The sequence below is a fragment of the Variovorax endophyticus genome (genome assembly GCF_025376855.1).
Classification (GTDB): domain Bacteria; phylum Pseudomonadota; class Gammaproteobacteria; order Burkholderiales; family Burkholderiaceae_C; genus Variovorax.
Genome location: NZ_JAHUTH010000003.1, coordinates 57,672 through 112,609 on the forward strand (window position 1 = coordinate 57,672; position 54,938 = coordinate 112,609).

Below are 54,938 nucleotides of genomic sequence, written 5' to 3' on the forward strand. Positions count from 1 at the left end.
GCGGGTTTTGCGGCGCCGTTCGTCAAACGGGGGATGCGACAGACACCGATGCACCGTTCTCCACCCTTTGCCCCGGGCGCCGGACCGCGCCGCGGGCTCGCCGATAATCGGGCGCCCCGCGGCCGGCGGGGCGCCTTCTTCCCGTGCCAGCCATGACGGATCTCGTCTCCACCCCCAGCGTCGAAACGCTCTACGGCGACCACCATGCGTGGCTGCAGGGCTGGCTGCGCCGCAAGCTCGGCAATGCCTGCGATGCGGCCGACCTGGCGCAGGACACCTTCATGCGCGTGCTCGGCCGGCCGCGCGAGCTCGCCGAACTGCGCGAGCCGCGCGCCTGGCTCACGACCATCGCGCACGGCCTCGCGGTCGACCACGTGCGGCGCAAGACGCTCGAGCGCGCCTGCCTCGACGCCATCGCCCACCTGCCCGAGCCGCAGGCGCCGTCGCCCGAGGCGCAACTGATGCTGGTCGAGGCGCTGGTGCGCATCGACGCCATGCTCGACGGGCTCGCGCCCAAGGCCCGCAGCGCCTTCCTGCTGTCGCGGCTCGAGGGCCTGGGCTACAACGAGATCGCGCGGCAGCTCGGCGTGAGCCTGAGCTCGGTCGAGAAATACATGGCGACTGCGATCCGCCACTGCCTGTCGCTGCGATGAGCGGCCGCGCGGCGCCGGAGGGCGGCGCTCCACCCGAGGTGCTCGACGAGGCCATCGCCTGGGCGGTGCGCCTGGGCTCGGGCAGCGCCGGCGCCGAGGTCCAGGCCGCCTGCGAGGCCTGGCGCGCGGCCGATCCTCTGCACGAGCAGGCCTGGCGGCAGGTGCAGTCGGTCGAGGAGGCCTTCCGCCAGGTGCCGTCGGGCACGGCCTCGCTGGCCCATGGCGCGCTGCAGTCGGCCGCCGGCCTGCAGGCCCGCGGCCGGCGTCGCGCGATCCGGCTGCTGGGGCTGGTCGCGGCCGGCGGCGTGTTCGGCGCCTGGCTGTGGCACGAGGCGCCCTGGCTGCAGCGCACCGAGTACCTCACGGCGATCGGCGAACGCCGCCGCGTCGTGCTGGCCGACGGTACCGAGCTGAGCCTCAACACCGGTTCCGAGGCCGAGGTGCTGTTCTCGCCGCTGCGCCGGCTGATCGTGCTGCGGCGCGGCGAGCTGTTCGTGCGCACCGGCGCCGACGCCGACTCGCTGGTCGGCCGCCGCAGCTTCTGGGTGCATGCGGCGCAGGCCCGCTTCGAGGCCATCGGCACGCGCTTCGGCGTGCGCCAGGCCGGGAGCGAGACACGGCTGTCGATGAGCGAGGGCCAGGTCGCGATCCACGCGGGCGACGCGCCACCCGTGCTCGCGCAGGCCGGCGACCGCTTCGTGGTGCGCGCGAACGGCGCGGCGCCCGAGCGCGCCGCCGAGGCCGGCTTCGAGGCCGATGCCTGGACCGATGGCGCGCTGGTCGCGCGGCAGATGCGGCTCGATGCCTTCGTGGCCGAGCTCGCGCGCTACCGCCAGGCGCCGCTGGCCTGCGATGCCGAAGCCGCGTCGCTGCGCGTGTCGGGCGTGTTCCAGCTCGGCGGCGCCGATCCGGTGGGCCGCGCGCTCGACGCGCTGGTGCGCACCCTGCCCGTGAAGGTGGAGCGCGGCGCCGGTGATGCCCTGACGGTGGTGCGGCGCTGAGCATGCGCGTGCCGATCCGTTCGCGGCGGTTGCCGGCCCGCGAGGGCGTGCTGGCGCTCTGCCTCGGGCTCGCGCTGTGCGGCCAGGCCGCCGCGCAGCCGGCCGACGGCATGGCGCGGGAACACATCGAACTGCCGGCCGGCACGCTCGAGGACGCGCTCAATGCCTTCGCGCGCCGCGCGGGCATCACGCTGTCCTTCGATCCCGCGCTGGTGCGCGGCCGCGCGAGCGCCGCGCGCTCGGTGGCGAGCGCGCCCGCCGAGGGGCTGGCCGCGCTGCTCGCGCCGCATGGCCTGCAGGCGCAGCGCAGCGAGGCCGGCGGCTACCTGGTGCGGCCCGGCACGCCGCAGCCGGCGCAGCAGGCGCAGGAAGGGCAACTCGCCCCCGTGACGGTCGAGGCCGAAGCGGAGCGCGCGGAGGGCCCGGTGAACGGCTACGCGGCCCGGCGCAGCGCCACCGCGAACCGCATCGACACCGCGCTGGCCGAGACGCCGCGCGCGGTCAGCGTGGTGTCGCGCGCGCAGATCGAGGACCAGGGCGCGCAGACCGTGGGCCAGTCGCTGCGCTACACGGCGGGCGTGCTGACCGAGGTCGCGGGCTACGACCCGAGCACCTCGGCGATCACGGTGCGCGGCTTCTCGCCGGCCGAGCTCCTCGACGGCTTCCGGCTCTTCGCCTCGGGCGACTACGCGGGCTGGCAGGTCGAGCCGCAGGGGCTGGAGCGCGTCGAGCTGCTCAAGGGGCCGGGCTCCGCGCTCTACGGTCAGGGCGCGCCCGGCGGCGTGCTCAACCTGGTGTCGAAGCGGCCCACGGCCGACGCGGTGCGCGAGGTGGGCCTGACGCTGGGCAGCCATGCGCGCAGGCAGGGCAGCGTCGACCTCGGCGGCGCGATCGACGAGGACGGGCGCTGGACCTACCGGCTCAACGGCCTGCTGCGCGACAGCGGCGGCCAGACCGACTTCTCGCGCGACGACCGCCAGTTTCTCGCGCCCGCGCTGCGCTGGAAGCCCTCGGCCGACACCAGCCTCACGCTGCTGGCCGACATCACGCGCGACCGCGTCACGCCCAAGAGCTGGTGGCCCGACTACGCGCTCGTCGTGCCCAATCCCCACGGCCGCATCCCGCCGAGCCGCTCGATCGGCGAGCCGGCCATCGACCGCTACGACCGCGACACGGCCTCGCTGGCCTACCTGCTCGAGCACCGCATCGACGCGCGCTGGAGCTTCCACCAGAAGGCCCGCTTGTCGCACTCCGCGCTCGACTATGCGCAGGTGCGCGGCACCGGCTTCGCGGCCGACAGGCGCACGGTGGAGCGCAGCACGCTGCTGTCGCGCTCGCGCGGCCGCGCCATCGCCTTCGACAACAGCATCGAGGGGCGCCTGCGGCACGGCGACTGGTCGCATGTGCTGCAGTTCGGCGCCGACCAGCAGTACTTCCGCGGCAGCGACGAGTTCGGCGCGGTCGCGGCGCCGTCCATCGATGCCTTCTCGCCGGTGTACGGCGCGCCCGTGGACCTGCCGCGCACCAGCGCGAAGACCCGGCGCCTGCGCATCAACGGCTTCTACGTGCAGGACCAGATGCGCTCTGAGCGCTGGACGCTCGACCTCGCGCTGCGCCACGACCGCGGCAGCAGCCGCTACGACGACTACAACACCACGCAGCTGAGTACCCGCAGCCACACCAGCTACAACCTCGGCGTGCTGTACCGCGGTGCCGGCGGCTGGTCGCCCTATCTCAACCAGTCGAGCTCGTTCATGCCGGTACTGGGCGCGGACTTCAACGCGGCGCCGCTGCGCATCGACACGGGCCGGCAGTTCGAGCTCGGCCTCAAGTACCAGCCGCCGGGTACGCGCTCGCTCTACACGGTCTCGGCCTTCGAGCTCACGCGGCGCAGCAGCTTCACCGGCGACCAGCGCAACTACCTCGGCCTCGAGATCGTGCCGGCGGTGGTGCGCGCGCGCGGCCTCGAGTTCGAGGCGCGCCTGGCGCTCGGCGCGCGGCTGCGCGCGCTCGCGAGCTACACCTGGCTGGATGCGCGCGTGCTCGAGAGCATCGACACCGCGCAGGTCGGCAAGCGGCCGCGCCAGTCGGCGCGCCACAGCGCCTCGCTGTGGCTGGACTACCGTTTCGCGGGGGAGGCGCTCGCGGGCTGGAGCCTGGGTGCCGGCGTGCGCTACGTGGGACGCGTGCCCGCGCGCGCGGACAACGCCTTCCACAACCCGGCCTACACGCTGGTCGACGTGGCGTTGCGCCACGACCGCGGACCCTGGAGCTATTCGCTCAATGCCACCAACCTGTTCGACCGTACGTACGTGTCGAACCTCGGCCAGGCCTTCGGGCAGCGGCGCACGCTGCAGGCGCGCGCCGTCTACCGCTGGTGATGCACGGCGGCGGCGTTCAGCCGCCCGCGCTTTCCTTGCGGATCAGCCAGCGGCCGTCGACACGCTGCAACTCGAGCGTCTTGCGGCCGCTTTCCTTGATCTTGTCGGCGGCGTAGCTCTGCTTGAACTTCGCGGTCGCCGTGTTGCCGTTGACGCTGACCACCAGGTTGTCGACCTTCACGCTGATGCTCGACTTGTTGCCGATGCGCTTGCGGCGTTGCTCTTCCCAGGCCTTGTGGCTGGCGCCCTTGGCGGGCTGGAAGTCGCTCGCGTAGCTCGCGAGGTACTTGTCCACGTCCTTCGAGGCCCAGGCGGAGGCCCAGGCGAGCACGGCGGCCTCGACCTCGGCCGGCGCGGCGCTGGCCGCGGCGGGAGCGGGTGCGGCCGGGGCTGCCGCGGGCGCCGCGGCGGAGGCGGCAGCCGCAGGTGCGGGCGCTTTCGCGGGCGCATCGGCCGCGAAGGCCGGTGCCATCGCGGCCAGCGCTGCCGCCGCGAGCACGGCACCTGCGGAGAGACGGGGGAGGAATCGATTCATGCGCGTGTCCTGGTGGTGTTGATGTCGGAACCGGTCGCCGGGGCGATTTTCGATTCTGGCAGTGAAACCCGGCCCGCATGTGTCGGATCGTCCCGTCTGTACGGTGGCCGCAACGACCGGTGCTCGCGCACTCACCGGTTCCCGTGGTTCAGGCGGCGCTCGTGGGGCGCGGCGAGATCGCGGCCGCGTCGGGCGTGCGGTTGCGCATGCGCAGCGACAGCAGCGCCGCCACGCACAGCACGCACAGCACCGCGCTCAAGGTCACGCCCAATCCGCGCGCATCGGACAGCAGGCCGAACAGCGGCGACACCAGGCCGCCCACCGAGAGCGCGAGTCCCAGCGTGATGCCGCTGGCCGTGGCCGGGTTGCGCGGCAGGTAGTCCTGCGCCAGCGTCACCTGCGCCGCGAAGGGCAGGAACATGCACAACCCCAGCAGCGCCGTGCAGGCCAGCGCCCAGGCGGGCGAGGATGCGAGCACCAGCCCGGCCATGGCCGGCACCGCGAGCAGGTAGCCCGCGCGGATCGTGCCCATGCGCCCGATGCGGTCGCCGAGCCAGCCACCCAGCAGGGTGCCCACGGCACCGGCGGCGGTGAAGCCGGTCAGCGCCACCGCGCCCTGGAAGGCCGAGCCGTGCAGGTCGCGCGTGATGCGCAGCGAGAGCATCGACAGCACCGTCACGTAGGGGATCGACCAGCCGACGATGGTGGCCACCAGCAGCGCGAAGGCGCGCCAGTCGTTCGGCGCTCGCTGCACCGCGGCCTGCGCGCGCCGGGCCGCACCGGCTCGCGCCGCGTTCGCCGCGCCCTGGCCGCGGTTGGCCAGCAGCCACACGGCGCCCATCGCCAGCGCCGGCAGACCGAGCAGGTAGCTGCGCGACAGCGCGCCGCCGCCGACCACGGTGGTGGCGAGCACCGGCGCGAACGAGGCGCCGATGGTGCCGCCGACCGAGAACACGCTCATCGCCTTCTGCGAGGCGCCGCCGGCCGCGCGCGCGGCCACGGTGGCGCTCGGGTGATAGGCCGCGATGCCGAGGCCGCACAGCACGGTCGCGAGCCAGGTCCAGAGGTAGTTCGGGCCCAGGCCCGCGAGCACCAGCCCCAGCGCCGCCACCAGGAAGCCCACCGGCACCAGCCAGGGCCGCGGATGGCGGTCGGCATAGAGGCCGAACAGCGGCTGCACCACGCTCGACAGCCCGGTGGCCGCGAGCATCAGCCCGCTCACGGCCGTGTAGCTGTAGCCGCGCTCCAGCACCATCAGCGGCAGCAGCGCGGGCACCAGGCCCTGGTAGAGATCGTTGACGGCGTGGGTGCCGGTGAGAAGCCCGAGGCGGCCCTTGTTCATCGGTGGCCTCCCGGAGTGGCGGGTGGCGGATTGCATGGCATTCGATCAGTCCTTTCGGTGGAACCTCGTGTCGAGGCCGGGCCATGCTAGGAAGCCATGCGAAGATGATCTCGCTACGAATGAACAAGGATCGTCGAGAAATGGACAAACTGCAGCCGCCCGCCGCCTTCGACCTGCGTCCCGAGCACGGCGAGTCGACGCCGCGTGCCGTCGCGGTGCTGGCCACCGATGCCGTGGGCGATTCGGAAATCCCGCCGCACAGCCACCGGCGCGGCCAGCTGATCCATGCGATCTCGGGCGTGATGATCGTGCGCGCCGAGGCCGGCAGCTGGGTGGTGCCGCCGGGGCGCGGCGCCTGGGTGCCGCCCGGCATGGTCCATGGCATCCGCATGGCGGGCGACGTGCGCATGCGCACCGTCTTCGTCGAGCCCGGCACGCGCGCCGGCCTGGGCGCCGACTGCCGCGTGATCGCGGTCGACGCGCTGCTGCGCGAGCTCATCGTGAGCGCGATCGCGCTGCCGCTGGACTACGCGCGCGGCGGGCGCGACGAGCGCGTGATGGAGCTGATCCTCGACGAGATCGAGCGCGCGCCCGCGCTCTCGCTGCACGTGCCGATGCCGCGCCATGCGCGCCTTTCGGCGCTGTGCGAGGAGCTGGTGCGCGATCCCGCGCTGCCGGCCACGCTCGAGGCCTGGGCGAAGCGGCTGCACATGAATGAGCGCACGCTGGCGCGGCTGTTCCAGCGCGAGACCGGCATGAACTTCGGCGCCTGGTGCCGGCAGGCGCGGCTGCTGCTGAGCCTGCCGCGGCTGGCGGCCGGGGCCTCGATCGTCGAGGTGGCGCTGGCGCACGGCTACGAGAGTCCGAGCGCCTACGCCGCGATGTTCCGGCGCACGCTGGGCATGCCGCCGAGCCAGTACCTGCAGGCACCCGGCCCCGCCGAGGGGGCCGGATGAGCGCGCCCGCTCAGCGCGCGTACACGAGGTCGCGCAGCGCGAGCGAGACCCAGGGCACGTAGGTGATCACCATCAGGCAGGCCAGGATCACGAGCACGAAGGGCACCAGGTGCTTCACGATCCGGTCGAGCGAGATGCGCGCCACCGTGCAGGCCGCGAACAGGTTCACGCCGAAGGGCGGGGTGATCATGCCCAGCGCCAGGTTCACCACCATGATCAGGCCGAAGTGCACCGGGTCGATGCCGAAGTGCTGCGCCACCGGCGCGAGGATGGGCGCGAGCACGATGATCGCCGCGCTGGTCTCGATGAACATGCCGATCACGAACAGCGCCGCGTTCACGCCCAGCAGGAACATCGCGGGCGACTGCAGCACTTCCTGCAGCCAGTGGCCGATGGCGTCGGGCACGCCCGCGCGCGTGATCAGGAACGCGAACAGCCCCGCGTTGGCGATGATGAACATGATCACCGCCGAGGACAGCACCGACTTGCGCAGGATCGCGAACAGGTCGGCGAACTTGATCTCGCGGTAGATCACCATGCCCACGATCAGCGCGTAGAAGACCGCCACCGCCGAGGCCTCGGTCGGCGTGAAGATGCCGCCGTAGATGCCGCCGAGGATGATGACGGGCATCAGCAGTGCCCAGCCGGCCTGCCACAGCGCGCGGCCGAAGGGCATGCGGCCCTCGCCGTCGTTCTTGCCCCAGCCCTTCCATTTGCAGTAGACCCACACGAACAGCATGAGCGCGAGGCTGATCAGGATGCCGGGGCCGAAGCCCGCGATGAACAGCTCGCCGATCGACACCTCGGCGCTCACGCCGTACAGGATCATCGGGATCGAGGGCGGGATGATCACGCCGAGCTCGGCGCTGGTGGCCTGCAGCGCGGCCGCGTAGGAGGTCGGGTAGCCGTGCTTGATGAGCGCGGGGATCAGGATGGCGCCGATCGCGAAGGTGGTGGCCACCGAGGAGCCCGAGACCGCCGCGAAGATCATGCAGGTCAGCACGCAGGTCATCGGCAGCCCGCCCTGGATGCCGCCCACGATGCTCTTGGCGAACTCCACCAGTCGGCGCGAGATGCCGCCCGTTTCCATCAGGTTGCCGGCCAGGATGAAGAAGGGGATCGCCGCGAGCGGAAACTTGTTGATCGAGTTGAACATCTCCTTGGCGGAGATCAGCATGTTGGCGTTCGTGACCTGGATGCCCAGGATCGAGGCCAGGCCGATCGAGACGGCCACCGATACCGACAGTGCGAAGCACAGCACCATCGTCGCGATCATGGTCGTGGTCATTGCGCGGTCTCCAGTTCGAGGCGCTTGGGATCGAGGTAGTTGCCCACGATGCCGAACAGCGAGAACACCGCGCCGACCGGCAGCGCCATGTAGGCCCAGATCATCGAGAGGCTCTCGAGCCCGGCCATGCTCTGCACGCGGCCGCGGATCGCGTAGTCCCAGCCCCACCACAGCACGACCAGCATGAGCGCGAGCGCGGCCACGCTCACCACCGCATCGAGGATGCGGCGCGTGCGCGGCGAGCTCCAGCGGTACAGCACGTCGACGCTGACCATGGCGCCCTGGCGGAAGGCCATCGGGATGCCGAGGAAGACCATCCAGATCAGGCTCACGCGGATCAGGATCTCGCTCCACTCTGCGGGCTGCTCGAGCACGAAGCGGGTGACGATCTGGAACATGCCGAGCGAGGCGGCCACCACCAGCATCGCGCAGGCCAGGACCATGGACACCATCGTGGTCCATCGTTCCAGGCCGAGGAACTTGTTTTTCATCAGGAATGTCCCGGGAGGGAAGTCAAAAACAGGAACGCCCGCCGGGCGTCGTGCCTGGCGGGCGCGGCTTCGGCCGGGCGCCGGTCGATGGGTTCGACGGTCACGCGGCGCGGGCCATCGCTCTCACTTGAAGTCGCGGATCTTGTCGAGGTTGGCCTTGCCGAAGTCCTTCTCGAACTGGGCGTTGACCGGCGCGATCGCCGCCACGAACCTGGCCTTGTCGACGTTGTCGATCACCGTCATGCCCTTGGCGCGCAGGTCGGCCACGCCCTTGGCGTCGTCCTCGTCCACGCGCGCGCGGTTGGCCTTGGTGCCTTCCTTGGCGGCATCGATGAAGGCCTGCTTGTCGGCGGCGCTGAGCTTGTCGAACACCGCCTTGTTCATCACGAAGATGCAGGGCGAGTAGACGTGGCCGGTCAGCGTCAGGTGCTTCTGCACCTGGTCGAACTTGGCCGAGATGATCACCGGCAGCGGATTCTCCTGGCCGTCGACCGTGCCCTGCTGGAGCGCGGTGAACACCTCAGGGAAGGCCATGGGCGTGGTGATGATGCCGAAGCCCTTGTAGGCCGCGATGTGCACCGGGTTCTCCATGGTGCGCATCTTCAGGCCCTTGAGGTCCTCGGGCGCCTTCACGTCGCGCTTGCTGTTGGTCATGTGGCGGAAGCCGTTCTCGGCCCACGCGAGCGCCTTGAAGCCCTTGGCGTCGAACTTGGTCAGCAGGTCCTGGCCGATCGGGCCGTCGAGCACCGCGCGCGCATGCGCCTTGTCGCGGAACAGGAAGGGCACGTCGAGGATCTTGGTCTCGGGAACGAAGTTGGGGATCGGGCCGGTGGAGGAGAAGGCCAGCTCCTGCGTGCCCAGCTGCACCGCCTCGATCGACTCGCGCTCGCCGCCGAGCGAGCCGTTGTAGAAGGTCTGGACCTTGTAGCGGCCGCCGGTGCGCTTCTCGACTTCCTTCGCGAAGGTGTCGATCGCCACGCCCTGGTGGGAGTTCTGCGCCACGGAGATACTGATCTTCATGGTCGTCTGCGCGAAAGCCGCGCATGCCATGCCCATGCCCAGCACCAGGCCAGCGGCCAGTCGGGTCAATTTCATTCGGAGTCTCCTGGGATTTATGGGAAGCGGGCGGCGCGGGGTGCGCCATGCCGCAAAGGCATGACTATGCAACAAGCGGTAGCTTCACCGCGTCGGGATTTTCACGGACGTACTCGCGGATCACCGCGTCGAAGCTGTCGTCCGAACCCAGCCCGAGCGCGCGGGCGCGCGGCGTGTCGAAGCGCCCGGGCCAGGACTTCACGATGCGCCGGATCGTCGGCTCGGGCGTGCGGTCGAGCAGCGCGGTCGCGGCCGGGCCGGCCACGCGCTCGAGGGCCGCGGCCATCTCGCCGACGGTCGTGGACAGCGACGGCAGGTTCACGGCGGTGCGCGGACCCCATTCGGCCTCGCTCGCCTCGGCCGCGCGGATCAGCCCCTCGATGGTGCGCGCCGGCGAGGCGACGGCCACCGGCGTCTCGTCGGGCACCGGACAGGCCGCGCGCAGCCCGGCCAGCGGTTCGCGGATCATGCCGCTGAAGAAGCCCGAGGCCGCGCCGTTGGGCTTGCCCGGGCGCACGCTCACCGTCATCAGGCGCACGCTGCGCCCGCGGATGAAGCCCTTGCGCGTGAAGTCGGCCACCAGCTGCTCGCCGATGAACTTCTGGATGCCGTAGCTGGTCTGCGGCGTGGGCAGCGTGCGGTCGTCGATCACCGGCGGCAGCGGCTGCTCGGGCGAATCGCCGAACACCGCGAGCGAGCTCGAGAACACCAGCACCGGCCGGGTGCCGAGCGCGCGCAGGCGTTCGAGCAGGGCGTGGGTGGCGGCGAAGTTGCTGCGCATGCCGAGGTCGAAGTCGGCCTCGCACTCGCCGCTGACCGCGGCCGCGAGGTGGAACACGGCTGCGGCCTCGCGCCAGGGCGTGGCGTCGGCATCGGCGCCGAGCTGGTCGTTGAGGTCGCCGGTCACGAAGGCGACACGCGGGTCGGCCGCGAGGTCGGCCGGCGGCGGCGCGCGGTCGACCAGGGTGATCCTGGCGATGGGGGCGGGGGCCGCGCCCGCGAGCGAGAGGCTGCCTTGCGCGAGCAGCGTGCGGGCGAGGCGGGCGCCCAGAAAGCCGGCGCCGCCGGTGATGACGATCTGCATGTCGGTCCTTGTCTCCTTGTCGAGGGTTCGAGGATAAGCGCGACCGGCGCGACACTCGGGGCCTTCGCCAGTCCGTCGAACCGAACGATGAACCTCCGATTCGTGGAAGCCTTCCACTGGGCCGTGGCCCTCAAGAGCGTGACGCGCGCCGCCGAGAAGCTGCACCTCACGCAGTCCGCGCTGTCCAGCCGCATCGCCGCGCTCGAGCGCGAGCTCGGCACCTTGCTGCTCGACCGCCGCGACAAGCAGTTCCGCCTCACGGTGGCGGGCCAGCGCTTCCATGCCTTCGCGCAGAAGCTGCTCGAGATGCAGATGCACATCAAGGCCGAGATGGGCTCGGGCGCGGTGCGCGAGACGGTGCTGCGCGTGGGCGCGATCGAATCGGTGGTGCACAGCTGGCTGACCGGCTGGCTCAAGCACATGCAGTCCACCTACCCGGACTTCGAGCTCGAGCTCACGGTCGAAACCACGCCGGTGCTGGTCGACCAGCTGCAGCGCGGCAAGCAGGACCTGGTGTTCGCCGCGCTGCCCGCGGTGGGCGACGGCGTGCGCACGCGCGCGGTGCCGCCGATGGCCATGTGCTTCGTCGGCCACCGCGAGCTGCACCAGCGGCGGCGCTACCGCATCGCCGACCTGCTGTCGCTCGACCTGCTGACCTTCCAGCGCGGCTCGCAGCCGCACGTGGCGCTGCTCGAGTTCTTCCGCGAGGCCGGCGGCGCGGCGCCGCGCGTGCATGCGATCTCCTCGATCTCGGCGATGGCGCAGCTGGTGGAGGCGGGCTTCGGCGTGGCCACCTTGCCGCGCGCGGTGGTCGATGGCCTGGCAAGGCGGCTGCCGCTGCGGGTGCTGCCTAGCGAAGGGACGCTGGAGCCATTGCCGATCTATGCGAGTTACCGAGACGACCCGTCTTCGCTGCTGCTGGAGGCCGCCGTGAGTTCCGCCGTGGTGCACGGCTCGCACCGCGCTGGGTCATCGAAAAAATCGATGAGCTGAGCAAGAAACTTTGCGTTGGCGTTCGGGCGCGCGGATTCCCACAATCCGCCCACCACAACGAAGAGACATGCAGCCGCTCGCCAACGCCATGCCAGCCAACGACGAATCGATCTCCCTGCCCACCGGCGCGAGCAGCGCACGCGAAGTGCGGCAAGCCGCCCGCACCGGCCGCCTGAGCGGCCACACCAGCGGCCTGGCGAGCGCCCATGTGCAGGGCAACCTCGTGATCCTGCCGCAGGCCTACGCGGGCGACTTCCTGCGCTTCTGCCAGGCCAACCCCAAGCCCTGTCCGCTGCTCGGCGTGACCGAGGCCGGCGATCCTTCGCTCCCCGCGCTCGGCGAGGACATCGACCTGCGCAGCGACCTGCCGCGCTACCGCGTCTGGCGCGAGGGCGAACTGGCCGACGAGCCCACCGACGTGCGCGCGCTGTGGCGCGACGACATGGTCGGCTTCGTCATCGGCTGCTCGTTCACCTTCGAGCATGCGCTGCTGGCCGAGGGCATCGCGCTGCGCCACGTGGCGCAGGGCCGCAACGTCGCGATGTACCGCACCGGGCTGCAGACGGTGCCGGCCGGTCCGTTCAGCGGGCCGCTGGTGGTGTCGATGCGGCCGCTGCGCGCGGCCGATGCGATCCGCGCGGTGCAGATCACCTCGCGCTTTCCGGCCGTGCACGGCGCGCCGGTGCACCTGGGCGATCCCGCGTTGATCGGCATCCGCGACATCGGCCGCCCCGAGTACGGCGATGCCGTCGAGACGATGCCCGACGAGCTGCCGGTGTTCTGGGCCTGCGGCGTGACGCCCCAGGCCGCGCTCGCGGCCGCGCGGCTGCCGCTGGCGATCACGCATGCGCCGGGCGCGATGCTGGTCACCGACCTGCCGCACCACCGGCTCGCCGCGCTGTAGCGCGCCGCCCCTGGTTCCGATCGCCGCCGGTCCCCCGGGCAGGGACCGCGCGGCGCCGTTCCCGCCCCGACCCACCCTGGAGAAGACACCATGAAAAACAGCACCCTCGAGGCCACCGCGCCGACGCCCGTCGACGGCACGGAGGACGCCGGCGACGCCAACTGGCTGCGCACCCTGAACCCGAACGAGAAGCGCACGCTCGCGGCCTCGTTCAGCGGCTACGCGGTCGATGCCTTCGACTACTACACGCTGCCGCTGGTCACGCCGATCCTGCTGTCGCTGTGGGGCATGAGCAAGACCGAGGTCGGCCTGATCGGCACCGCCACCCTCGTTGCCTCGGCGCTCGGCGGCTGGGCCGCGGGCATCCTGGCCGACCGCTACGGCCGGGTGCGCATCCTGCAGCTCACGATCCTGGTGTTCGCGATCTTCACCTTCGCCTGCGGCCTGGCCCAGACGCCCGGGCAGCTGCTGGTGGCGCGCACGCTGCAGGGCCTGGGCTTCGGCGGCGAATGGGCCGTGGGCTCGGTGCTGATCGCCGAGATGATCCGGCCGGCCTACCGCGGCAAGGCGGTCGGGCTGGTGCAGAGCAGCTGGGCCGTGGGCTGGGGCGCGGCGGTGCTGGTGTCGATGGCGCTGTTCTCGTTCCTGCCGCCCGAGGTCTCGTGGCGCGTGATGTTCCTGCTGGGCCTGCTGCCGGCGCTGCTGATCGTCTTCATCCGGCGCTCGATCAGCGATCCCGAGATCTACGTGCAGACCCGCGCCGCCGTGGCGCGCGGCGAGCGCAGCGGCAACTTCCTCGCGATCTTCAAGCCCGGCGTGCTCGGCACCACGGTGCTCGCGAGCCTGCTGTTCACCGGCATGCAGGGCGGCTACTACGCCATCGGCGTGTGGCTGCCGACTTTCCTGAAGAACGAGCGTCACCTGACGGTGCTGAGCTCGGGCGGCTACCAGTTCATGTTCATCGTCGGCGCCTTCGTCGGCTACCTCTGCGGCGCCTACCTGTCGGACCGGCTGGGCCGCCGCCGCGCCTTCATCCTGTTCGCCATCGGCGCGGGCCTGCTGGTCTATGCCTACACGCTGCTGCCGATCACCGACGGCCTGATGCTGCTGCTGGGCTTTCCGCTCGGTTTCTTCATGTCGGGCATCTTCAGCGGCGCGGGCGCCTTCCTGGCCGAGCTGTTCCCCAACGAGCTGCGCGGCTCCGGGCAAGGCTTTTGCTACAACTTCGGGCGCGGCATCGGCGCCACCTTTCCGGCGCTGGTCGGCGTGCTGAGCGACCGCATGCACCTGCCGCTGGGCACGGCCATCGGCATCTGCGCGGCGGTAGCCTATGCGATCGTGGTGGTGGTGGCGCTGTGCCTGCCCGAGACCCGCGGCCGCGACCTGCGCCAGAACTGAACCGATTCCGCTCCCTTTCCTCGCGAAGACCTATCCTTGTTCCCCATGACCACGCAAACCCTTCTCCCGTCCCGCTGGCAGTTCTGGATCGACCGCGGCGGCACCTTCACCGACCTCGTGGGCCGCGATCCCGAGGGCGGCCTGCACACGCTCAAGCTGCTGTCGGAAAACCCCGAGCAGTACCGCGACGCGGCCGTCGAGGGCATCCGCCGGCTGCTGAAGCTGGCACCGGGCGAGGCCGTGACGCCCGAGCGCGTGGAGTGCGTGAAGATGGGCACCACGGTGGCCACCAACGCGCTGCTCGAGCGCAAGGGCGAGCCCACGGTGCTGGTCACGACGAAGGGCTTCCGCGATGCGCTGCGCATCGCCACCCAGGCGCGGCCGCGCCTGTTCGACCGCCGCATCGTGCTGCCCGAGCTGCTGTACCGGCGCGTGATCGAGGCCGACGAGCGCATCGACGCGCAGGGCGGCACCGTGCAGGCGCTCGACGAGGCGCCGCTGCGCGCGCAGCTGCAGTCCGCCTTCGACGAGGGGCTGCGCGCCTGTGCGATCGTCTTCATGCACGGCTGGCGCCACACGGCGCACGAACTCGCGGCCGAAGGCATCGCGCGCGCCATCGGCTTCACGCAGGTGTCGGTGTCGCACAAGACCAGCCCGCTGATGAAGCTGGTGCCGCGCGGCGACACGACGGTGGTCGACGCCTACCTGAGCCCGATCCTGCGCCGCTATGTCGAGCAGGTGTCGCAGCAGATGCCGGGCGTGCCGCTGTTCTTCATGCAGAGCTCGGGCGGGCTCACGCAGGCGAACCGCTTCCAGGGCAAGGACGCGATCCTCTCGGGCCCGGCCGGCGGCATCGTCGGCATGGTGCGCACCGCGCTCGATGCCGGCCATGCGCGCGTGATCGGCTTCGACATGGGCGGCACCTCCACCGACGTGTCGCACTACGCGGGCGAGTTCGAGCGCTCGTTCGAGACCCAGGTGGCCGGCGTGCGCATGCGCGCGCCGATGATGAGCATCCACACGGTGGCGGCCGGCGGCGGCTCGATCGTCTCCTTCGACGGCGCGAGGCTGCGCGTCGGGCCCGAGTCGGCCGGCGCCAATCCCGGTCCCGCGAGCTACCGCCGCGGCGGCCCGCTGACCACCACCGACGCCAACGTGCTGCTCGGCAAGATCCAGCCCGCGCACTTCCCGCGGGTGTTCGGCCCGGGCGCCGACCAGCCGCTGGACCGCGACGCGGCCGAGCGCGGCTTCGCCGCGATGGCACGGCGCATGACCGAGGCCACGGGCCGCGCGGTCGGTGCCGAGGAGGTCGCGAGCGGCGCGCTGCGCATCGCGGTGGCGAGCATGGCCAATGCGATCAAGCGGATCTCGGTGGCGCGCGGCTACGACGTCACGCAATACACGCTGCAGTGCTTCGGCGGCGCGGGCGGCCAGCATGCCTGCCTGGTGGCCGATGCGCTGGGCATGCGCAGCGTCTACCTGCATCCGCTGGCGGGCGTGCTCTCGGCCTTCGGCATGGGGCTGGCCGACCAGCTGGCGCTGCGCGAGCGTGCGCTCGAGCGCCGGCTCGACGCCGCGGGCCTGGCCGAGGCGCGCGAGGCCGCCATCGGCCTGGCCGGGCAGGCCGTGGAGGAACTGCGCGGGCAGGGCGTGGCGGAGGCCGCGATCGAGGTGCTGCATCGCGTGCAACTGCGCTACGAAGGCACCGACACCGCGCTGCCCTGTGCGCTGCCGATGGACACGCCGGCCGCCGAAGCCATCGCCGCGATGCGCGACGAGTTCGAGCAGGCCTACCGCCGGCGCTTCGCGTTCCTGATGAGCGAGCGCGCGCTGGTGATCGAGGCGGTGGCGGTCGAGGCCGTCGGCGCGGGCGAGCGCACGCGCGCCGCCGCCGCGGCCGGCGCGGCCGAATCGCATGTGCCCGAGTCGCTCGCGGCCGTGCGCATGTACTGCGAGGCCGACGAAGCCGCCGCGGGCTGGCGCGATGCCGCGCTGTTCGACGAGGCCGCACTGCGCCCCGGTGCGGTGGTCGACGGCCCGGCGATCCTGGCCGGGCGCAACGCCACCACCGTGGTCGAACCCGGCTGGCAGGCACGCGCCACGGCCGACGGCGTGGAGCTGCACCGCGTGCGCGAGCGCGCCACCAGCCATGCGATCGGCACGCGCGCCGACCCGGTGATGCTCGAGGTCTTCAACAACCTCTTCATGAACATCGCCGAGCAGATGGGGCTGCGGCTGCAGAACACGGCCTACTCGGTCAACATCAAGGAGCGGCTGGACTTCTCGTGCGCGCTGTTCGACGTCGAGGGCAACCTGATCGCCAATGCACCGCACATGCCGGTGCACCTGGGCTCGATGAGCGAGTCGATCAAGACCGTGATCGCCTGCAACCCCGGCATGTTGCCCGGCGACGTGTTCGTGCTCAACGACCCCTACCACGGCGGCACGCACCTGCCCGACATCACGGTGGTGACGCCCGTCTACCTCGACGCGGCCGATGCACGGCCTTCGTTCTACGTGGCCTCGCGCGGCCACCATGCCGACGTGGGTGGCATCACGCCGGGCTCGATGCCGCCGTTCTCGAAGACCATCGGCGAGGAGGGCGTGCTGATCGACAACTTCAAGCTGGTGGAGGGCGGCCGGCTGCGCGAGGTCGAACTCCGCGCATTGCTCGGCGGCGGCGCGCATCCCTCGCGCAACATCGAACAGAACCTGGCCGACCTGCGCGCGCAGATCGCGGCCAACGAGAAGGGCGTGCAGGAGCTGCAGGCCATGGTGGCGCAGTTCGGCCGCGAGACCGTGGCGGCCTACATGGGCCATGTGCAGGACAACGCCGAGGAGTCGGTGCGTCGCGTGATCACGGCGCTCAAGGACGGCGAGTTCGTGCTGCCGCTGGACAACGGCGCGCGCATCCAGGTGCGCGTGAAGGTCGATGCGGCCGCGCGTTCGGCGACGGTGGACTTCAGCGGCACGAGCGCGCAGTTGCCGAACAACTTCAATGCGCCGCGCGCGATCACGATGGCGGCGGTGCTCTATGTGTTCCGCACGCTGGTCGACGACGACATTCCGCTCAACGCGGGCTGCCTGAAACCGATCGAGGTCATCGTGCCCAGCGGCTGCATGCTGAACCCGTTGCCGCCCGCGGCGGTGGTGGCCGGCAATGTCGAAACCTCGAGCTGCGTGACCAATGCGCTCTATGGTGCGCTGGGCGTGATGGCAGCGAGCCAGTGCACGATGAACAACTTCACCTTCGGCGATGGCGCGCACCAGTACTACGAGACCATCTCGGGCGGTTCGGGCGCGGGCGAGGGCTTCGACGGCACGAGCGTGGTCCAGACCCACATGACGAACTCGCGGCTCACCGATCCGGAGGTGCTGGAGTTCCGTTACCCGGTGCGTCTCGACAGCTACAGCCTGCGTTCGGGGTCGGGTGGTGCGGGGCGCTGGCGTGGTGGTGACGGCGGTGTGCGGCGGGTTCGGTTCCTGGCACCGATGACGGCGTCGATCCTCAGCAATGGGCGGCACCATGGTGCGTTCGGTGGTTCGGGTGGCGAAGCGGGCGCGGTGGGGATCAATCGTGTGGAGCGGGCCGATGGAACGGTCGAGCCTCTGGATCACATCGGGCAGGTGCAGATGGGGGCGGGGGATGTGTTCGTGATCGAGACGCCTGGTGGGGGTGGGTGGGGCGCTGTTCAGGGTTGAGGCCTTGAGGTCTGGGGCGGGCGCGCGCCGACGGGGTACTCCCCTCCGCGAATGTCCCCCGGCCTGCGGCCTCCTCCTTTATTTCGCTGTGGGGAGTACCCCATCGACACGCGCCTGGACGCAATGGTTGTTGGGCCGCCGGCACCACCGCAGCGCCCCCGGTAACAAGAAAGGCGTGACCAAGCACGAACGCATTGGATAGGCACAGGAGCCTGCGCTACCCTCTCGCGCATGAAAGCGTTGCCACCAGATTTTCTTGCGACCCTGCGCCTGCACGTGCAGCACGAGGACGACCTCGATGCCCAGGCGACCTTCTTCGATCGCGATGCGGTGTCCGACTTCTACCGCGCGACGGTGAAGGAGGGCACGGGCGACGAGGTGCTGGGGGCCGCGACCGCGCTGCTGCCCGACCTGCATCCGCTGCGTGCCGCGCTGTTCGCGATTCTTTGCGGCGGGCTGGTGGAGAACGGCGCCGATCCGCGGTTGCTGTTTCCGGCGGCGCTGCGACGCCTGGCCCGACTGCTCGAATCGCTCGCACCCTATTGCGCCGCGGAGCCGATGGAGGACGACGAAGAAGAAGCGTCCGAGGAGGAGCCGGCCGACGTCCTCGCCTGGCGCGCCGCCGAAGCTGCGCTCGAAGCGCTGCCGCCGGCCGAGCGCCTGCAGGTCGAAGCGAGCCGGCAGGCGGTCGACCTGCTGGTGCTGCCGCTGATGGCGATGCTGATGCGCGATGTCCGCAACCATCGCGAGCTGCTGGCCGACGAGGCACTGTGCGCGCGCATCGAGGCGTTGTCGGTCAACGGCACCTTGCCCTTCGAGGAACTGCACTTCCTGCACCGCACCGCCCAGATGGCCTACGAGGACGAGCTGGTCGTGCTGCTGCCGGCCTCGAATGCGGGGATGATCGTGCGTGCCCACGGCATCAACAACAACTTCCACGCCTTCTCGCTGCTGCAGGACCTGTTCAGCGTGCATGCGAAGACCCTGGGCATCCGGCAGCCGCTGGCCGATCGTCTCGGTGCCGACGACGAGCCGCGCGACAGCGATTCGGCGCAGTACCTCTGGCTGCAGGCCAAGGCCTATGCCGGTGGTGAACTCGTCGACCGCATGGCCTGGGCCTGGGGCGAGGGGACTTTGCGCGAGAACGCGCGCCGGCAGGGAAGGCTGGTGCTCGTCGCGCTGGAGACCGAGGACAAGCCCGCGCGCGGCTGGAACGGTTTCAACCAGGCCTTCCATTCGGAGCAGAAGCCACAGGTGACGGTAGTGCGCTTCCTCACGGCCGACGAGGTAGCCACCTACCTCGCCTGACCCCCGCAGCGAAATCAAGAAGGAGGCCGAAGGCCGGGGGACATTCGCGGAGGGAAGTACCCGCTGTCCTGTGCACGCGCCCCGAACGAAAACAAGAAGGCCCTCCGAAGAGGGCCCCAGAAGAACAGACCTTACATCCCCACGTAGTTGGGCCCGCCGCCCCCTTCAGGCGTGACCCACACGATGTTCTGCGTCGGATCCTTGATGTCGCAGGTCTTGCAGTGCACGCAGTTCTGCGCGTTGATCTGCAGCCGCTGCTTGCCCGCGCTGCCTTCGTCGGGCACGAACTCGTACACGCCCGCCGGGCAGTAGCGGCTTTCGGGGCCCGCGAACTTCGCGAGGTTGACGTTGACCGGCACCGACGCGTCCTTCAGCGTCAGGTGGGCCGGCTGCTGTTCCTCGTGGTTGGTGTTGCTGATGAACACGCTCGAGAGCCGGTCGAAGGTGAGCTTGCCGTCGGGCTTGGGGTAGGCGATCGGCTGGCATTCCGAGGCCGGCTTCAGGTACTGGTGGTCGGGCTTGGTGCGGCGCAGGGTCCAGGGGATATTGCCCTTGAGCAGCCATTGCTCGATGCCGTTCATCAGCGTCGCGACCAGCAGGCCCTTCTTGAACCAGGCCTTGAAGTTGCGCGCCTTCTTGAGTTCGGCATGCAGCCAGCTCTTCTCGAAGGCCGCCGGGTAGGCCGTGAGCTCGTCGTGCTGGCGGCCGGCCTGCACTGCGTCGAAGGCAGCCTCGGCGCACAGCATGCCGGTCTTGATCGCGGCGTGGCTGCCCTTGATGCGGCTCACGTTGAGGTAGCCGGCCTCGCAGCCGACCAGCGCGCCGCCCGGGAACACCGTCTTGGGCAGCGATTGCAGGCCGCCGGCCGTGATCGCGCGCGCGCCATAGCCGATGCGCTTGGCCGGCTTGATGCCCTTGGCCTCGTCGCCCTCGAGGTACCAGCGGATGTTGGGGTGCAGCTTCCAGCGCTGCATTTCCTCGAACGGGCTCAGGTACGGGTTGCTGTAGTCCAGGCCCGTGATGAAGCCCATCGTGACCTTGTTGTCCTCCATGTGATAGAGGAAGGCGCCGCCGTAGGTGTCGCTCTTCATCGGCCAGCCGGCCGTGTGCAGCACGAAGCCGGGTTCGTGGCGCTTGGGATCGATCTCCCACACTTCCTTGACGCCCAGGCCGTAGGTCTGCGGGTCCTTGCCCTCGTCGAGCTTGAACCTGGAGATCAGCTGGCGGCCCAGGTGGCCGCGCGCGCCCTCGGCGAACACCGTGTACTTGCCCAGCAGCTCCATGCCGAGCTGGAAGTTCTCGGTCGGCTCGCCGTCCTTGCCCACGCCCATGTTGCCGGTGGCGACGCCGCGCACGGCCCCCTTCTCGTCGTAGAGCACCTCGGCGGCCGGGAAGCCCGGGAAGATCTCGACGCCGAGGTTCTCGGCCTGCTGCGCCAGCCACTTGGTGAAGGCACCGAGGCTGATGATGTAGTTGCCGTGGTTCTGGAAGCAGTCGGGCAGAAAGGCGTTGGGCGTGCGCAGGCTGGCCTTCTCGCCGAGGAACACCATCGCGTCGTCGGTCACGGGCTGGTTCAGTGGCGCGCCGAGTTCCTTCCAGTCGGGCAGCAGCTCGTTGAGCGCGCGCGGGTCCATGATGGCGCCCGACAGGATGTGGGCGCCGGGCTCCGAGCCCTTCTCGAGCACCACGACCGAGATCTCTTTCTCGTGCTGGGCGGCGAGCTGCTTCAGGCGAATCGCGGTCGAAAGGCCGGCCGGCCCGCCACCGACGACGACGACGTCGTACTCCATGGCTTCGCGGGGACCGTACTGGGCAAGGATTTCGTCGTGGGTCATGGGGGTCTCGTCGATATGATGGGAGGCACTGGCGCTTCGTGGCTGCCGGGCATTTTATGCGGGCGCCACGGGCCGCCCCGCGGGGCGTGTCGCCCGTGTTTTCACGTCGCCTTGGCGACTCCACAGGAACAGCACTCCATGGCGTACAGCATCGATCTCTCGGGCCGCGTGGCCTTCGTCACCGGCGCCTCGAGCGGCCTCGGCGCGCAGTTCGCGAAAACGCTGGCGCGCGCGGGTGCCGCCGTGGTGCTCGCGAGCCGGCGCGTCGACAAGCTCAAGGAGCTGCGCGCGCGCATCCAGGGCGAGGGCGGCGACGCCCACGTGGTCGAGCTCGACGTGACCGACATGGCCAGCATCAAGGCCGCGGTGGCGCGCGCCGAGACCGAGGTCGGCGCCATCGACGTGCTGGTCAACAACTCGGGCGTGAGCACCACCCAGCGGCTGCAGGACGTGACGCCCGAGGACTACGACTTCATCTTCGACGCCAACCTCAAGGGCTCGTTCTTCGTCGCGCAGGAGGTCGGCAAGCGCATGCTGGCGCGCGCCAAGGGCGCGGCGCCGGGCACCTACATCGGCGGGCGCATCGTCAACATCGCCTCGGTGGCGGGGCTCAAGGTGCTGCCGCAGATCGGCGTCTACGCCATGAGCAAGGCCGCGCTGATCCAGATGACCAAGGCCATGGCGCTCGAATGGGGCCGCTTCGGCATCAACGTCAACGCGCTGTGCCCGGGCTACATCGAGACCGAGATCAACGAATCGCACTGGAGCACCGAGGGCGGCGCCAAGCTCGTGAGCATGCTGCCGCGCAAGCGCGTGGGCAAGCCCGAGGACCTCGACGGCCTGATCGTGCTGCTGGCCAGCGGCCAGAGTCATTTCGTGAACGGTGCCGTGATCGCGGCCGACGACGGGTTCGCGCTCTGAGCCCGCGCGCCTGGATCGGCATCGCGGCCGGCCTGGGCGCGGGCGCGCTCTGGGGGCTGGTGTTCGTCGTGCCGCGCATGGTCGGGCACTTCGCCATGGTCGACATCGTCTCGGCGCGCTTCGCCGTCTTCGGCGCCGTGTCGGCGCTGGCCGTGTTCGCGCGGCCAGCGGCGCGGCGCTGGCCCACGGGGCGCCAGGCGCTGGCCGCGCTCGGCCTCAGCGTGCTGGGCTTCAGCGGCTACTACCTGCTGCTGGCCTTCGGCATCGTGGCCGCGGGTACCGAGGTGCCGAGCCTCATCATCGGCACCATCCCGGTCTGGATGATGCTGCTGGGCCGCCCGCCGGGGCTGCGCATGGCCGCGCTGCTGCCCGGCCTGCTGCTCACCGGCGCCGGCATCGCGCTGATGATCTGGGGCGCATGGTCGGCCCGGCAGGGCGGTGCGCACGGCGGCGGGCATTTCGCCTGGGGCATCGTGCTCTCGCTCGGCGCGATGGCGAGCTGGACCGTCTACGGCCTGCTCAACGCGGCCTGGCTGCAGCGCCACACCGAGATCCACGCGGCCGACTGGGCCAACTGGCTCGGCATCGCCACCGGCCTGGGCGCCATCGGCCTCTGGCTCGCGGCCGGCAGCGAGCTCGCGGCGCTGCGGGCCCAGCCCGATGGCCTGCTGTTCGTCGTGCTGGCGCTCGCGGGCGGCTTCGGCTCCTCGTGGCTCGCCACCATCCTCTGGAACCTCGCGAGCCAGCGGCTGTCGGCCAGCCTCTGCGGCCAGCTCATCGTGAGCGAGACGCTGTTCGCGCTGGTCTATTCCTTCGTCTGGGACGGCCGCTGGCCGCAGGCCACCGAGCTGGTGGCGGCGCTGCTGTTCGTCCTCGGCATCCTCGCCTCGATCAAGGCCCACCGATGAGAATCGAAATCCCCGAGAAGAAGAAGCTGGTCTACGAAATGTCGATCCCGATCCGCTGGGGCGACATGGACGCGATGGGCCATCTCAACAATGCCAGCTACTTCCGCTACCTCGAGACCGCGCGCATCGACTGGATGCATTCGATCGGCTTCGAACCCGAGCCCGGCGGCGAGGGCATGGTGATCGTGAATGCCTTCTGCAACTTCTACCGCCAGATCGAGTACCCGGGCAACGTGCTGCTCAGGATGTACGTGAGCGACCCGGGCCGCACCACCTTCGAGAGCTGGGCCACGATGGCGCGCGCCGACCAGCCCGAGGTGATCTGCGCGGCCGGCGGGGCGACCACGATCTGGGTCGACTTCCCGAAGCAGAAGGCGCTGGCGCTGCCCGACTGGCTGCGCGCGCTGGTGAGCGACTGAGGGCCGGCGCCGGCCCTCAGGCCGGCCGCAGCACGATCCGCGCCTCGAAGCCGTGGGCCGCGCCCGCCGGTGGCGAAGCCAGCTCGAGCTTCGCGCCGTGCTTCTCGACGATGGTGCTCACGATCGAGATGCCCAGGCCGTAGCCGGCGCGGTCGGAGCTGTGGCGCACATGGCGTTCGCGCAAGGTCGCGAGCTGCTCGGCGTTGACGCCCGGGCCGGCATCGCGCACCGCGAGCACGCAGGGCGCCATCACCTCGATCACGACGCGGCCGTCGCCGCCGTAGCGCAGCGCGTTCTCCGCCAGGTTGCGCAGCGCGATCGCGAGCGCGTCGACGTCGCCCAGGGCCACCGGCGCCACGCTGTCGGGCACCTTGAGCGCGAGGCGCTCGGCATGCTGAGGGTCCTGCCAGAACTCCTGGGCCACCGTGCCGGCCAGTTGCACCAGGTCGACCCGCTCGCGCGCGAACGAGGCGCCCGACTCGGCGCGCGAGAGCTGCAGCAGCTTCTCGGCGCGGTGGCTCAGGGTGCGCAGCGCGTCGAGAGCGGCCTGCACGTCGTTGCGCTGCAGGTCGTGTTCGAGCGCGGTCTGCAGCCGCAGCCGCGCGGCCGCCAGCGGCGTGCGCAGCTCGTGCGCGGCATTGGCCGCCAGCGCGCGCTCGACGTCGAGCGAATGCGACAGGCGCTGCAGCAGCAGGTTGACGTGGTCGCCGACGGTGCGCAGCTCGCGCGGCAGGTTCGGCAGGGCGATCGGGCGCAGGTCGGCGCCGCTGCGCTTCTCGATCTCGCCGGTGAGCTGCTGCAGCACGCGCAGCTCGGTGCGCGCCACGTTGCGCAGCACCAGCGCCAAGAGCGGCAGCACCGCGCCGAAAGGGATGATCAGCCCGAACAGCGTGCGGTTGAGCGCGCGGCGGCGCTCGTCGAGCGGATCGGCCACCTGGAAGAACAGGCCCAGCGTGGGATGGCGCACCGTGTAGATGCGCCAGTTCGGGTTGTTCGCGAAACCGGCCGCGAGCGGCACGTCGAAGGTGTCCTCGGGGGCCTCGGCCGAGCGCAGCAGCACGTGCTCGTGCAGGTCGACGATCTGGTAGATCACCGCATCCTCCGAGAACAGCTGCTTGGGTGCGATCAGCGGCGCGCGCGGCGCCTCCTCGCCGGGGTGCTGCAGCTTCTCGAGCTCCTGCACCGCCATCGCGAACATGCGGTGCGAGACCTCGACCAGTTCGTTGTCGAAGTTGTGGTTGATCTCGCGGTCCACATACCAGACCACCGCGAACACGCACAGCAGCCAGACGCCGCCGACCCACAGGATCAGCGTGCGGGTGAGCCGGCCGGCCAGGGTGTCGCGCTCGCTGCGCGCGCGAGGCCGCGCCGCTTCGGTCATCGGCTATTCCTCCTCGTCGGCCGAGAGCCGGTAGCCGAGCCCGCGCAGGGTCTGGATGTGGCTGCGGCCGAGCTTGCGCCGCAGCCGGCTGATGAAGACCTCGAGCGTGTTGCTGTCGGCTTCGTCGCCGAAACCGTAGAGCGCATCGGCGAGGTTCTCGCGCGTGTGGATGCGCTCGGGCCGCGTGGCCATCACGCGCAGCAGTGCCCACTCCTTCTGCGTCAGCGTCACGGGCTGGCCGTCGCGGCGCACGCGGTCGTGCGCGATGTCGATCTCGAGCGTGCCCAGCTGCAGCACGGGCGAGTTGCTGGCGCTGCGCCGGCGTTCCACCGCGCGCAGCCGCGCCAGCAGCTCGGCCGGGTCGTAGGGCTTGATCAGGTAGTCGTCGGCGCCGGCATCGAGCCCGCGGATGCGGTCGGTGACCTGGTCGCGCGCGGTCAGCACGATGACGATCGGCGGCTCGCGCAGCGCGCGCACCTGCGGCAGCAGCGACAGGCCGTCGCCGTCGCCCAGGTGCAGATCGAGCAGCACGGCCGCGTACTGCACCGAGAGCAGCGCGCCGCGCGCATCGGCCAGGCTCGGCGCCACGTCGACCACGAAGGCCTTGGCCAGCAGGTAGCCGCAGACCGCGTCCGCCAGCGCCACATCGTCTTCGACCAGCAGTATGCGCACGCGGTGGCACTCCTCGGATTCGGTGGGAAAGCCGCAGTCTAGCGTCCGGGACGCGGTCAGCTGGCGCTCAGATGGCTTCAGCTTCGGTTCATGTGGCTTCAGCCCTGGTTCATTCGCGCGGCCTAGGCTGGCACCCATTTTTGCCGATGGCCGCTTTTTCCTCGATGACTCGCCGCTTTCCGAACCTCCGCCTCGGCGCCTGGACCCTGATCTCGTTCGCACTGCTGCTGCTCTGGGACGCCAGCGGCGCCGACCTGCCGCTGGCGCGCTGGATGGGCACGCCGATGGGTTTTCCGCTGCGCGAGAACCCGTTCCTGGTCCAGGTGATGCACACCGGCGCCAAGAACCTGAGCTGGGCGCTGGTGATCGGGCTGTTCCTCGCGATCCGCTGGCCCGTGGGTTTCCTGCGGCGCCTCGACCGCGCCAGCCGGGCGCAGCTCGCGCTGACGGTGCTGGCCTCGGTGCTCGCTGTCAGCCTGTTCAAGCATGCGAGCCATACGAGCTGCCCCTGGGACCTGCAGGAGTTCGGCGGCATGGCGCACTACGTCTCGCACTGGTCCTGGGGCGTGCGCGACGGCGGCCCGGGCGGCTGCTTCCCCGCCGGCCACGCCTCCACCGCCTTCGCCTACCTGGGGGGCTACTTCGTGCTGCGGCGCGTCTCCCCTCGAATCGCCTCGACATGGCTGGCCGTCGCGCTGATCGGCGGCCTGCTGCTCGGCGTGACGCAGCAGTTGCGCGGCGCCCACTACATGAGCCATACCCTCTGGAGCGGCTGGGTCTGCTGGACCGTGGGCCTCGCCATCGACACCATGGTCCGTCGCGCCCGCCGCTCCGCGGACGTTGTTGCATTGCAGCAGGCCTGAACGCCGTCTGAACTTCGAGTTCAGGCTCCTTTCAGGCCCGCTTCCTATATTTGTCGCATGTCTGTCACGCGCATAGAGCCCGCGCCGCTCCGGTCCGGCATCCCATCGATCTCCGAACCCTCGCCGGGCCCCGCGCCCGCATCCTCGTGGGAGACGGTGCGGCAATGGCTGGAGCGGCCGCGATCGGCCCGGCAACTGGTGCTGTGGCTGGCCCTGTACCTGGGCGTGGCCGCCAACTGGCCGCTGTGGAACGAGCTGGCCCGTATCGGCGGCGCACCGAGCACCTACCTTCCGACCATCGCCGCGATGAGCCTGCTGAGCTTCTGCGGCACGGTGGCCATGCTCTCGTTCACCGCTTGGTCGCGCTGGATGAAGCCCCTGTGGTTCGCGGTGGCCGTGCTGGCGGCGCTGGTGCAGCACTACATGCTCGAGTACCGCGTGGTCATGGATCCGACCATGATCGCCAACGTGCTGCAGACCGATCCCAACGAGGCGCGCGACCTGCTGAGCTGGCGCATGGGCTTCAACCTGCTGGTGGTGGTCGCGCCGGTCGGCGTCGTGCTGTGGTTCGCGCGTATCGTACCGATGCGCTGGCTGTCGCAGCTCTGGCGCAACGCCGTGCTGCTGCTGCTCATGGTGGTCGTCGCGCTGGTCGCGGCCGTCGCCATGAACCGGCAGCTGGCGCCGCTGATGCGCAACAACGTGCACCTGCGCTACATGATGAACCCGATCGCCAGCCTCTATTCGACCGGCGCGGTGTTCATCAAGCCGCTGTTCAAGCGCAGCGGCAAGCTGATCCCGATCACCGCGGGCACCACGCTGGGCGCGAGCTACGCGGCCCAGCAGAAGCCGCCGCTGTTCGTGGTGGTGGTGGGCGAGACCGCGCGCGCCGATCACTTCGGCCTCAACGGCTATGCGCGCGACACCACGCCTGAGCTCGCGAAGCGCGGCGTGCTGAGCTACCGCGAGGTCTATTCCTGCGGCACCAACACGCTGGCCTCGGTGCCCTGCATGTTCTCGCCGCTGGGCAAGCAGGGCTACGAATCGCGCAAGGACGACTACGAGAACCTGGTCGACGTGCTGCAGGCCGCCGGGCTGGCCGTGTTCTGGCTCGACAACCAGGCCGGCTGCAAGGGCGTCTGTGCCCGCATTCCCAATGCCTCGGCCTTCGACAACCTGCCGCCCGCCACCAAGAGCGCGCTGTGCGACGGCGAGGAGTGCCTCGACGACGTGATGCTCGAGGGCCTCGATGCGCGCATCGCCGCGCTGCCGGCCGAGCGCCGCGCCAAGGGCGTCGTGCTGGTGATGCACCAGATGGGCAGCCACGGGCCCGCCTACTACAAGCGCTCGGGCGCCGACATGAAGCGCTTCCAGCCCGAGTGCAAGACCAATGCGCTCGCCGAGTGCGGCCACACCGAACTGATGAACGTCTACGACAACTCGATCGCGCAGACCGATCGCTTCCTCGGCCGCACCATCGACTGGCTCAAGGGCCAGTCGAAGCAGTACGACCCGGGCCTGCTCTACGTGAGCGACCACGGCGAATCGCTGGGCGAGTTCGGCCTGTTCCTGCACGGCGTGCCCTACAGCTTCGCGCCCGAGGCGCAGAAGCATGTGCCGATGGTCACCTGGTTCAGCGCCGGACTGAGCGAGCGCCGCAAGCTGTCGCGCCCGTGCATGGAAGCCGGCCTCGATGCGCCGCTCACGCACGACAACCTCTATCACACGGTGTTGGGCCTGATGGACGTCAACACGCCGACCTACAAGCCCGCGCTCGATGCGCTGGCCACCTGCCGTAAGGGCGGCGCGGCCTGAGCGCCGGCCGCGCCGCCTACTTCTTCTCGCGCGGCAGTCGCCCCATCAGGAAGAACTCGGGATTCGGCTGCATGCCGCTGAAGCTCGCGAGCCGGTTGCTCAGGCCGAAGAAAGCGGTGATCGACGCGATGTCCCAGATGTCCTCGTCGTCGAAGCCGTGCGCGTGCAGCGGTGCGAAGTCGCTGTCGTCGATCTCGTGCGAGCGTTCGCAGACCTTCATCGCGAAGTCGAGCATCGCGCGCTGGCGCGGCGTGATGTCGGCCTTGCGGTAGTTCACGGCCACCTGGTCGGCCACCAGCGGCTTCTTCTCGTAGATGCGCAGCAGCGCGCCGTGCGCCACCACGCAGTAGAGGCACTGGTTGGCCGCGCTGGTGGTGGTCACGATCATCTCGCGGTCGCCCTTGGTCAGCGAGCCTTCCTCCTTGAGCATCAGCGCGTCGTGGTAGGCGAAGAAGGCGCGCCATTCGGCGGGCCGGCGCGCGAGCGCGAGGAACACGTTGGGCACGAAGCCGGCCTTTTCCTGCACCGCGAGGATGGCGGTGCGGATGTCTTCGGGCAGGTTCTCGAGTTCGGCCAGGGGGTAGCGGGTGGTCATGGTGTCTCCGGGTGGTTCTGCGCGCCATCATAGGCACGCCGGCCCGGTGGCTACGCGCCTGGCAGCGCCTGCGGCCCACCACCCGCCTCCAGCACCGCCAGATCGCTCTCGTCCTTGAGCCCCACGCCGCTCAATCCGCGCCGCAGCGCCTCGCGCATCAGCCAGGTCAGCTTGAAGGCGGCGAGCTCGTACGACAGGCCTTCGGGCCGCACGTTCGAGATGCAGTTGCGCTCGGCATCGTGGCGGCCCTTGCGCGGCGCGTGGGTCAGGTAGATGCCGAGGCTGTCGGGCGAGCTGAGGCCGGGCCGTTCGCCGATCAGCATCACGGAGAGCGTGGCGCCGAACAGCTCGGCTGCCTCGTCGGCGAGCGCGACGCGCGCCTGGGTCGCGATGACGACGGGGGCGAAGCGGGTATCGGGCGGCAGGTGAGGGCGCAGCGCCGCGAGCAGCGGCGCCGCGTGGCGCGCGACCGCGAGCGAGGACAGGCCGTCGCCGATCACGATGCAGACGTCGACCGGCGCATTCGCGCTGGCGCGCAGCCGGTCCGCGTCGCCGGCATCGAGCTGCCGTCCCAGGTCCGGCCGCCGCAGGTAGGTGGCGCGGTCCTCGGCGCGGCTGCGGGCACGCACGGTCCGCCAGCCGTCGTGCCGCAGCGCGGCTTCGAGCGCATCGACGTCGAGCGCCGCATGGATCGCATCGCGCGCCATCGCATGGGCCCAGCCGAAGCGCAGCGTCTCGTCGGTCGGCATGCCGGCGCCGGCGCGGCCCAGCGCGAGCCGCGCGGGCGTGGCCGAGCGCCATTGGCCCCAGGGGTTGGGCGTGACCGGATCGCTCATGAGGACAGCGCCGACAGGGCGCCCATGCCGGCCAGCAGCCGGTTGGAGGAGGGCGGCGCGATCCGTCCCGCCGCATCGGTGATCTGCATGCGCTGCAGCCAGGCCTCGAACTCGGGCGCGCGCTTCAGGCCCAGGGTCTGGCGCAGGAACAGCGCGTCGTGGAACGAGGTGCTCTGGTAGTTGAGCATCACGTCGTCGGCGCCCGGGATGCCCATGATGAAGTTGATGCCCGCGGTGCCCAGCAGCACCAGCAGGTTGTCCATGTCGTCCTGGTCGGCCTCGGCATGGTTGGTGTAGCAGATGTCGCAGCCGATCGGCAGGCCCATGAGCTTGCCGCAGAAGTGGTCCTCGAGGCCGGCGCGGATGATCTGCTTGCCGTCGTACAGGTACTCGGGGCCGATGAAGCCGACCACGGTGTTGATGAGCAGCGGCTTGTAGCGGCGCGCCAGCGCATAGGCGCGCGCCTCGCAGGTCTGCTGGTCGACGCCGAAGTTGGCATTGGCCGACAGCGCGCTGCCCTGGCCGGTCTCGAAGTACATGAGGTTGTCGCCGATGGTGCCGCGCTGGAGCGACTGCGCGGCGTCGTGGGCCTCGGCCAGCAGCTCGGGCGTGACGCCGAACGAGAGGTTGGCCTTCTCGGTGCCCGCGATCGACTGGAACACGAGGTCGACCGGCGCGCCGGCCTCGGCCAGGCGCAGCGTGTTGGTGACGTGCGTGAGCACGCAGCTCTGGGTGGGAATCTCGAAGCGCTGGATCAGCTCGTCGAGCATGTGCAGGAGGCGGCCGAGCACCGGCAGGCTGTCGGACACCGGGTTCAGGCCGATCACCGCGTCGCCCGCGCCGTAGAGCAGGCCGTCGAGCGTGGAGGCGGCCACGCCGCGCAGGTCGTCGGTGGGATGGTTGGGCTGCAGCCGCACCGCGAGGTGGCCGGGCAGGCCGATGGTGTCGCGAAAGCGCGTGACCACGTTGCACTTCTTCGCGACCGAGACCAGGTCCTGGTTGCGCATGAGCTTCGACACCGCCGCCACCATCTCGGGCGTGAGGCCCGGCGCGAGGGCCGTGAGCGCCGCGGTGTCCGCCTGCTCCGACAGCAGCCAGTTGCGGAAGTCGCCGACAGTGAGGTGCGAGACCGGCGCGAAGGCCGGCGCATCGTGCCCGTCGATGATCAGCCGCGTGATGTTGTCGCTCTCGTAGGGGATCAGCGCCTCGTTGAGGAACTGCGCGAGCGGCGTGTCGGCCAGCACGTGGCGCGCGGCCATGCGCTGCTGCGCGGTGGCCGCGCCGATGCCCGCGAGGTAGTCGCCCGAGCGCGCGGGGCTGGCCGCGGCCATGACCTGGCGCAGGTCGTCGAAGGAAAAGCCCTGGCCGGCGATGGTGGTGCGGTAGCGCATCGTTCGATCAGGCGGCGGGCGTGGAGGTGGGCGCCGACAGCATCTCGTCGGGCGCGGCCGCGCGGCGCTGCGCCGAGGTCGCGAGGAAGTAGCCGTAGGCCAGCGCCATCAGCACGAGGAACAGCAGGGTGAGCATCGGGTTGAACCACACCATCGCGCCGAGGCACACCAGGCCCAGGCCCAGCGCGATGGCGGGAAACACCGGGTAGAAAGGCGCGCGGTAGCTGCGCGGCAGCGCGGGCTCGGTGCGGCGCAGCCTGAACAGCGCGGCCATCGAGACCAGGTACATCACGATCGCGCCGAGCACGGCCATGGTCACGATGTTTGCCGTGAGCGTCTGGCCGCCGAATTGCACCCATTCGTCGCTGAAGATTGCCACCACGCCGACGACGCCGCCGGCCAGCAGCGCGCGGTGCGGCGTGTCGAAGCGCGGGCTCAGGCCGGCGAAGTAGCGCGGCAGGTAACCGGCGCGCGCCAGCGCGAAGATCTGGCGCGAGTAGCCCATGATGATCCCGTGGAAGGAGGCGATCAGCCCGAACAGGCCGATCCACACCAGCATGTGCAGCCAGCCGCTGTTGTCGCCCACCACGGCCTTCATGGCCTGCGGCAGCGGGTCGTTGATGTTGGCGAGCTTGCGCCAGTCGCCCACGCCGCCCGCGAAGATCATCACGCCGAAGGCCAGCACCACCAGCGTGACGATGCCGGTGGTGTAGGCGATCGGGATCGTGCGGTGCGGATCGCGCGCTTCCTCGGCCGCCATGGCCGCGCCCTCGATCGCGAGGAAGAACCAGATCGCGAACGGGATCGAGGCGAAGATGCCCGCGATGGCCGCGCCGTTCAGCACGCTGCCGCCGGCCCAGCCGTTGGCCACGAAGTTGGCCATCGACCAGCCCGGCGTGACCACGCCCATGAACACCAAGAGCTCGAAGATCGCGAGCACGGTGACGAACAGCTCGAAGGCCGCGGCGATGCCGATGCCGATCCAGTTGAGGCCGATGAAGATCACGTAGGCGCCGAGCGCGAACCACTTCGGGTTGATGCCCGGGAACTGCACGTTGAGGTAGGCGCCGATCGCCAGCGCGATGGCCGGCGGCGCGAACACGAACTCGATCAGCGTGGCGAAGCCGGCCACGAAGCCGCCATGCGGGCCGAAGGCACGGCGCGCGTAGGCGAAAGGACCGCCGGCATGCGGGATGGCGGTCGAGAGTTCGGTGAAGCTGAAGATGAAGGTGGTGTACATCGTCGCCACCAGCACCGTGGCGACCAGGAAGCCCAGCGTGCCGGCGGTGTTCCAGCCGTAGCTCCAACCAAAGTATTCGCCCGAGATCACGAGGCCGACCGCGATGCCCCACAGTTGCAGCGGGCCGAGCACTTTCTTCAGGTGGCCGGTGCCGCCGTGGGCGGGCATCGCCGAACTCGCTTCGGTGGAAGGCATGGGAGTTCCTCTCTCGGGGGATGTTGACAGTACCCCCGCCGCGAAGCAAGGGCCGTTCCACCGGGGGCGCGGGCGCTTCATGCGCGCTGGCCATAATCGGCCCTTTCCCACCATTCCCTCGAGGTATCCCGTGAAGTCCCTGTTCTGTGCCGCTCTCGTGTCCTTCTGCGCCGTGTCCGCCGCGTGGGCCCAGTCCGCGCCCGTCACCACGGCCAGCGGCCTGATCTACCAGTCGCTCAAGGAAGGCACGGGCGCCTCGCCGGCCGCGACCGACGTGGTCAAGGTGCACTACCGCGGCACCTTCCCCGATTCGGGCAAGGAGTTCGACAGCTCCTACAAGCGCAACGAGCCCACCGAGTTCCCGCTCAACGGCGTGATCCCGTGCTGGACCGAGGGCGTGCAGAAGATGAAGCCGGGTGGCAAGGCCAAGCTGACCTGCCCGCCGTCGATCGCCTACGGCTCGCGCGGCGCGGGCGGCGTGATTCCGCCCAACGCCACGCTGAACTTCGAGATCGAGCTGATCTCGGTGACCAAGCGCTGAGCTTCAGATCTGCGCCATGCCGCCATCGACGAACAACTCGGTGGCATTGACGAAGCTGCTGTCGTCCGAGGCCAGGAACACCACGGCCTTGGCGATCTCGTCGGGCGTGCCGACGCGGCCCAGCGGAATGGCCTGGGCCTGCGATTCGATGAAGCCCTCGACCTGCTCGGGCGTGAGGCCCAGCAGCTCGTAGGCCGGGGTCGGCACCACGCCCGGGCTGACCGCGTTGACGCGGATGCCGGCGTCCTTCAGGTCCACGGCCCAGCTGCGCGCGAAGCTGCGCACCGCGGCCTTGGTCGCGCTGTAGACGCTGAAGGCCGGCATGCCCTTGATACTGGTGATCGAGGCGTTCAGCACGATCGACGAGCCCTTGCCCATCAGCGGCAGCGCCTTCTGCACGGTGAACAGCAGGCCGCGCACGTTGATGCCGAAGGTCTTGTCGAAGTGCTCCTCGGTGATCTGGCCCAGCGGCAGCAGGCTGCCGCCGCCCGCGTTGGCGAACAGCACGTCGAGCCGGCCCTTCTGCGCGCGGATGGTGTCGTAGAGGCGGTCGAGGTCGTCGAGCTTCGAGACGTCGCCGAGCACGCCCGTGACGTTGCGGCCGATGGCTTTCACGGCCGCGTCGAGCTCGGCCTGGCGGCGGCCGGTGACGAAGACGTGGGCGCCTTCGGCCACGAGGCGTTGCGCGGTGGCCAGGCCGATGCCGCTGGTGCCGCCGGTGACGAGGGCGATCTTTCCATCGAGCTTGAGCGAAGAGGTGGACATGACTTCTTTCCTTGGGTGATGCCGCGACGCGGCGTTGACAACGCAAGGAAGTTTGGGTGCCACCCCCGCGCGGACCAAGATGCCGCGCGTCACTTGTTTATTCACGAATCGCCAACAATCGGCCGATGGCCCCGAGCGCTGCCACGCGTGCCGCCGACCGAAGGCGGATGGCTTCAGCCCGGCTGGTACTGGTACAGCCAGGTCTCGGTCAGCGTCTGGTCGCCGTTCTTCAGGTACAGCCGCATGTCGACCGGCTCGTTGCCCTCGGCCGTGAAGTCGAACTGCGCGCGCCAGTGGCCGGTGACGCCGTTGGGCACGGCCTCCGCGAAGATGTAGGAGAACTTGCCGCGCGAGGCCGTGAGCACCAGCTCGGGCTTGACGCCGAACGGGATGTTGGCGAGCGGCGCGCCGATGAACTCGACCATGAACTTGCGCACGCCCGGCGGCCGCGGCTGGCCCGGCTGGCCGCCGCGCCCGATGCGCGTCGCCACGCAGCGCGCCAGCGGCGAGGGATAGGGCTCCTGGTCGGTCCAGTGCAGGCGGTACTTGAGGTTGTAGCTGGCGCCGGCCTTGGCATCGGCCTTGGGCACCCAGAAGGCCACGATGTTGTCGTGGATCTCGTCGTCGGTCGGGATCTCGATCAGCTGCACCGAGCCCTCGCCCCAGTTGCCCAGCGGCTCGACCCACAGGCTCGGGCGCTTCTCGTAGTAGACGCCATCCTGGTAGTGATCGAAGGAACGGTCGCGCTGCAGCAGGCCGAAGCCCTTGGGCGCGGTGTCGGCGAAGGCCGAGGCGCGCGTCTGCGTCGGGTTGTTGAGCGGGCGCCAGATGCGCTCGCCCGCGCCGTTCCAGATCGCGAGGCCGTCGGAGTCGTGCACCTCGGGACGCCAGTCGATCGCGGTGGGCTTGGCGGTCTCGGAATACCAGTACATCGAGGTCAGCGGCACCAGGCCCAGGCGCGCCACGTCGCGGCGCAGGAACAGGCGCGAGTCGATGTCCATGATCACGGCCTTGCCGCGCTGCATCACGAACTTGAACACGCCGGTGACGCTCGGTCCCTCGAGCAGCGCATAGACCGTCATCGAAGTCGTGTTGCCGGGCGCGGGCGTCTCGAAATAGAAGCGCGTGAAGGCCGGGAATTCCTCGGGCCGGTCGGGCACGGCCACCTCGAGCGCGATGCCGCGCGCCGACAGGCCGTACTGGTAGAGCTCGCCGATCGCGCGGAAGTAGGAGGCGCCGAGGAAGGCGACCCAGTCGTTCTTCTGCCAGTCGAGCTTGCTCTGGTCGCCCAGGCGGCTTTCCTGCAGGCGGAAGCCCGCGAAGCCGGCGCCCTCGGGCAGCGCGCGCGCCGGGCTGTCGGCCGGCATCGAGAAGTACGACGGGCTGTAGAGCACCTCGCGCGCGAAGCCGTCGCCGTCGGAGCTCTCGAGCACGTGCATGCGCACCGGCGTCTGGAAGAAGCGGCCGAGGTGGAAGAAGGTGACCGGGAAGGCGCCGGGGCCGTCGCGGAACAAGGCGTTGGCGGGGTCGAACTTGAGCTTGCCGTGCGCGTCGTAGTCGATCTTGTCGAGCACCTGCGGCGCGAGCGGCGCCGGCGCGGCATAAGGCCGGCCGGCGAGGGATTTGGCCTCCGCGATCAGGTTGTCGAACGAGAAGGGCCGGGGCTGGCTCAGCTGCAGCCCGTTGGCGGCCAGCGCTTCGGCGGGCAGCCCGAGGGCGGCGAGGGCGGCGGCGGTGCTGCCGGCGGCAAGGAAGGATCGGCGATCAAGCATTGTTTTCTTGAGGGTTGCGATGGCTTTGGCGAGTTCGGGCGAACTCCGGGGAGTGGACGAAGGAGAGTAGGCGCCGGCGCGACGGCCGGGCGATCCTAATGCAGCGCGAAACTCCTCCGTCGTGAAGGCACCGGCCTGTGCCGGGAGGCGCAGGTTCGGTGGGCGGGACGAGACTGGAGCTTGCCCGCGCGGCGGCCCGCGGCGCGTCAGCCATTCCGCGCAAACGCCGCCGGACAAGGCCGGCGATGCGACGAAATTGTGCGTTTGTGTATCGGGTCGCGCTCAGCCCGCCGCATGCAGCGCATACACCGCGTACATCGGCACGCCGAAGACGGCGCCGATCGCACGCGACAGCATTCCGTGCGGAAAGCCATAGCCGGTCATCACCTCATGGATGCCCGCGAGCCGCAGCCGCGGATGCGCGCGCGCCAGCTCGGCCGGCCGGCGCAGGCCCCAGCGGAACTGCGCGCCCGTGAGCCGCACCGAGGGATGCCGGTGCGCGCGGCCGGTGGCGAGCCAGCACATGGCATCGAAGGCCAGCACCGACCCCGCGGGCGCGCGCTCGCCGAAGGTCGCGAACACCGCCTCGACCTGCGCGGGCTCGAGGTACATCAGCACGCCTTCCGAGAACAGGAACACCGGCGGCCCGTCGCGCGCGGGCAGGCCGAGGCCGTCCCACCAGCCGGGGGCGGTGAGGTCGAGCGGCCGCACCTCGTGGCGCGGCTCGTCGTCGGCCATCAGCGCGCGGCGCACCGCGAGCACCTCGGGCAGGTCGGCGTCGGTCATGCGCGAGCGGCCGTCGTCGAGCCATTGGAAGTAGTGGCTCAGGCCGCAACCGAGGTTGACCACATGGCCACCGGCATGCGCCTGGAGGAAGTCGCGCGCGAGCGCGCGGAAGCAGCGCGTGCGTGCCAGCACGCCGTAGACCGTGGCGCGGTCGCGCGGCAGCGGCGGAGCCTGGTCCTCGAGCGTGGCCAGCAGGCGCGCCGCGCTCGCGTCGCCGATCGCCAGGCGCGGAAACATCGCATCGCCGAAGGCGCGCGCGGCCAGCGGGATGCGCAATGTGGAGGGCACGGCCGAGAGGCCGGAAGCGGGCAGGGCGGCGTCGGAGGGCATGCGGGGACCGGAAGTGAGGGCAAGGGCGAAGTCTCTCGCCTGATGAAGGGACGGGCAAGGGCGCACGCTGTTCAGTCGCGGCGGAGATCGGCCCTTCGCCGTATCCATACATGCACAGTGATGAATCGCATACGAATAGAGCTATTGGATTCGAATGAATTCGCTATGTAAAAATAAACATATCGAAAAACATGGAGACGAGGTGGATATGAAACATTGGTCCGCGGGCGTGATGTCCGGTCTGGTGGCGGTCGTGGTCGCCGGCTGCGGCGGCGGTGGTGGCGATGGCGCGGTGTTCCTGCCGACCGTGCCGCCTCCCGCGCCGGCACCGCCATCTCCCCCTCCGCCGTCGCCGCCCGCGCCGCCGGCACCCGCGGTCAAGCTCGAGGGCGCGGTCGACCGTCCCGCCGATTACGCCGAGGCCGACCTGGCCGCTCGCGCCGCGATCACGCAGACGGTGAACTTCAACAGCGGCAGCACGCCCCAGACCCGCACCTACACCGGCACCAGCCTCTGGTCGCTGCTGTCCGACGCGGGCATCCAGACCGACGCCGCCCGCAAGAACGACGTGCTCAGCCGCTACCTGCTGGCCACCGGCGCCGACGGCTACAAGGTGGTGTTCACGCTCGGCGAGCTGAATCCCGACTTCGGCAACAAGCCCGCCATCGTGGCCTATGCCGAAACCACCGGCGCCGGCTCGGGGCCGCTGGCCGCGGCCGACGGGCCGTTCCGCGTCACCGCGCCGGGCGACATCAAGGGCGGGCGCTACGTCTCGCAACTCGTGCGGCTGCGGGTGCAGCCCTCGGCCGCCACCGCCGCCGGCACGGGCGGCGGGGTGTCCGCGAGCTTCGCGGTGTCGGGCGCGGTCACCACGCCGCTGAGCTTCGACCTCAAGGCGCTGCAGGCGATGGTGCCGGTCACCCAGACCGTGGGCGCCAACGTCTACACCGGCGTCAGCCTCTGGACGCTGCTCAACAGCCTGGGCCTGCGCCTGCCCGCGGGCAAGAACCCCAGCCTGTCGATGTATGCCGTGGCCACCGGCAGCGACGGCTACCGCGCCGCGGTCTCGCTCGGCGAGATCGATCCGGGCTTCGGCAACAAGGGCGCGCTCATCGCCTACGACATGAACGGCGCGGGGCTCGGCGCGAACGGCGTCGCGCGCCTCGTGGTGCCGGGCGAGGTCAAGCAGGGTCGCTCGGTGTCGAACCTGGTCGCGATCGAGGTGTTCGCGGCGGACACGCCCTGAGCGGCAGCCGCGCGCGCGCCAGCCTCAGCGGGGCTGGCCGCGCGCGTCGACATAGGCCCAGGCCTCGAGGCCCGAAGCGAGCCGCACCCGCTCGCGCCGGTAGTCCTCGACCTCGTAGGCATCCGACAGCGCGAGCTCGGCCGGCGTGATCGCGAACACCGCGCCGTCGACGCCGTCCTCGGCGCGGCCCGTGGGCATCACGATCGGATGATGGCTCTTGCCGCTGGTCGCGACCACGGCCGGATCGCGGATCGCGAGCCGCTCCAGGCGGTAGCCGGGCAACTGGTCGAGCCGGCCGGCCAGCAGCCGGCCGAAGGTGGCCATCTGCACCGATTGCAGCTGCAGCGTGCCGTACGAGAACAGCTGCTCCGTGGCTGCCCCGCCCGCGGCGGCCCGTGCCGCGTCGTCGGCGATCAGCAGGTCTTCGTAGAAGGCGCCGAAGGGCAGCGCGGGATGCGCGATCTGGATCTCGAGGATCCACAACCCGGTCGCGGGACAGAGGCCGAAATCGCCGAGCCGCCCGGCCTGGTAGATCGCATGCGGGAAGTCGCAGACGCGATGGCCCTTGATGTCGAGATTGAGGCGCCAGCCCATGGCCTGCGCGCGCTCGGCGGCGAAGGCATAGAGCGCCTGGCCGCTGAGCCGGTCGGCGCGCCAGCGCGCGGCGACCTCGTGCCACAGCGTGCGCGCGGCCTCGGCGCAGGCCGCCATCCGCGCGTCGTCGCCGACCACGAAGCTGTCGCCCGCGTCGCCCTCGTGGCCGTCCCAGACCGGACCGATGTCGATGAAGAAGATGTCGCGCTCGCCGAGCACGCGCGCCGGATCCGATTCCTCGCGGAAGGTCTTGAGCGTGTCCTCGCCGAAGCGCACGATGACCGGATGCCAGTTGCGCTCGATCTCCAGCTTCTGCAGGGTGGCGGTGGCGAGATGGCAGGCCTGCCGCTGCGTCATGCCCGGCCGCACGGCCGAGGCGATGCGGCGCACAGCGAGCTGCGACAGCGCGCGTGCGCGCTGCATGGCGGCCAGCGAGAACTTCGTGCCAGTGGCTTCGGTGCGGCTTGTCGGGAGGGTGCTCATCGTGACGGGTCGGAGTGGGTGAGGTCGGGGGAGGGCGTGGGCACGGTTGGCGGCGTCCAGGCCGACCAGACCTCGCCCGGCAGCGCGTGATCGCGCGCGGGCGGTGCCTCGGCCACGCTGCCGATGCTCACGAAGCCCGCGAGGAATTCCTCGGGACGCACGCCGAGTTCGGTGGCCAGCACCGGATCGAAGCAGCGCTCGCCGCTCAGCACGATCGCGCCGAAGCCCAGCTGGTGCGCGGCATTCAGCAGGTTGCCGAGCGCGGCGCCGGCGGCCAGCCACTGCTCGCGCGCCGGCACCCTGCTGCGCGCGCGCGGCACGACCACGAAGGCCAGCAGCGCGGGCGGGCGCGTCGCATGCTCGCGCGCGCGGCGCCGGTCGGAGGCCGAGGCCAGCGGATCGCGGCGCAGCTTCTCGGCCTCGAAGCGCTCGGCCAGCGCGGCGCGCTGCGCCTCGCGGAACTCGATCACGCGCCAGGGATGCAGGCCGCCATGGTCGGGCGCGCGCAATGCCGCCTGCAGCATCGCGTCGATGTGCTCGGCCGTGGGCGCGGGCGGGCGCAGCCGCTTGGGCGAGACCGAGCGGCGCTCGAGCAGCGGCGCCAGCGCGGCCTCGGTGCGCGAGGCCTGGAGTTCTTGCCGCAGGGCCTCGCTCTGCGCGAGAAAGCCGCGCGCCCAGGCCAGCACCTGCTCGCCCTGCGGCGTGAAGCCCTCGAAGCGCTGGCTGCGCTCGACGGACGGCTCGGAGGTGCGCAGCAAGGCATGGCCGTACTCGGCCTCGAGCGCCTGGAGGGCCTGCGCGAACTCGGCCGGCGACATGCGGCTGGCCTGGGCCGCGCGGCCCAGGTGGCGCTCGTCGGCGAGCGCGAGCAGGCCGTGGAGAGGGGTGGTGCTGATCATGGGGAACACGGAAGCGTGGAGGGGGCAGCGGATGGACAGCGAGCGATGCGCTATATTTTAAAAAACATAGCGAAAGGCGTGGCGCGCGCGGGGAATCTACCTGCCGCCGTTCAATCCGCCGGCCGCCGGCCGCGCTCGCGCGCCAGGTGCCGGTAGACCGTGCTGCGGTGGATGCCGAGCCGGCGCGAGGCCTCGGCCACGTCGTGCCCGCAGTCCTGCAGCGCCTGCGCGATCGCCTGGCGCGTGATGGTCACGAGCGGCGGTGGGCTGCCGAAGGCGGGGTTCGCACCGTCCCGGACGGAGGCGGCCGCCGTCGCGGGCGTCGCGGGCATCGCGCGCAGGCTCGCCGGCAGCGCATCGACCCCGACCGCGTCGCCGGGCTCGGCCAGCGCGACCATCGAGCGCAGCACGCTGCGCAGTTCGCGCACGTTGCCGGGCCAGGGGCAGGCCGCGAGCGCCTCGAGCGCCTCGTCCTCCAGCCGCAGCTCGCGCGCGGCGCCGCCCGATTCGAGGAACAGCCGCGCGATCAGCGCATGCCGGTCGGCGCGCTCGCGCAGCGGCGGCAGCGCCACGGTGAAGCCGGCCACGCGGTACATCAGGTCGGCGCGAAAGCGACCGGCCGCCACCAGCGCCGGCAGGTCGCCGTGCGTGGCGCAGGCCAGGTCGAAATCCACCGCCACGCCCTGGCCGCCGCCGAGCGGGCGCACCGTGCGCTCCTCGAGCACGCGCAACAGCCGCGTCTGCAGTGCCAGCGGCATCTCCGCGATCTCGTCGAGAAACAGCATGCCGCCATGCGCCTCGCGGATGCGGCCCGGCGCGCCGCGGCGGCGGGCGCCCGTGAAGGCGCCGTCCTCGTAGCCGAACAGCTCGGCCTCGATCAGGGTCTCCGGCAGCGAGGCGCAGTCGACCGCGACGAAGGGCCCCGCGCTGCGCCGGCTCGCGGCATGCAGCCGGCGCGCGAACACCTCCTTGCCACTGCCGGTCTCGCCGTTCACCAGCACCGGCACGCCCTGGTTCAGCACCCGTACCGCGCGCTCGAGCAGCGGCTGCACGTCGTCGGGCGGCGGCGCGGCGGCCGAATCCTCGGGCGTCCATTGGCGCCGCGCGCCGCGCGACAGCGTTTCGCCGGGCCGGGTCGAGCGTTCGAGCACGGTCGCGATCTGGCGGCCGCCCGGCAGCGTGAGCAGGCTGCGGCGGCGCTCCATGCGTGCCCAGTCGCGGCCGAGAAAGGTGGCGGCATCGAGGTCGAGCAACTCCTGCCACGAGCGCCCGAACAGCTCGAGGGCCACGTGGTTGGCCGCGACGATACGGCCGTCGGCGATCACCATCAGGCCTTCGCGCGCGGTGCCGATCAGCGAGGGCCGCGGATGGAAGCGCAGCAGGTGGCCGCTGGCCTCGCTGAGCATCATGCGGTGGCCGACCTGCTGCGCCGCCATGCGCACCAGCCCGAGCGCATGGCTGTTGACGCGCACCGTCTCGCCCGAGATGTCGAGCGCGCCCGCGACCTCGCCGCGGCCGGTGAAGATCGGCGCCGCCGCGCAGCCCAGCGTGCCGTTGCGCGCCAGGTAGTGCTCGCCGCCGAGCACCATCAGCGCCTCGCGCTCGGCCAGCGCGGTGCCGATGGCGTTGGTGCCGCGCTGGTGCTCCGACCAGCCGGCGCCCGGCCGCAGCGCGAGGCGCTCGGCCTTGGGCAGGAAGTCGGGGCTGCCGATCTCGTCGAGGATCAGGCCGCTGGCGTCCGACAGCACCACCACGCAGCCGTTGCCGGTGGCGTGCTCGGCCAGCCCGTCGAGCTCGGGCTGGGCGCAGTCGAGCAGCCGCATCGCCTGCTCGCGCCGCTCGCGCAGCAGCGCCAGCGCCAGCGGCTCGCAGTCGCCGCCGCGCGGATCGACCGGCCGGCTGCGGCGCCACGAACGCGAGATGTGCGGCGCGATCCAGGGCTCCGGATCGCGGCCCTGCACGAAGAAGAGCTCCCGGGCCTGTTCCACCTGCGACGAGGGCGATTGCGAGTCGGTCATCCACGGCTCCAGTCGGTTCGGGGTGCGCGCCGGTTCGCACCGGTTCGCCTTTCGCGACATGCTAACCGTCGTGTTCGCACGGATATGTCGCAGATTGCGAAAGAAAACCCTTGCGACAGGGCCTTGCCCCGGGCCGGCATGCTGGGGATTTCACCGAGGCCGGCGGGTACGGGCCTTGCAGACCTTCGTGCGGGACGCCGCATGTCGCGGCGCCGTCAACGCAATGGAGACACGCATGGACATGCTCGAACCGGGCAAATTCGGTACCGCGGTGCCGTTCAAAAAGCGCTATGGCAACTACATCGGCGGCGAATGGGTCGCGCCGGTGGACAACCAGTACTTCGAGAACATCACGCCGGTGACCGGCCAGGTCTTCTGCGAGGTGCCGCGCTCGAGCGCCGCCGACATCGACCGCGCGCTCGACGCGGCGCACAAGGCCAAGGCCGCCTGGGGCCGCACCTCCACCACCGAGCGCGCGAACATCCTCAACCGCATCGCCGACCGCATGCAGGAGAACCTGGCCGTGCTCGCGGCCGCCGAGACCTGGGACAACGGCAAGCCGATCCGCGAGACCACCGCGGCCGATCTGCCGCTGGCGGTCGACCACTTCCGCTACTTCGCCTCCTGCATCCGCTCGCAGGAAGGCGGCATCAGCGAGATCGACCACGAGACCTTCGCCTACCACTTCCACGAGCCGATCGGCGTGGTCGGCCAGATCATCCCGTGGAACTTCCCGATCCTGATGGCGGTGTGGAAGCTCGCGCCCGCGCTCGCGGCCGGCAACTGCGTGGTGATCAAGCCGGCCGAGCAGACGCCGGTGTCGATCCTGGTGCTGATGGAGATCGTCGGCGACCTGCTGCCGCCGGGCGTGGTCAACGTGGTCAACGGCTTCGGCGTGGAAGCCGGCAAGCCGCTGGCCTCGAGCAACCGCATCGGCAAGATCGCCTTCACCGGCGAGACCACCACGGGCCGGCTGATCTCGCAGTACGCGAGCCAGAACCTGATCCCCGTCACGCTCGAGCTCGGCGGAAAGTCGCCCAACATCTTCTTCGAGGACGTGATGGAGAAGGACGACGCCTTCTTCGACAAGGCGCTCGAGGGCTTCGCGATGTTCGCGCTCAACCAGGGCGAGGTCTGCACCTGCCCCTCGCGCGCGCTGATCCAGGAGTCGATCTACGACCGCTTCATGGAGCGCGCGTTGAAGCGCGTGGCCGCGATCCGTCAGGGCAGCCCGCTCGAGATGGAGACCATGATCGGCGCGCAGGCCTCGAGCGAGCAGCTCGAGAAGATCCTCTCGTACCTCGACATCGGCCGGCAGGAGGGCGCGCAGGTGCTGATCGGCGGCGAACGCAACGCGCTCGGGGGCGACCTCAAGGATGGCTACTACGTGAAGCCGACCGTGTTCAAGGGCCACAACAAGATGCGCATCTTCCAGGAGGAGATCTTCGGCCCGGTGGTCTCGGTCACCACCTTCAAGGACGAGGAGGAGGCACTGGCGATCGCCAACGACACGCTCTACGGCCTGGGCGCCGGCGTCTGGAGCCGCGACATGAACCGCGCCTTCCGCATGGGCCGCGGCATCCAGGCCGGTCGCGTGTGGACCAACTGCTACCACCACTACCCGGCGCATGCGGCCTTCGGCGGCTACAAGCAGTCGGGCATCGGCCGCGAGAACCACCGCATGATGCTCGACCACTACCAGCAGACCAAGAACCTGCTGGTGAGCTACAGCGAGAACAAGCTCGGCTTCTTCTGATCCCCTGCCGCAAGGCACGCCCCGCGCGGCCCGAGACGGGACGCGCGGGGCGTTCGTGCATCCCCGAAGGAAGGCTTTCCATGACACAAGAAGTCCCGCGCGTGACCGCGACCGACGCGGCGCTGGCGCTGATCGACAGGCTTGCCGCGAAGCACGGCGCGCTGATGTTCCACCAGTCGGGCGGCTGCTGCGACGGCAGCGCGCCCATGTGCTATGCCCAGGGCGAGTTCATCGTCGGCGACTACGACCGGCTGCTGGGCCACATCGGCGGCATGCCGTTCTACATCAGCGGCCCGCAGTTCGAGTATTGGCAGCACACGCAGCTGATCATCGACGTGGTGCCGGGGCGCGGCGGCATGTTCTCGCTCGAGGGGCCCGAGGGCGTGCGCTTCCTGACCCGCTCGCGGCTGTTCACCGACGAGGAATGGGCCGTGCTCGAGGCGCGCGAGCGCGACGGCGTCAAGACCTGAGCCTGCCCGCGCCGCGGCAGCCTTCCGGCGGGCGAAAAGCCCGCCGCTTGGCTTTCGTTATGTTGCGTCGTATATTGCGGTGTCGTTTTCGCCAGACCGCGCCTTCGCGCGCCCCGCCGATGCAGCAGCCGCCTTTCCGCCTTCTCGCCGCCGCCGATGCCGCGCTCACGCGCGTCGATCGCGCCGATTCGCCGCTGCGCTATGCCGCCGTGGAATGCTGCGCCACGCCCGAACCCGAGGCGCCGGAGGCCGCCGTGGCCGGCCGTGCGAGGCTGGCGGACCTCGACCACCACCTCCATTGCTCGGTGATCGGCACCTGCCTGAGCACCGCCGAGCTGCGCAAGCTGATGGCGCGCTTCGCCGACGTGAAGGGCGCCAGCGACCTCGACATCCATCACGACGCGGTGCGGCTGACCTCGCACGAGCCGCAGGTCGCGAAGGCGCTGCAGAAGGCGCTCGACCACCGGCATGCGCCGGCGCTGCAGCGCACCGCGAAGCTGGCCGATGCCGAAGCCCTGACCGCCTACTGGGACGAGTCGCTGCACCAGGGCGAGGTGCCCGGCGCCTACTGGGCCGTGCTGACGCACCGCAAGACCACGCCCGCGCTGCGCCAGCGCGTGTTCGGCGACGTCCACATGCTCTCGCACCTGGTCGGCGCGGCCAATCGCGCCGACATCCGCCGGCTGGTGGCGCTGGAGCGCGACAACGCCGAGCTGCGCGAGAAGCTCGACCGCCAGCAGCTGCGCTCGCAGGAACTGGTGGAGGAGCGGGACCGGCAGATCGCGGCGCTGCGGCGCGAGCTGATCGAGGCCACGGCCGCCGCGGCCCCCGACCGGCAGGAGCGGGTGGAGGCGACCGACCGGAGCGAGAAGGCGGCCGCGCTGATCGCGCTGCAGACCGCGCGCCGCGAACGCGCCGAACAGACCGCCGCCGCCGCGCAGGCCGAGGCGGCGCAGCTCGCCGAGACGCTCGAGCATCTGCGCCGCCACACCCAGGCGCTGGGCCGCGAGCTCGGGGCCGCCGAGCTGCAATTGCGGCTCAACGCGGGCGATGGCGGGCGCAACGACCAGTTGGCGCAGCTCGACGCGCAGCTGCAGGGTCGCCGCATCCTCTACGTGGGCGGGCGGCCCAGCACCTATCCGGCGATCCGCGACCTCGTGTTGCGCCATGGCGGGGAATTCCGGCGCCACGGCGGCGGCCTCGAGGACCGCGCAGGCCTGCTGGCCGCGGCCGTGTCCTGGGCCCACGTGGTGGTCTTTCCGGTCGACTGCATCGACCACGAATCGGTGGACAACCTCAAGCGGCTGTGCACGCGCCAGCAGGTGCGCTACCTGCCGCTGCGCAGCGCGGGCATCGGCTGCTTCGCCGCGGCCTTCTCGGGGCCGGCGGAAGGCACGCAGGCACAGGGCGAGGGCAGGGAGGACGGACCGTCCGGCACGTCGCCGATCTGCCCGCGGCACGGCTGAGCCGGGCGCGCGCCTCGCCCCGATGTTCATCCGCCAGCTGAACTACGTCGTCGCGCTCGCGCGCGAACAGCACTTCGGCCGCGCCGCCGCCGCCTGCAACGTCTCGCAGCCCGCGCTCTCGGGCGCCATCCGCAGCATCGAGGAAGAGCTGGGCGTGGTCATCGTGCAGCGCGGCCGGCGCTTCGAGGGCTTCACGGCCGACGGCGAGCGCGTGCTGGCCTGGGCGCGCCGCGTGCTCGCCGACTGCGAGGGCCTGCGGCAGGAGGCGCGCGCCGGCGGCAACGATCCCGTGGGCGTGCTGCGCATGGGCGCGATCCCGGCCGCGCTGCCGCTGGTGCCGCGGCTCACGCAGGACTGCCTGCGCCGGCATCCGCGGCTCAAGCACGAGGTCTACACGCTGTCGGCCGCCGAGATCCTGCGCAAGATCGCCGACTTCGAGCTCGACATCGGCCTGAGCTACCTCGACGACGACCGGCTCGGTGCCTTCCAGACCCTGCCCGTGTTCCGCGAGCGCTATGTGCTGGTGGCGGCCGACGAAGCCATGTTCGAGGGCGCGGCCTCGATGTCGTGGTCGGATGCCGCGAGCCTGCCGCTGTGCCTGTTCACCACCAACATGCAGTGCCGCCGCGGCATGGACGCGGCCTTCGCCGCCGCCGGCGTGAAGGCCGTGCCGCAGGTCGAGACCGATTCGATGACGGTGCTCTACGCGCATGTGCGCCAGGCCGGCCTCTACGGCATCCTGCCGCACAGCGTGCTGTGCCTGGCCGAGGGCGCCGAGCAGCTGCGCTGGCGGCCGATGTCGCCGCAACTGCAGCGCGACATCGGCCTGGTGGTGCTGGCGCAGCAGCCGCATGGAGCGGTGCTCGATGCCGCGCTGCGCAGCTTTCGCGACCTCGACCTGCAGGGGTGGGTCGACGGGTTGCTCGGCGCGCTGCCGGCCTCCTGAAGCGCGCGGCGTACCGGTCCGTGCCGGGCCGAGGGCGGGCACGCTACCATGCCTCGCGCCCCGGCGACGCGCATCGCGGCCGCCCGGGGGCTTTCACACCCAACCAGGAGCATTCATGAAGATCAGCGCACGCAACGTCCTTTCGGGCAAGGTCATTTCCATCGTCCGCGGCCCCGTCAGCACCGAGGTCACGCTCGAGATCGCGCCGGGCATCCAGATCGTCTCGACGATCACCAGCAATTCGGCCGATTCGCTCAAGCTGGCCGAAGGGCAGACGGCCTATGCGGTGATCAAGGCCTCGAGCGTGATGGTCGGCACCGACTGAGGTGCCGCGGCGCACGGCGCGCATCGCTCAGTCGCGCCAGACCATCTCGAAGGTCTCGCACAGCACCGGCATGCGCATGTCTGGCGTGCGGCCGATGCGCTCGCACTCGCCGCTGAAGTACTGCCAGTGGCCTTCGCGCCAGTAGCGCAGCGAACCGTCGCCCTCGGCCTCGACCGCCGCGAAGTCCGCGCCGACCTCCTCGAAGGGCATCACCACCACCGCGCGCGTCTCGATCACGCACAGCGGCCGGCCGTGCCAGTCGGTCACCACACTGAGATCGCCGGGACGCGGCCGCGGGCGGCCCGTGGCGGCGAAGGACCATTCGAGGCTCGCGGTGCCGCGCTTGCGGCCCTCGAGCACGAGTTGCGCGAGCTCGGTGGCGCCGGCCTCGTTGTCGTCGAAGTGGAAGGCCTCGATGAAACGCCCGGATGCCTCGGCGCCGAGGGCCGCCTCGAAGCGTTGCCAGAAGGGAAGGATCTCGTCGGGAATCGCCATGCGCGTGCCTGCCAAAGGGCGCAGAGCATAGCGAAGAATGAGCGCTGAATGAGGGACGCCGTGGGCGCATCGTGCGATGCGTGGGGCGCGGCGCCCCTCGTTCAGCCCTGGCAAGGTGCCAGGGTCAGGCGCGCACGCCGAGCACCGACAGGATGACGGCGGCCAGCGTCAGCGCGACCGGTGCCTTGTGCACGGCGAGCACATGGGCATGCGCGGCCAGGCGCGATTGCAGAAGGGTCTTTTCGGAATGAAGGGCTGTGGTCATGAGACGACTCCTTGAACAGTGACGCGGACACCGTGTCCGCATGACTGCAACGATAGTCCTGCGACAGCGCCGTGGTTCGTGCCTTTCATCGACACGGCGTTTCCGTTTCGGCAACGATCGAAGGGAACCTCCGCGGTCACGGCGCGATCTGCGCGGCGCGCCGGTCAGCCAGCGATCAGCTTCTGCACCAGCTCCGCCGTGGTAGCGGCCGCGTACTTGCGCATCAGCCGCGCTCGGTGCAGTTCCACCGTGCGGTGGCTGATGCCCAGTGCCTTGCCGATCTCCTTCGAGGTCAGGCCGCGCATCACCTGGGCCGCCACCTCGCGCTCGCGCGGCGTGAGCTGGGCCTTGGTCGCGCGGCGCGAGCCCAGGTCCTCGAAGGTCCAGATGCCCGACTCGTGCGGGATGGCGCGGTTCATCGCATGGCCGGTGACATGGCACCAGAAGGTCTCGCCCGCGATCGCGCCGTGCAGGCTGCCGAGGCGGCGCATCATGCGGTTGTCGGCGTAGTGCCCGCTGGCATTCATGATCGGCTCCATGCGCTTGCCGATGCGCTCGAACTCGGCGAGGCTGGGGTAGAGGATGCTGAACGAATGCCCCACCAGCGCGGAGGGCGTTGCGCCGAAGATCTCGCACACGCGCCGGTTGCAGGCCACGATGGCGCGGTGGCGCGACACCACCATCCCGACCGGGGCGTGCTCGAAGGCCAGCCGGTAGTCGATGTCGGGCGTTGCCGCCTCAGCCTTGCGATCGGTCGTCTCCTGCATCGGGGGTCACCATTACGAAATACTACGTATGCGGGTACGTAGTATCGTTCAGGGCTTTCCCACCCACTCTCGACACAGCCAATCAAGGAGCACGAGTGAACAAGATCTATCCCTCCGCCGAGGCGGCGCTCAAGGGGGTCGTGGCCGACGGGCAGATGCTCGCGGTCGGCGGCTTCGGCCTGTGCGGCATTCCCGAGGCGCTCATCGACGCGCTCAAGGATTCCGGCGCGCAGAACCTCACCGTGATCTCGAACAACGCGGGCGTCGACGGCTTCGGCCTCGGCAAGCTGCTCGAGACGCGCCAGATCAAGAAGATGATCGCCTCCTACGTGGGCGAGAACAAGGAATTCGAACGCCAGTACCTGGCGGGCGAGCTCGCGCTGGAATTCACGCCGCAGGGCACGCTGGCCGAGAAGCTGCGCGCCGGCGGCGCCGGCATCCCGGCCTTCTTCACCAAGACCGGCGTGGGCACGCAGGTCGCCGAGGGCAAGGAACTGCGCGAGTTCGACGGCGAGACCTACGTGATGGAGCATTCGCTGGTGCCGGACGTGGCGCTGGTCAAGGCCGACGTGGCCGACAAGTCTGGCAACCTGCGCTTCCGCCTGACGGCGCGCAACTTCAATCCCGCGGCCGCGATGGCCGGCAAGATCTGCATCGTCGAGGTCGAGAAGATCGTCGAGGTGGGCGAGCTGGCCCCCGACGACATCCACCTGCCGGGCATCTACGTGCACCGCCTGGTGCTCAACGCCACGCCCGAGAAGCGCATCGAGAAGCGCACCGTGAGCGCCGGCGTGGATGCCGCGGCCGCCAAGGTCGAGGCCCAGACGGCCATCGCCCAGGCCGCCGCCGGCAGCGAAGTGCCGGCCAAGGTCGTCAACAAGAAAGAAGGAGCCTGAGATGCCCTGGACCCAAGACCAGATGGCGGCGCGCGCCGCGCAAGAGCTGGAAGACGGCTTCTACGTCAACCTCGGCATCGGCATCCCGACGCTGGTGGCCAACCACACGGGCACCAAGGAAGTCTGGCTGCAGAGCGAGAACGGCATGCTGGGCATCGGCCCGTTCCCGACCGAGGACCAGGTCGACGCCGACCTGATCAACGCCGGCAAGCAGACCGTCACCACGCTGCCGGGCTCGGCCATCTTCGGCAGCCACGACAGCTTCGCGATGATCCGCGGCGGCAAGATCAACCTCTCGATCCTCGGCGCGATGCAGGTGAGCACCCAGGGCGACCTCGCCAACTGGATGATCCCCGGCAAGATGGTCAAGGGCATGGGCGGCGCGATGGACCTGGTGGCCGGCGTGAAGCGCGTGATCGTGCTGATGGAGCACGTGGCCAAGAAGAAGGACGGTACCGAGGACTTCAAGATCCTCGAGAAGTGCACCCTGCCGCTGACCGGCGTGGGCGTCGTCGACCGCATCATCACCGACCTCGCCGTGATGGACGTGGTGCCCGAGGGCCTCAAGGTGATCGAACTCGCGCCCGGCGTGAGCTTCGATGCGCTGCAGGCCAAGACCGGCGCCAAGCTGATCCAGTAAGGCGAAGGCCGCAACGACGAACGAAGGGCAGGGCCGCGCGAGCGGGCCCTGCCTTTTTTCATTGGAGAGAACGAAAGATGAGCGCGAGCGACATCCTCCACGACCTCTGGCGCCAGGCCGGCCTGCCGGCCGACGCACTGCCGCTGGCGCGGCTCACGGGCGCCGACCCGGTGCTGCCGTCGTCCTTCGCGGTCGGCGCGGCGGCGCAGGGCAGCATCGCCGCGGCCGCGCTGGCGGCCTGCGAACTCGGCCATGCGCGCGGCGTGCCGCGCCAGGCGGTCGCGGTCGACATGCGCCATGCCGCGCTCGAATGCACCGGCTGGTTCAGCCTCGACGGCCGCGTGCCCGAGCTCTGGGACGCGTTCTCGGGCCTCTACCGCACCTCCGACGGCTGGGTGCGCATCCACGCCAACTTCGCGCACCACCGCGAAGGCGCGCTGCGCCTGCTGGGCCTCGATCCCGCGACGGCCGTGCGCGCCGATGCCGAGGCCGCGATGGCCGGCTGGCGTGCGCTCGACTTCGAGGAAGCCGCCGCCGCGCGCGGGCTGGTGGCCACCGCGCTGCGCCGCTTCGACGAATGGGATGCCACGCCGCAGGGCCAAGCGATCGCCGCGCAGCCGCTGTTCACCATCGAGCGCATCGGCGACGCGGCACCGCTTGCATTGCCGCCGCTGCGCGAGGACCAGCGGCCGCTCGCGGGCCTGCGCGTGCTCGACCTCACGCGCATCCTGGCCGGCCCGGTCGGCGGGCGCGCGCTCGCGGCCTACGGGGCCGACGTGCTGCTGGTCAACTCGCCGCGGCTGCCCAACATCGAGGCCATCGCCGACACCAGCCGCGGCAAGCTGTCGACGCACGTGGACCTGCGCACCGACGAAGGACAGGCGGCACTGCGCCGGCTGGCCGGCCAGGCGCATGTGTTCGTGCAGGGCTACCGGCCCGGCGGCCTCGAGGCGCTGGGCTTCGGGCCGGCGCAGCTCGCGGCGCTGCGGCCCGGCATCGTCTGCGTCTCGCTCACGGCCTATGGCACGCAGGGCCCGTGGGCCGGCCGCCGCGGCTTCGATTCGCTGGTGCAGACCGCTATGGGCTTCAACCAGGCCGAGGGCGAGGCGGCCGGCGACGGCAAGCCGAAGCCGCTGCCGATGCAGATCCTCGACGAGGCCACGGGCTACCTGATCGCCTTCGGCGCGGCCGCCGCGCTGCATCGACAGCAGCGCGAGGGCGGCAGCTGGCTGGTGCGGGTGTCGCTCGCGCAGACCGGCCACTGGCTGCGCGGACTCGGCCGCGTGCCCGGCGGGCTCGCCACGCCCAGGCCCGACATCGCGCCCTATGTGGAAACCGAGCCCTCGGGCTTCGGCGAACTCGCGGGCCTGCGGCACAGCGCGCTGCTCGCGCGCACGCCGGCTGCCTGGCCGCGGCCCTCGATGCCGCCGGGCAGCCACCCCGCGGAGTGGCCCTAGGCCCCGAGCGCCGCGCGGACCTTGTCGCCTAGGCCGCGCAGCCGCTCCACCGGCTCGTTCGAGAACACGAAGCGCAGGTACTGCGCGCCATGCGTCTCGCCCCAGCCCTGCATGGCGGTGGCGCAGACGCGCGCCTTCAGCAGCCGCTCGGAGAGAGTCTGGCCGTCGATGCCGAAATCGCTGGCGCGCAGCAGCATCGACCAGCCGCCGGCCGGCACGCCCACGGGCAGGCCGCGCAGTTCGTCGAGCAGCGTGTCGCGTCGCCGTTCCAGCTCGGCCACATAGGGCGCCAGCGTGCGCGGCGACTGCGCGAGCGCGGTGGCGACCGCGTCCTGCGCGATGCCCACCGGCACCACCACGTTGGCCAGCGACACCGCCACCAGGTCGGGCATGTAGCGCTCGGGCGCCACGGTCCAGCCCACGCGCCAGCCGATCATGCGCAGCTCCTTGGCCGACGAGCCCACGGTGATGGTGCGCTCGGCCATGCCGGGCAGCCCGGCCGGATGGATGAGCGCGCGGCCGTCGAACAGCAGCCGCTCCATCGCGGCATCGAGGATCAGCGTCAGGTCGTGCTGCACGCACAGCGCGGCGATCGCGCACCAGTCGTCGGCGTCGAAGAAGCCGCCCGAGGGCATCGAGGGCGACATCAGCAGCATCGTGCGCACGCGCGGGCCCACGGCGGCGCGCAGCGCCTCGCGGTCGAGCTTCCATTCGCCGCCGGGCGTGAAGCGAAACGGCACGTACTTCGGCGTGCCGCCCGCGAGCCGGATGCGGTTGAGCAGGCCGGCATAGGTCGGGTCGGTCACCAGCACCTCGTCGCCGACCTCCACCGTGGCCAGCAGGGCATTGAGGATGCCCGAGAGTCCGCCGGCCGAGATCACGCAATGGCGCGCCTCGTAGGCCACGCCCGAGAGCTCGGACACATGGCGCGCCGCGACCTCGCGCAGCCGCGCCTGGCCGACGAAGGGCAGGTAGCTGTTGTCCGCGTCCTCGGTGGCGGCGCGCACGGTGCGCGCCACGGCCTCGGCATCGGGCGGGATGTCGACGTCGAGGTTCTCGAGCCGCAGGAAGGGCGGGCCCTCGGCGTCGTCGGCGATGGCGCCCATGCGGTCGACGCCGATGCCGGCGATGTGGGTCAGGCGGGCGGGGCGGTGGCGTGGCATGCGGGCGTCTCCTGGCAGGCGTTGTCCGCGCATTCTGCGGCCGGCGCGCGCGCGTTCACACCCCCAGGCCGGCCGCGAGTTCGCGGAAGATGCGGTAGAGCGCGGGCTGTTCCTCGAAGCCGATGCCCGGCGCCTCGGGCAGGGTGGCGTGCCCGTTCTCGATCCGGACCTCGCGGCTGAAGCCGCCGAAGGGGCCGAACAGGCCCGGATAGGACTCCGCGCTGCCGAGCCCCAGCCCCGCGGTCGCATGCAGCGACATCAGGTTGCCGCCGTGCGGCACGATGTTCTCGCGCGCCACGCCGTGGGCCCGTGCCAGCGCCACGATGCGCTGCAGCTCGAGCAGGCCGTAGGCCAGCGGCGGATCGGGCTGCAGCACGACGCGGCCTTCGAAGCCGCCGTAGCGCAGGAAGTTGGCGACCTCCTCGCGCGAGAACAGGTTCTCGCCGCCGGCGACGGTGCCCGCATAGGCCTCGCTGACCGCGCGGTAGGTCTCGAAGTCGGCCGGGTCGCAGGGCTCCTCGAGCCAGCGCAGGCCGTAGGGCGCGATGGCGCGCGCGAAGGCCAGCGCCTCGTCGCGCCCGAAGGCGCAGCTCGCGTCGAGCGCCAGCCGCGCGCCCGAGCCCACCAGTGCCAGCACCGACTCGATGCGCCGCAGCTCGGCGGCCAGCGGCAGGCCGCCGGCCTTGATCTTGAGCTCGGTGTAGCCGGCATCGAGATGGCCGCGCACCTCGTCGCCGAGCCGGGCCAGGTCGTCGTGGTCGCGGTAGAAGCCGCCGCCCACGTAGCAGCGCACCGAGCGCGCGGGTTCGATGCCGGGCTCGCCCATGCGCTGGGCCAGCACCCGGTACAGCGGCAGGCCGCGCATCTTGCCGACGATGTCCCAGAGCGCGAGTTCCAGCGTGCCGACCGCCATCGAGCGCTCGGCATGGGCGCCGGCCTTCTCGCGCCGCAGCATCAGGTCGAGCGCGCGTTGCGGGTCGACGATGCCGCTGTCGGGGTCGTTGAGTTCCGCGGGCGTGGCGCGCAGCAGGCGCGGGATGAAGCGCTCGCGCAGCGGCCCGCCGCAGCCGTAGCGGCCGAAGGAGTTGAAGGCATGGCCGACGACGCGGCGGCCGTCGCGGAACTGGTCGGTGACGACGGCCACCACGCTGGCGGTGATCTCGCTGAAATCGATGCGCGCGTTGCGCAGCGAGGAGGCGATGGGAACGGTGCGTTCCGCGATGCTGACGATCTTCATGGGCGGTGCGGCCTCAATCGACCACGGCGCCGGTGCTCTTCACGATCGGCCCCCACTTGTCGTGCTCGGCCTGGATGAAGGCGCCGAAGCGCTCGGGCGTGCCGTGCACGGGCGCGCTGCCGAGCCGCGCGATCTGCTCGCGCACGGCGGGCGTGTCGAGCGCCTGGCGCGCGGCCTCGTTGAGCCGCTCGACGATGGCGCGCGGCGTGCCCGCCGGCGCCATCAGGCCGTACCAGGCGAGCGCCTCGTAGCCGGGCACGCCGGCCTCTTCCAGCGTCGGCACCTCGGGCAGCAGCGGCGAGCGCTGGCGGCCGGTGACGGCCAGCGCGCGCAGCCGCCCGGTCGCGAGGTTGGGCATGGCCGAGACCATGCTGTCGATCGCGAAGTCGATCTGCCCGCCCATCAGGTCGGTGGCCATCGGCGCCTGGCCCTTGTAGGGCACGTGCGTGAGCGTCACGCCGGTCATCGAACCGAGCAGCACCGCCGACAGGTGCTGCGGCGTGCCGTTGCCGGACGAGCCGAAGCTGTACTTGCCGGGGTTGGCCTTCAGCAGGCGCAGGAACTCCGCCGCGCTGCGCGCCGGATGCGCGTCGTTGACCTCGAGCACCAGCGGCACCGCCGCGAGCTGCACCACCGGCACCAGGTCCTTCAGCGGGCGATAGGGCAGCTTCGGATAGAGCCAGGGGCTGATCGCCAGCGGCCCGCTCGAGGACAGCAGCAGCGTGTAGCCATCGGGCTTGGCCTTGGCCACGACGTCGGTGCCGATGTTGCCGCCGGCGCCGACCCGGGCCTCGATCACCAGCGGCTGCCCGAGCGCGGCCTGCAGGCGCGGCGCGAGCAGGCGCGCGAGAGCGTCCGAGGGACCGCCGACCGGGTACTGGATGACGACGGTGATGGGCTTCGAGGGATAGGCCTGCGCGGCGGCCGGCGGGCTCGCGGCGACGGCGGCGAACAGCGCGAGCGCGGTGGCCAGGCGGGCGAGGGGATGGGTCTTCATGCGTGTCTCCTTGTTCTTCGTCGATGGAACGCGTCAGCGATGGACGCGGGAATTCGTGGTCTCGATCGCCTGCACGAGGCGCGCGATCTCGTCGTCGTCCGTGAGGTAGTGCGGCGTGAGCCGCAGCACGCCCGGCAGGCCCGCGGCCTCGAGCGCCCAGCGCGCGTGCTGCGGGCCGACGAAGGAGGCGTGGACGCCCGCGTCGGCGAGGCGGCGGACGAAGGCCGCGCCATCGCCGAAGGCCTCGGGCAGGCGGTAGGTCAGCAGCGCGCTGCGATCGGGCTGGCCGGCCTCGAGCGGCTGCCAGCCGAAGCGTTCCTGCAGTGCATGCGCGAGGCGCTGGCGAATCAGCGCGTTCCGTCGCGCGATGCGCGCCGGGTCGACCGCGAGCGCGTAGTCGCAGGCCGCGCCCAGTGCCAGCC

Annotated in this window: 50 protein-coding genes (1 of these 50 only partly in view); 24 read left to right on the forward strand and 26 right to left on the reverse strand. The window is 70.8% G+C overall.

Annotated features, from left to right (window positions below; genetic code table 11):
• The first annotated feature begins 152 nt into the window (after positions 1-152).
• Genes KV106_RS04965 through KV106_RS04975 form a run of 3 tightly spaced genes read left to right on the forward strand, consistent with a single transcriptional unit; the run spans position 153 to position 4,035 of the window.
• Complete coding sequence (locus tag KV106_RS04965; RefSeq protein WP_057597614.1) at positions 153-653, forward strand: sigma-70 family RNA polymerase sigma factor; 501 nt, start codon at positions 153-155, stop codon at positions 651-653.
• The gene (locus KV106_RS04970; protein WP_261206692.1) at positions 650-1,654 is read left to right on the forward strand and encodes a DUF4880 domain-containing protein; all 1,005 of its coding nucleotides are present in this window, start codon (positions 650-652) and stop codon (positions 1,652-1,654) included. Before KV106_RS04965 ends, KV106_RS04970 begins: the two co-directional genes overlap by 4 nt.
• Positions 1,655-1,656: 2 nt before the next feature.
• Positions 1,657-4,035, forward strand: a complete 2,379-nt coding sequence (locus tag KV106_RS04975; RefSeq protein WP_261206694.1) for a TonB-dependent siderophore receptor — start codon at positions 1,657-1,659, stop codon at positions 4,033-4,035.
• Positions 4,036-4,051: 16 nt separating this feature from the next.
• Here the strand turns inward: KV106_RS04975 and KV106_RS04980 are convergent, their stop codons facing one another.
• Positions 4,052-4,570: a YybH family protein gene (locus KV106_RS04980; protein WP_082322233.1), complete on the reverse strand. Its 519-nt coding sequence runs from the start codon at positions 4,568-4,570 to the stop codon at positions 4,052-4,054.
• A gap of 148 nt (positions 4,571-4,718) precedes the next feature.
• Entirely contained in the window at positions 4,719-5,912 is a 1,194-nt protein-coding gene (locus tag KV106_RS04985) for an MFS transporter (RefSeq protein ID WP_261206702.1), read from the reverse strand.
• 140 nt (positions 5,913-6,052) lie between these two features.
• On the opposite strand from KV106_RS04985, the gene KV106_RS04990 reads away from it, so the two are divergent.
• A complete protein-coding gene (locus KV106_RS04990) occupies positions 6,053-6,868 on the forward strand; it encodes an AraC family transcriptional regulator (protein ID WP_261206703.1) in 816 nt (271 codons plus the stop codon).
• 10 nt (positions 6,869-6,878) lie between these two features.
• Here KV106_RS04990 and KV106_RS04995 read toward each other — a convergent pair whose 3' ends face one another.
• The 4 genes from KV106_RS04995 to denD form a co-directional block, all read right to left on the reverse strand.
• Entirely contained in the window at positions 6,879-8,156 is a 1,278-nt protein-coding gene (locus KV106_RS04995) for a TRAP transporter large permease (protein WP_057597666.1), read from the reverse strand.
• Positions 8,153-8,647, reverse strand: coding sequence for a TRAP transporter small permease (locus KV106_RS05000; RefSeq protein ID WP_057597665.1), 495 nt, complete (start codon positions 8,645-8,647; stop codon positions 8,153-8,155). The genes KV106_RS04995 and KV106_RS05000 overlap by 4 nt, the downstream gene beginning before the upstream one ends.
• A gap of 123 nt (positions 8,648-8,770) precedes the next feature.
• A complete protein-coding gene (locus KV106_RS05005; protein ID WP_057597664.1) occupies positions 8,771-9,742 on the reverse strand; it encodes a TRAP transporter substrate-binding protein in 972 nt (323 codons plus the stop codon).
• A gap of 64 nt (positions 9,743-9,806) precedes the next feature.
• Complete coding sequence (gene denD, locus KV106_RS05010) at positions 9,807-10,826, reverse strand: D-erythronate dehydrogenase (protein WP_261206710.1); 1,020 nt, start codon at positions 10,824-10,826, stop codon at positions 9,807-9,809.
• 87 nt (positions 10,827-10,913) lie between these two features.
• Between denD and KV106_RS05015 the strand changes: the two genes are divergently transcribed.
• The 5 genes from KV106_RS05015 to KV106_RS05035 all read left to right on the forward strand — a co-directional run bounded on the left by KV106_RS05015 (position 10,914) and on the right by KV106_RS05035 (position 19,131).
• Positions 10,914-11,819 (forward strand): LysR family transcriptional regulator, encoded by a 906-nt coding sequence (locus KV106_RS05015; RefSeq protein ID WP_261206712.1) that lies wholly within the window; start codon positions 10,914-10,916, stop codon positions 11,817-11,819.
• Between the two features lie 88 nt (positions 11,820-11,907).
• Positions 11,908-12,723 (forward strand): putative hydro-lyase, encoded by an 816-nt coding sequence (locus tag KV106_RS05020; RefSeq protein WP_261207451.1) that lies wholly within the window; start codon positions 11,908-11,910, stop codon positions 12,721-12,723.
• Positions 12,724-12,813: 90 nt separating this feature from the next.
• Positions 12,814-14,121, forward strand: coding sequence for an MFS transporter (locus KV106_RS05025; RefSeq protein ID WP_261206714.1), 1,308 nt, complete (start codon positions 12,814-12,816; stop codon positions 14,119-14,121).
• A 45-nt stretch (positions 14,122-14,166) separates the two neighbouring features.
• Complete coding sequence (locus KV106_RS05030; protein WP_261206717.1) at positions 14,167-17,823, forward strand: hydantoinase B/oxoprolinase family protein; 3,657 nt, start codon at positions 14,167-14,169, stop codon at positions 17,821-17,823.
• 231 nt (positions 17,824-18,054) lie between these two features.
• The gene (locus KV106_RS05035; RefSeq protein WP_261206719.1) at positions 18,055-19,131 is read left to right on the forward strand and encodes a hypothetical protein; all 1,077 of its coding nucleotides are present in this window, start codon (positions 18,055-18,057) and stop codon (positions 19,129-19,131) included.
• A gap of 131 nt (positions 19,132-19,262) precedes the next feature.
• Here the strand turns inward: KV106_RS05035 and KV106_RS05040 are convergent, their stop codons facing one another.
• Positions 19,263-20,966: an electron transfer flavoprotein-ubiquinone oxidoreductase gene (locus KV106_RS05040; RefSeq protein ID WP_261206721.1), complete on the reverse strand. Its 1,704-nt coding sequence runs from the start codon at positions 20,964-20,966 to the stop codon at positions 19,263-19,265.
• A gap of 138 nt (positions 20,967-21,104) precedes the next feature.
• On the opposite strand from KV106_RS05040, the gene KV106_RS05045 reads away from it, so the two are divergent.
• The 3 genes from KV106_RS05045 to KV106_RS05055 all read left to right on the forward strand — a co-directional run bounded on the left by KV106_RS05045 (position 21,105) and on the right by KV106_RS05055 (position 23,214).
• A complete protein-coding gene (locus tag KV106_RS05045) occupies positions 21,105-21,887 on the forward strand; it encodes an SDR family oxidoreductase (RefSeq protein WP_261206723.1) in 783 nt (260 codons plus the stop codon).
• A gap of 77 nt (positions 21,888-21,964) precedes the next feature.
• A complete protein-coding gene (locus tag KV106_RS05050; RefSeq protein WP_409976483.1) occupies positions 21,965-22,795 on the forward strand; it encodes a DMT family transporter in 831 nt (276 codons plus the stop codon).
• Positions 22,792-23,214: an acyl-CoA thioesterase gene (locus KV106_RS05055; RefSeq protein WP_057597070.1), complete on the forward strand. Its 423-nt coding sequence runs from the start codon at positions 22,792-22,794 to the stop codon at positions 23,212-23,214. Before KV106_RS05050 ends, KV106_RS05055 begins: the two co-directional genes overlap by 4 nt.
• A gap of 16 nt (positions 23,215-23,230) precedes the next feature.
• Here KV106_RS05055 and KV106_RS05060 read toward each other — a convergent pair whose 3' ends face one another.
• Both KV106_RS05060 and KV106_RS05065 read right to left on the reverse strand, forming a co-directional pair.
• A complete protein-coding gene (locus KV106_RS05060) occupies positions 23,231-24,595 on the reverse strand; it encodes a sensor histidine kinase (protein WP_057597069.1) in 1,365 nt (454 codons plus the stop codon).
• A gap of 3 nt (positions 24,596-24,598) precedes the next feature.
• Complete coding sequence (locus tag KV106_RS05065) at positions 24,599-25,267, reverse strand: winged helix-turn-helix domain-containing protein (RefSeq protein WP_057597068.1); 669 nt, start codon at positions 25,265-25,267, stop codon at positions 24,599-24,601.
• A 164-nt stretch (positions 25,268-25,431) separates the two neighbouring features.
• On the opposite strand from KV106_RS05065, the gene KV106_RS05070 reads away from it, so the two are divergent.
• Both KV106_RS05070 and KV106_RS05075 read left to right on the forward strand, forming a co-directional pair.
• Positions 25,432-26,130, forward strand: coding sequence for a phosphatase PAP2 family protein (locus tag KV106_RS05070; protein ID WP_057597067.1), 699 nt, complete (start codon positions 25,432-25,434; stop codon positions 26,128-26,130).
• A 57-nt stretch (positions 26,131-26,187) separates the two neighbouring features.
• On the forward strand, positions 26,188-27,945 hold the full coding sequence (locus KV106_RS05075) for a phosphoethanolamine transferase (protein WP_261206731.1): 1,758 nt from the start codon (positions 26,188-26,190) through the stop codon (positions 27,943-27,945).
• Between the two features lie 16 nt (positions 27,946-27,961).
• On the opposite strand, the gene KV106_RS05080 is transcribed toward KV106_RS05075, so the two are convergent.
• Genes KV106_RS05080 through eat form a run of 4 tightly spaced genes read right to left on the reverse strand, consistent with a single transcriptional unit; the run spans position 27,962 to position 32,202 of the window.
• Positions 27,962-28,540, reverse strand: coding sequence for a peroxidase-related enzyme (locus KV106_RS05080; protein ID WP_057597065.1), 579 nt, complete (start codon positions 28,538-28,540; stop codon positions 27,962-27,964).
• A gap of 50 nt (positions 28,541-28,590) precedes the next feature.
• On the reverse strand, positions 28,591-29,376 hold the full coding sequence (gene eutC, locus KV106_RS05085) for an ethanolamine ammonia-lyase subunit EutC (protein WP_261206736.1): 786 nt from the start codon (positions 29,374-29,376) through the stop codon (positions 28,591-28,593).
• A complete protein-coding gene (locus KV106_RS05090) occupies positions 29,373-30,767 on the reverse strand; it encodes an ethanolamine ammonia-lyase subunit EutB (protein WP_261206738.1) in 1,395 nt (464 codons plus the stop codon). Before KV106_RS05090 ends, eutC begins: the two co-directional genes overlap by 4 nt.
• 7 nt (positions 30,768-30,774) lie before the next feature.
• Positions 30,775-32,202: an ethanolamine permease gene (eat, locus tag KV106_RS05095; RefSeq protein WP_261206740.1), complete on the reverse strand. Its 1,428-nt coding sequence runs from the start codon at positions 32,200-32,202 to the stop codon at positions 30,775-30,777.
• Between the two features lie 130 nt (positions 32,203-32,332).
• Here eat and KV106_RS05100 point away from each other — a divergent pair, with 130 nt between their 5' ends.
• Positions 32,333-32,743, forward strand: a complete 411-nt coding sequence (locus KV106_RS05100) for an FKBP-type peptidyl-prolyl cis-trans isomerase (protein ID WP_057597061.1) — start codon at positions 32,333-32,335, stop codon at positions 32,741-32,743.
• 3 nt (positions 32,744-32,746) lie between these two features.
• Here KV106_RS05100 and KV106_RS05105 read toward each other — a convergent pair whose 3' ends face one another.
• The 3 genes from KV106_RS05105 to KV106_RS05115 all read right to left on the reverse strand — a co-directional run bounded on the left by KV106_RS05105 (position 32,747) and on the right by KV106_RS05115 (position 36,396).
• Positions 32,747-33,508 carry a glucose 1-dehydrogenase gene (locus tag KV106_RS05105; protein ID WP_261206743.1) on the reverse strand — a complete coding sequence of 254 codons (762 nt, stop codon included), beginning with the start codon at positions 33,506-33,508 and terminating at the stop codon, positions 32,747-32,749.
• 173 nt (positions 33,509-33,681) lie between these two features.
• Positions 33,682-35,280 (reverse strand): OpgD/OpgG family glucan biosynthesis protein, encoded by a 1,599-nt coding sequence (locus KV106_RS05110; RefSeq protein ID WP_261206745.1) that lies wholly within the window; start codon positions 35,278-35,280, stop codon positions 33,682-33,684.
• A 282-nt stretch (positions 35,281-35,562) separates the two neighbouring features.
• The gene (locus KV106_RS05115; RefSeq protein WP_261206747.1) at positions 35,563-36,396 is read right to left on the reverse strand and encodes a class I SAM-dependent methyltransferase; all 834 of its coding nucleotides are present in this window, start codon (positions 36,394-36,396) and stop codon (positions 35,563-35,565) included.
• Positions 36,397-36,604: 208 nt separating this feature from the next.
• Between KV106_RS05115 and KV106_RS05120 the strand changes: the two genes are divergently transcribed.
• Entirely contained in the window at positions 36,605-37,642 is a 1,038-nt protein-coding gene (locus tag KV106_RS05120) for a molybdopterin-dependent oxidoreductase (protein WP_261206750.1), read from the forward strand.
• A gap of 24 nt (positions 37,643-37,666) precedes the next feature.
• On the opposite strand, the gene KV106_RS39995 is transcribed toward KV106_RS05120, so the two are convergent.
• The 3 genes from KV106_RS39995 to KV106_RS05140 form a co-directional block, all read right to left on the reverse strand.
• Positions 37,667-38,719, reverse strand: coding sequence for a M24 family metallopeptidase (locus KV106_RS39995; protein WP_314733628.1), 1,053 nt, complete (start codon positions 38,717-38,719; stop codon positions 37,667-37,669).
• Positions 38,716-39,618 carry a nitroreductase gene (locus tag KV106_RS05135; protein ID WP_057597440.1) on the reverse strand — a complete coding sequence of 301 codons (903 nt, stop codon included), beginning with the start codon at positions 39,616-39,618 and terminating at the stop codon, positions 38,716-38,718. Before KV106_RS05135 ends, KV106_RS39995 begins: the two co-directional genes overlap by 4 nt.
• A 110-nt stretch (positions 39,619-39,728) precedes the next feature.
• Complete coding sequence (locus tag KV106_RS05140) at positions 39,729-41,636, reverse strand: sigma-54-dependent Fis family transcriptional regulator (protein ID WP_261206754.1); 1,908 nt, start codon at positions 41,634-41,636, stop codon at positions 39,729-39,731.
• A gap of 235 nt (positions 41,637-41,871) precedes the next feature.
• On the opposite strand from KV106_RS05140, the gene adh reads away from it, so the two are divergent.
• From adh to KV106_RS05165, 5 genes are all read left to right on the forward strand, one after another.
• Positions 41,872-43,392 carry an aldehyde dehydrogenase gene (gene adh, locus KV106_RS05145; protein WP_057597438.1) on the forward strand — a complete coding sequence of 507 codons (1,521 nt, stop codon included), beginning with the start codon at positions 41,872-41,874 and terminating at the stop codon, positions 43,390-43,392.
• A gap of 80 nt (positions 43,393-43,472) precedes the next feature.
• The gene (locus tag KV106_RS05150) at positions 43,473-43,862 is read left to right on the forward strand and encodes a DUF779 domain-containing protein (RefSeq protein WP_057597437.1); all 390 of its coding nucleotides are present in this window, start codon (positions 43,473-43,475) and stop codon (positions 43,860-43,862) included.
• Between the two features lie 119 nt (positions 43,863-43,981).
• Positions 43,982-45,328, forward strand: coding sequence for a DUF2325 domain-containing protein (locus KV106_RS05155; protein ID WP_261206758.1), 1,347 nt, complete (start codon positions 43,982-43,984; stop codon positions 45,326-45,328).
• Positions 45,329-45,350: 22 nt separating this feature from the next.
• Entirely contained in the window at positions 45,351-46,274 is a 924-nt protein-coding gene (locus KV106_RS05160) for a LysR family transcriptional regulator (protein ID WP_261206760.1), read from the forward strand.
• Positions 46,275-46,389: 115 nt separating this feature from the next.
• The gene (locus KV106_RS05165) at positions 46,390-46,599 is read left to right on the forward strand and encodes a TOBE domain-containing protein (protein WP_057597434.1); all 210 of its coding nucleotides are present in this window, start codon (positions 46,390-46,392) and stop codon (positions 46,597-46,599) included.
• 27 nt (positions 46,600-46,626) lie between these two features.
• Here the strand turns inward: KV106_RS05165 and KV106_RS05170 are convergent, their stop codons facing one another.
• The 3 genes from KV106_RS05170 to KV106_RS05180 all read right to left on the reverse strand — a co-directional run bounded on the left by KV106_RS05170 (position 46,627) and on the right by KV106_RS05180 (position 48,126).
• On the reverse strand, positions 46,627-47,094 hold the full coding sequence (locus KV106_RS05170; RefSeq protein WP_057597433.1) for an ASCH domain-containing protein: 468 nt from the start codon (positions 47,092-47,094) through the stop codon (positions 46,627-46,629).
• A gap of 124 nt (positions 47,095-47,218) precedes the next feature.
• Entirely contained in the window at positions 47,219-47,359 is a 141-nt protein-coding gene (locus KV106_RS05175) for a hypothetical protein (protein WP_261206764.1), read from the reverse strand.
• A gap of 164 nt (positions 47,360-47,523) precedes the next feature.
• Positions 47,524-48,126 (reverse strand): LuxR C-terminal-related transcriptional regulator, encoded by a 603-nt coding sequence (locus KV106_RS05180; RefSeq protein WP_261206766.1) that lies wholly within the window; start codon positions 48,124-48,126, stop codon positions 47,524-47,526.
• Positions 48,127-48,221: 95 nt separating this feature from the next.
• Here KV106_RS05180 and KV106_RS05185 point away from each other — a divergent pair, with 95 nt between their 5' ends.
• The 3 genes from KV106_RS05185 (at position 48,222) to KV106_RS05195 (ending at position 51,119) form a co-directional block, all read left to right on the forward strand.
• Positions 48,222-49,022: a CoA transferase subunit A gene (locus KV106_RS05185; RefSeq protein ID WP_057595048.1), complete on the forward strand. Its 801-nt coding sequence runs from the start codon at positions 48,222-48,224 to the stop codon at positions 49,020-49,022.
• Between the two features lies 1 nt (position 49,023).
• A complete protein-coding gene (locus KV106_RS05190; protein ID WP_057595049.1) occupies positions 49,024-49,662 on the forward strand; it encodes a 3-oxoacid CoA-transferase subunit B in 639 nt (212 codons plus the stop codon).
• A gap of 77 nt (positions 49,663-49,739) precedes the next feature.
• Positions 49,740-51,119 (forward strand): CoA transferase, encoded by a 1,380-nt coding sequence (locus tag KV106_RS05195; RefSeq protein WP_261206772.1) that lies wholly within the window; start codon positions 49,740-49,742, stop codon positions 51,117-51,119.
• Here the strand turns inward: KV106_RS05195 and KV106_RS05200 are convergent.
• The 4 genes in view from KV106_RS05200 to KV106_RS05215 are tightly spaced (at most 55 nt apart) and all read right to left on the reverse strand, a layout consistent with a single transcriptional unit that may run on beyond the window.
• Positions 51,116-52,282, reverse strand: a complete 1,167-nt coding sequence (locus tag KV106_RS05200; protein ID WP_261206774.1) for a pyridoxal phosphate-dependent aminotransferase — start codon at positions 52,280-52,282, stop codon at positions 51,116-51,118. The two genes, KV106_RS05195 and KV106_RS05200, sit on opposite strands and share 4 nt — an antisense overlap.
• 55 nt (positions 52,283-52,337) lie before the next feature.
• On the reverse strand, positions 52,338-53,519 hold the full coding sequence (locus tag KV106_RS05205; protein ID WP_261206776.1) for an enolase C-terminal domain-like protein: 1,182 nt from the start codon (positions 53,517-53,519) through the stop codon (positions 52,338-52,340).
• Between the two features lie 13 nt (positions 53,520-53,532).
• The gene (locus tag KV106_RS05210) at positions 53,533-54,516 is read right to left on the reverse strand and encodes a Bug family tripartite tricarboxylate transporter substrate binding protein (protein ID WP_261206778.1); all 984 of its coding nucleotides are present in this window, start codon (positions 54,514-54,516) and stop codon (positions 53,533-53,535) included.
• A gap of 33 nt (positions 54,517-54,549) precedes the next feature.
• Positions 54,550-54,938, reverse strand: the end of a protein-coding gene (locus tag KV106_RS05215; protein ID WP_261206780.1) for an aminotransferase class V-fold PLP-dependent enzyme. 859 nt of this gene lie beyond the right edge of the window; the window shows 389 of its 1,248 coding nt (coding positions 860-1,248); its start codon lies off the right edge, out of view; the stop codon is at positions 54,550-54,552.

What these genes read in the sequence shown, in the direction of transcription:
- KV106_RS04965 (WP_057597614.1), top strand. Translation starts at nt 153, where the DNA reads ATGACGGATCTCGTCTCCACCCCCAGCGTCGAAACGCTCTACGGCGAC.
- KV106_RS04970 (WP_261206692.1), top strand. Translation starts at nt 650, where the DNA reads ATGAGCGGCCGCGCGGCGCCGGAGGGCGGCGCTCCACCCGAGGTGCTC.
- KV106_RS04975 (WP_261206694.1), top strand. Translation starts at nt 1,657, where the DNA reads ATGCGCGTGCCGATCCGTTCGCGGCGGTTGCCGGCCCGCGAGGGCGTG.
- KV106_RS04980 (WP_082322233.1), bottom strand. Translation starts at nt 4,570, where the DNA reads ATGAATCGATTCCTCCCCCGTCTCTCCGCAGGTGCCGTGCTCGCGGCG.
- KV106_RS04985 (WP_261206702.1), bottom strand. Translation starts at nt 5,912, where the DNA reads ATGAACAAGGGCCGCCTCGGGCTTCTCACCGGCACCCACGCCGTCAAC.
- KV106_RS04990 (WP_261206703.1), top strand. Translation starts at nt 6,053, where the DNA reads ATGGACAAACTGCAGCCGCCCGCCGCCTTCGACCTGCGTCCCGAGCAC.
- KV106_RS04995 (WP_057597666.1), bottom strand. Translation starts at nt 8,156, where the DNA reads ATGACCACGACCATGATCGCGACGATGGTGCTGTGCTTCGCACTGTCG.
- KV106_RS05000 (WP_057597665.1), bottom strand. Translation starts at nt 8,647, where the DNA reads ATGAAAAACAAGTTCCTCGGCCTGGAACGATGGACCACGATGGTGTCC.
- KV106_RS05005 (WP_057597664.1), bottom strand. Translation starts at nt 9,742, where the DNA reads ATGAAATTGACCCGACTGGCCGCTGGCCTGGTGCTGGGCATGGGCATG.
- denD (WP_261206710.1), bottom strand. Translation starts at nt 10,826, where the DNA reads ATGCAGATCGTCATCACCGGCGGCGCCGGCTTTCTGGGCGCCCGCCTC.
- KV106_RS05015 (WP_261206712.1), top strand. Translation starts at nt 10,914, where the DNA reads ATGAACCTCCGATTCGTGGAAGCCTTCCACTGGGCCGTGGCCCTCAAG.
- KV106_RS05020 (WP_261207451.1), top strand. Translation starts at nt 11,908, where the DNA reads ATGCCAGCCAACGACGAATCGATCTCCCTGCCCACCGGCGCGAGCAGC.
- KV106_RS05025 (WP_261206714.1), top strand. Translation starts at nt 12,814, where the DNA reads ATGAAAAACAGCACCCTCGAGGCCACCGCGCCGACGCCCGTCGACGGC.
- KV106_RS05030 (WP_261206717.1), top strand. Translation starts at nt 14,167, where the DNA reads ATGACCACGCAAACCCTTCTCCCGTCCCGCTGGCAGTTCTGGATCGAC.
- KV106_RS05035 (WP_261206719.1), top strand. Translation starts at nt 18,055, where the DNA reads ATGAAAGCGTTGCCACCAGATTTTCTTGCGACCCTGCGCCTGCACGTG.
- KV106_RS05040 (WP_261206721.1), bottom strand. Translation starts at nt 20,966, where the DNA reads ATGACCCACGACGAAATCCTTGCCCAGTACGGTCCCCGCGAAGCCATG.
- KV106_RS05045 (WP_261206723.1), top strand. Translation starts at nt 21,105, where the DNA reads ATGGCGTACAGCATCGATCTCTCGGGCCGCGTGGCCTTCGTCACCGGC.
- KV106_RS05050 (WP_409976483.1), top strand. Translation starts at nt 21,965, where the DNA reads ATGGTCGGGCACTTCGCCATGGTCGACATCGTCTCGGCGCGCTTCGCC.
- KV106_RS05055 (WP_057597070.1), top strand. Translation starts at nt 22,792, where the DNA reads ATGAGAATCGAAATCCCCGAGAAGAAGAAGCTGGTCTACGAAATGTCG.
- KV106_RS05060 (WP_057597069.1), bottom strand. Translation starts at nt 24,595, where the DNA reads ATGACCGAAGCGGCGCGGCCTCGCGCGCGCAGCGAGCGCGACACCCTG.
- KV106_RS05070 (WP_057597067.1), top strand. Translation starts at nt 25,432, where the DNA reads ATGACTCGCCGCTTTCCGAACCTCCGCCTCGGCGCCTGGACCCTGATC.
- KV106_RS05075 (WP_261206731.1), top strand. Translation starts at nt 26,188, where the DNA reads ATGTCTGTCACGCGCATAGAGCCCGCGCCGCTCCGGTCCGGCATCCCA.
- KV106_RS05080 (WP_057597065.1), bottom strand. Translation starts at nt 28,540, where the DNA reads ATGACCACCCGCTACCCCCTGGCCGAACTCGAGAACCTGCCCGAAGAC.
- eutC (WP_261206736.1), bottom strand. Translation starts at nt 29,376, where the DNA reads ATGAGCGATCCGGTCACGCCCAACCCCTGGGGCCAATGGCGCTCGGCC.
- KV106_RS05090 (WP_261206738.1), bottom strand. Translation starts at nt 30,767, where the DNA reads ATGCGCTACCGCACCACCATCGCCGGCCAGGGCTTTTCCTTCGACGAC.
- eat (WP_261206740.1), bottom strand. Translation starts at nt 32,202, where the DNA reads ATGCCTTCCACCGAAGCGAGTTCGGCGATGCCCGCCCACGGCGGCACC.
- KV106_RS05105 (WP_261206743.1), bottom strand. Translation starts at nt 33,508, where the DNA reads ATGTCCACCTCTTCGCTCAAGCTCGATGGAAAGATCGCCCTCGTCACC.
- KV106_RS05110 (WP_261206745.1), bottom strand. Translation starts at nt 35,280, where the DNA reads ATGCTTGATCGCCGATCCTTCCTTGCCGCCGGCAGCACCGCCGCCGCC.
- KV106_RS05115 (WP_261206747.1), bottom strand. Translation starts at nt 36,396, where the DNA reads ATGCCCTCCGACGCCGCCCTGCCCGCTTCCGGCCTCTCGGCCGTGCCC.
- KV106_RS05120 (WP_261206750.1), top strand. Translation starts at nt 36,605, where the DNA reads ATGAAACATTGGTCCGCGGGCGTGATGTCCGGTCTGGTGGCGGTCGTG.
- KV106_RS39995 (WP_314733628.1), bottom strand. Translation starts at nt 38,719, where the DNA reads ATGAGCACCCTCCCGACAAGCCGCACCGAAGCCACTGGCACGAAGTTC.
- KV106_RS05135 (WP_057597440.1), bottom strand. Translation starts at nt 39,618, where the DNA reads ATGATCAGCACCACCCCTCTCCACGGCCTGCTCGCGCTCGCCGACGAG.
- KV106_RS05140 (WP_261206754.1), bottom strand. Translation starts at nt 41,636, where the DNA reads ATGACCGACTCGCAATCGCCCTCGTCGCAGGTGGAACAGGCCCGGGAG.
- adh (WP_057597438.1), top strand. Translation starts at nt 41,872, where the DNA reads ATGGACATGCTCGAACCGGGCAAATTCGGTACCGCGGTGCCGTTCAAA.
- KV106_RS05150 (WP_057597437.1), top strand. Translation starts at nt 43,473, where the DNA reads ATGACACAAGAAGTCCCGCGCGTGACCGCGACCGACGCGGCGCTGGCG.
- KV106_RS05155 (WP_261206758.1), top strand. Translation starts at nt 43,982, where the DNA reads ATGCAGCAGCCGCCTTTCCGCCTTCTCGCCGCCGCCGATGCCGCGCTC.
- KV106_RS05160 (WP_261206760.1), top strand. Translation starts at nt 45,351, where the DNA reads ATGTTCATCCGCCAGCTGAACTACGTCGTCGCGCTCGCGCGCGAACAG.
- KV106_RS05165 (WP_057597434.1), top strand. Translation starts at nt 46,390, where the DNA reads ATGAAGATCAGCGCACGCAACGTCCTTTCGGGCAAGGTCATTTCCATC.
- KV106_RS05170 (WP_057597433.1), bottom strand. Translation starts at nt 47,094, where the DNA reads ATGGCGATTCCCGACGAGATCCTTCCCTTCTGGCAACGCTTCGAGGCG.
- KV106_RS05175 (WP_261206764.1), bottom strand. Translation starts at nt 47,359, where the DNA reads ATGACCACAGCCCTTCATTCCGAAAAGACCCTTCTGCAATCGCGCCTG.
- KV106_RS05180 (WP_261206766.1), bottom strand. Translation starts at nt 48,126, where the DNA reads ATGCAGGAGACGACCGATCGCAAGGCTGAGGCGGCAACGCCCGACATC.
- KV106_RS05190 (WP_057595049.1), top strand. Translation starts at nt 49,024, where the DNA reads ATGCCCTGGACCCAAGACCAGATGGCGGCGCGCGCCGCGCAAGAGCTG.
- KV106_RS05195 (WP_261206772.1), top strand. Translation starts at nt 49,740, where the DNA reads ATGAGCGCGAGCGACATCCTCCACGACCTCTGGCGCCAGGCCGGCCTG.
- KV106_RS05200 (WP_261206774.1), bottom strand. Translation starts at nt 52,282, where the DNA reads ATGCCACGCCACCGCCCCGCCCGCCTGACCCACATCGCCGGCATCGGC.
- KV106_RS05205 (WP_261206776.1), bottom strand. Translation starts at nt 53,519, where the DNA reads ATGAAGATCGTCAGCATCGCGGAACGCACCGTTCCCATCGCCTCCTCG.
- KV106_RS05210 (WP_261206778.1), bottom strand. Translation starts at nt 54,516, where the DNA reads ATGAAGACCCATCCCCTCGCCCGCCTGGCCACCGCGCTCGCGCTGTTC.